Origin of the sequence: Microbacterium pseudoresistens, assembly GCF_013409745.1 — a bacterium.
Taxonomy (GTDB): Bacteria; Actinomycetota; Actinomycetes; order Actinomycetales; family Microbacteriaceae; genus Microbacterium; species Microbacterium pseudoresistens.
Genome location: NZ_JACCBH010000001.1, coordinates 1,965,490 through 2,021,415 on the forward strand (window position 1 = coordinate 1,965,490; position 55,926 = coordinate 2,021,415).

The 55,926-nt window shown below is 68.2% G+C and carries 55 protein-coding genes (2 of these 55 cut by a window edge); 24 read left to right on the forward strand and 31 right to left on the reverse strand.

The features are described 5' to 3' along the window. On the forward strand, window positions 1-124 hold the final stretch of the coding sequence (locus tag BKA02_RS09740) for an enoyl-CoA hydratase-related protein (RefSeq protein ID WP_179433571.1). 692 nt of this gene lie to the left of the window's left edge; 124 of the gene's 816 nt are visible here — the last part of the coding sequence; its start codon lies off the left edge, out of view; it ends in the stop codon at window positions 122-124. Between the two features lie 24 nt (window positions 125-148). On the opposite strand, the gene BKA02_RS09745 is transcribed toward BKA02_RS09740, so the two are convergent. From BKA02_RS09745 to pcaH, 12 genes are all read right to left on the reverse strand, one after another. Continuing rightward, window positions 149-916: an IclR family transcriptional regulator domain-containing protein gene (locus tag BKA02_RS09745; protein WP_218844514.1), complete on the reverse strand. Its 768-nt coding sequence runs from the start codon at window positions 914-916 to the stop codon at window positions 149-151. Window positions 917-1,078: 162 nt separating this feature from the next. Then, window positions 1,079-1,900: an ABC transporter permease subunit gene (locus tag BKA02_RS09750; protein ID WP_179433573.1), complete on the reverse strand. Its 822-nt coding sequence runs from the start codon at window positions 1,898-1,900 to the stop codon at window positions 1,079-1,081. Window positions 1,901-1,998: 98 nt separating this feature from the next. Next, window positions 1,999-3,099, reverse strand: a complete 1,101-nt coding sequence (locus BKA02_RS09755) for an ABC transporter substrate-binding protein (protein WP_179433575.1) — start codon at window positions 3,097-3,099, stop codon at window positions 1,999-2,001. A gap of 50 nt (window positions 3,100-3,149) precedes the next feature. Further along, entirely contained in the window at window positions 3,150-3,953 is an 804-nt protein-coding gene (locus tag BKA02_RS09760; RefSeq protein ID WP_179433577.1) for an ABC transporter ATP-binding protein, read from the reverse strand. A gap of 373 nt (window positions 3,954-4,326) precedes the next feature. Beyond that, complete coding sequence (locus BKA02_RS09765; protein WP_179433579.1) at window positions 4,327-5,034, reverse strand: class II aldolase/adducin family protein; 708 nt, start codon at window positions 5,032-5,034, stop codon at window positions 4,327-4,329. 152 nt (window positions 5,035-5,186) lie between these two features. Beyond that, window positions 5,187-5,822, reverse strand: a complete 636-nt coding sequence (locus BKA02_RS09770; protein WP_179433581.1) for a 3-oxoacid CoA-transferase subunit B — start codon at window positions 5,820-5,822, stop codon at window positions 5,187-5,189. Continuing rightward, window positions 5,819-6,565, reverse strand: a complete 747-nt coding sequence (locus tag BKA02_RS09775) for a 3-oxoacid CoA-transferase subunit A (protein WP_179433583.1) — start codon at window positions 6,563-6,565, stop codon at window positions 5,819-5,821. Before BKA02_RS09775 ends, BKA02_RS09770 begins: the two co-directional genes overlap by 4 nt. A 64-nt stretch (window positions 6,566-6,629) precedes the next feature. Continuing rightward, window positions 6,630-7,034, reverse strand: coding sequence for a carboxymuconolactone decarboxylase family protein (locus BKA02_RS09780; RefSeq protein ID WP_179433585.1), 405 nt, complete (start codon window positions 7,032-7,034; stop codon window positions 6,630-6,632). Then, window positions 7,031-7,825, reverse strand: a complete 795-nt coding sequence (locus tag BKA02_RS09785; protein WP_179433587.1) for an alpha/beta fold hydrolase — start codon at window positions 7,823-7,825, stop codon at window positions 7,031-7,033. Before BKA02_RS09785 ends, BKA02_RS09780 begins: the two co-directional genes overlap by 4 nt. Beyond that, window positions 7,822-9,153 carry a lyase family protein gene (locus BKA02_RS09790; RefSeq protein ID WP_179433589.1) on the reverse strand — a complete coding sequence of 444 codons (1,332 nt, stop codon included), beginning with the start codon at window positions 9,151-9,153 and terminating at the stop codon, window positions 7,822-7,824. Before BKA02_RS09790 ends, BKA02_RS09785 begins: the two co-directional genes overlap by 4 nt. Continuing rightward, window positions 9,137-9,706, reverse strand: coding sequence for a protocatechuate 3,4-dioxygenase subunit alpha (pcaG, locus tag BKA02_RS09795; protein WP_179433591.1), 570 nt, complete (start codon window positions 9,704-9,706; stop codon window positions 9,137-9,139). Before pcaG ends, BKA02_RS09790 begins: the two co-directional genes overlap by 17 nt. Next, window positions 9,706-10,527: a protocatechuate 3,4-dioxygenase subunit beta gene (gene pcaH / locus BKA02_RS09800; protein ID WP_179433593.1), complete on the reverse strand. Its 822-nt coding sequence runs from the start codon at window positions 10,525-10,527 to the stop codon at window positions 9,706-9,708. The genes pcaG and pcaH overlap by 1 nt, the downstream gene beginning before the upstream one ends. Before the next feature lie 106 nt (window positions 10,528-10,633). On the opposite strand from pcaH, the gene BKA02_RS09805 reads away from it, so the two are divergent. Then, the gene (locus tag BKA02_RS09805) at window positions 10,634-11,386 is read left to right on the forward strand and encodes an IclR family transcriptional regulator (RefSeq protein ID WP_179433595.1); all 753 of its coding nucleotides are present in this window, start codon (window positions 10,634-10,636) and stop codon (window positions 11,384-11,386) included. Between the two features lie 21 nt (window positions 11,387-11,407). Here BKA02_RS09805 and BKA02_RS09810 read toward each other — a convergent pair whose 3' ends face one another. The 3 genes from BKA02_RS09810 to BKA02_RS09820 all read right to left on the reverse strand — a co-directional run bounded on the left by BKA02_RS09810 (window position 11,408) and on the right by BKA02_RS09820 (window position 15,759). After that, complete coding sequence (locus tag BKA02_RS09810) at window positions 11,408-13,048, reverse strand: FAD-dependent monooxygenase (protein WP_179433597.1); 1,641 nt, start codon at window positions 13,046-13,048, stop codon at window positions 11,408-11,410. Then, entirely contained in the window at window positions 13,045-14,088 is a 1,044-nt protein-coding gene (locus tag BKA02_RS09815; RefSeq protein WP_179433599.1) for an amidohydrolase family protein, read from the reverse strand. The genes BKA02_RS09810 and BKA02_RS09815 overlap by 4 nt, the downstream gene beginning before the upstream one ends. 87 nt (window positions 14,089-14,175) lie before the next feature. After that, entirely contained in the window at window positions 14,176-15,759 is a 1,584-nt protein-coding gene (locus BKA02_RS09820) for an FAD-dependent monooxygenase (protein ID WP_218844515.1), read from the reverse strand. A 262-nt stretch (window positions 15,760-16,021) separates the two neighbouring features. Here BKA02_RS09820 and BKA02_RS09825 point away from each other — a divergent pair, with 262 nt between their 5' ends. The 7 genes from BKA02_RS09825 to BKA02_RS09850 are packed head-to-tail and all read left to right on the forward strand — an operon-like array spanning window position 16,022 to window position 23,095. Then, on the forward strand, window positions 16,022-17,023 hold the full coding sequence (locus BKA02_RS09825) for an ABC transporter substrate-binding protein (protein ID WP_179433601.1): 1,002 nt from the start codon (window positions 16,022-16,024) through the stop codon (window positions 17,021-17,023). Window positions 17,024-17,057: 34 nt separating this feature from the next. Then, a complete protein-coding gene (locus tag BKA02_RS09830; protein ID WP_343045388.1) occupies window positions 17,058-17,891 on the forward strand; it encodes an ABC transporter permease in 834 nt (277 codons plus the stop codon). Beyond that, entirely contained in the window at window positions 17,888-18,673 is a 786-nt protein-coding gene (locus BKA02_RS09835) for an ABC transporter permease (protein ID WP_179433604.1), read from the forward strand. The genes BKA02_RS09830 and BKA02_RS09835 overlap by 4 nt, the downstream gene beginning before the upstream one ends. Window positions 18,674-18,691: 18 nt before the next feature. Further along, the gene (locus tag BKA02_RS09840) at window positions 18,692-19,534 is read left to right on the forward strand and encodes an ABC transporter ATP-binding protein (RefSeq protein WP_343045389.1); all 843 of its coding nucleotides are present in this window, start codon (window positions 18,692-18,694) and stop codon (window positions 19,532-19,534) included. Then, window positions 19,534-20,649, forward strand: coding sequence for an iron-containing alcohol dehydrogenase family protein (locus BKA02_RS09845; protein WP_179433605.1), 1,116 nt, complete (start codon window positions 19,534-19,536; stop codon window positions 20,647-20,649). Before BKA02_RS09840 ends, BKA02_RS09845 begins: the two co-directional genes overlap by 1 nt. A gap of 48 nt (window positions 20,650-20,697) precedes the next feature. After that, complete coding sequence (locus BKA02_RS14240) at window positions 20,698-22,161, forward strand: aldehyde dehydrogenase family protein (RefSeq protein ID WP_218844517.1); 1,464 nt, start codon at window positions 20,698-20,700, stop codon at window positions 22,159-22,161. Between the two features lies 1 nt (window position 22,162). Beyond that, complete coding sequence (locus BKA02_RS09850) at window positions 22,163-23,095, forward strand: MBL fold metallo-hydrolase (RefSeq protein WP_218844518.1); 933 nt, start codon at window positions 22,163-22,165, stop codon at window positions 23,093-23,095. Between the two features lie 15 nt (window positions 23,096-23,110). Here BKA02_RS09850 and BKA02_RS09855 read toward each other — a convergent pair whose 3' ends face one another. After that, the gene (locus tag BKA02_RS09855) at window positions 23,111-23,863 is read right to left on the reverse strand and encodes an IclR family transcriptional regulator (RefSeq protein WP_179433609.1); all 753 of its coding nucleotides are present in this window, start codon (window positions 23,861-23,863) and stop codon (window positions 23,111-23,113) included. A gap of 203 nt (window positions 23,864-24,066) precedes the next feature. On the opposite strand from BKA02_RS09855, the gene BKA02_RS09860 reads away from it, so the two are divergent. Beyond that, window positions 24,067-25,365: a class I SAM-dependent RNA methyltransferase gene (locus BKA02_RS09860; RefSeq protein WP_179433611.1), complete on the forward strand. Its 1,299-nt coding sequence runs from the start codon at window positions 24,067-24,069 to the stop codon at window positions 25,363-25,365. Here BKA02_RS09860 and BKA02_RS09865 read toward each other — a convergent pair. Genes BKA02_RS09865 through BKA02_RS09875 form a run of 3 tightly spaced genes read right to left on the reverse strand, consistent with a single transcriptional unit; the run spans window position 25,355 to window position 28,214 of the window. Beyond that, complete coding sequence (locus tag BKA02_RS09865; RefSeq protein ID WP_179433613.1) at window positions 25,355-25,894, reverse strand: maleylpyruvate isomerase N-terminal domain-containing protein; 540 nt, start codon at window positions 25,892-25,894, stop codon at window positions 25,355-25,357. The genes BKA02_RS09860 and BKA02_RS09865 overlap by 11 nt on opposite strands. A 4-nt stretch (window positions 25,895-25,898) precedes the next feature. Then, the gene (locus BKA02_RS09870; protein WP_179435376.1) at window positions 25,899-26,966 is read right to left on the reverse strand and encodes a cupin domain-containing protein; all 1,068 of its coding nucleotides are present in this window, start codon (window positions 26,964-26,966) and stop codon (window positions 25,899-25,901) included. Between the two features lie 57 nt (window positions 26,967-27,023). Continuing rightward, window positions 27,024-28,214, reverse strand: a complete 1,191-nt coding sequence (locus BKA02_RS09875; RefSeq protein WP_179433615.1) for an acyl-CoA dehydrogenase family protein — start codon at window positions 28,212-28,214, stop codon at window positions 27,024-27,026. A gap of 312 nt (window positions 28,215-28,526) precedes the next feature. Here BKA02_RS09875 and BKA02_RS09880 point away from each other — a divergent pair, with 312 nt between their 5' ends. Further along, the gene (locus BKA02_RS09880; protein WP_179433617.1) at window positions 28,527-29,075 is read left to right on the forward strand and encodes a flavin reductase family protein; all 549 of its coding nucleotides are present in this window, start codon (window positions 28,527-28,529) and stop codon (window positions 29,073-29,075) included. A 6-nt stretch (window positions 29,076-29,081) separates the two neighbouring features. Further along, window positions 29,082-30,083 carry an alcohol dehydrogenase catalytic domain-containing protein gene (locus BKA02_RS09885; protein WP_179433619.1) on the forward strand — a complete coding sequence of 334 codons (1,002 nt, stop codon included), beginning with the start codon at window positions 29,082-29,084 and terminating at the stop codon, window positions 30,081-30,083. Here the strand turns inward: BKA02_RS09885 and BKA02_RS09890 are convergent. The 9 genes from BKA02_RS09890 to BKA02_RS09930 form a co-directional block, all read right to left on the reverse strand. Next, entirely contained in the window at window positions 30,073-31,104 is a 1,032-nt protein-coding gene (locus tag BKA02_RS09890) for an NADPH:quinone reductase (RefSeq protein ID WP_179433621.1), read from the reverse strand. The genes BKA02_RS09885 and BKA02_RS09890 overlap by 11 nt on opposite strands. After that, window positions 31,104-32,747, reverse strand: coding sequence for a thiamine pyrophosphate-binding protein (locus BKA02_RS09895; protein ID WP_179433623.1), 1,644 nt, complete (start codon window positions 32,745-32,747; stop codon window positions 31,104-31,106). Before BKA02_RS09895 ends, BKA02_RS09890 begins: the two co-directional genes overlap by 1 nt. Then, window positions 32,744-33,580 carry an ABC transporter ATP-binding protein gene (locus tag BKA02_RS09900; RefSeq protein ID WP_179433625.1) on the reverse strand — a complete coding sequence of 279 codons (837 nt, stop codon included), beginning with the start codon at window positions 33,578-33,580 and terminating at the stop codon, window positions 32,744-32,746. Before BKA02_RS09900 ends, BKA02_RS09895 begins: the two co-directional genes overlap by 4 nt. Window positions 33,581-33,603: 23 nt before the next feature. Beyond that, entirely contained in the window at window positions 33,604-34,473 is an 870-nt protein-coding gene (locus BKA02_RS09905) for an ABC transporter permease (protein WP_179433627.1), read from the reverse strand. Further along, window positions 34,470-35,282, reverse strand: a complete 813-nt coding sequence (locus tag BKA02_RS09910) for an ABC transporter permease (RefSeq protein WP_179433629.1) — start codon at window positions 35,280-35,282, stop codon at window positions 34,470-34,472. Before BKA02_RS09910 ends, BKA02_RS09905 begins: the two co-directional genes overlap by 4 nt. 40 nt (window positions 35,283-35,322) lie before the next feature. Continuing rightward, the gene (locus tag BKA02_RS09915) at window positions 35,323-36,324 is read right to left on the reverse strand and encodes an ABC transporter substrate-binding protein (RefSeq protein WP_179433631.1); all 1,002 of its coding nucleotides are present in this window, start codon (window positions 36,322-36,324) and stop codon (window positions 35,323-35,325) included. A 247-nt stretch (window positions 36,325-36,571) separates the two neighbouring features. Then, window positions 36,572-37,387: an SDR family NAD(P)-dependent oxidoreductase gene (locus BKA02_RS09920; RefSeq protein ID WP_179433633.1), complete on the reverse strand. Its 816-nt coding sequence runs from the start codon at window positions 37,385-37,387 to the stop codon at window positions 36,572-36,574. Continuing rightward, window positions 37,387-38,283: a LysR family transcriptional regulator gene (locus BKA02_RS09925; RefSeq protein ID WP_179433635.1), complete on the reverse strand. Its 897-nt coding sequence runs from the start codon at window positions 38,281-38,283 to the stop codon at window positions 37,387-37,389. Before BKA02_RS09925 ends, BKA02_RS09920 begins: the two co-directional genes overlap by 1 nt. After that, window positions 38,283-39,062 carry an alpha/beta fold hydrolase gene (locus BKA02_RS09930; RefSeq protein ID WP_179433637.1) on the reverse strand — a complete coding sequence of 260 codons (780 nt, stop codon included), beginning with the start codon at window positions 39,060-39,062 and terminating at the stop codon, window positions 38,283-38,285. The genes BKA02_RS09925 and BKA02_RS09930 overlap by 1 nt, the downstream gene beginning before the upstream one ends. A 182-nt stretch (window positions 39,063-39,244) precedes the next feature. Here BKA02_RS09930 and BKA02_RS09935 point away from each other — a divergent pair, with 182 nt between their 5' ends. From BKA02_RS09935 to BKA02_RS09955, 5 genes are read left to right on the forward strand one after another with little or no spacing between them, the layout of a single operon-like run. Next, entirely contained in the window at window positions 39,245-40,120 is an 876-nt protein-coding gene (locus BKA02_RS09935; RefSeq protein ID WP_179433639.1) for a fumarylacetoacetate hydrolase family protein, read from the forward strand. Further along, window positions 40,117-40,890 (forward strand): SDR family NAD(P)-dependent oxidoreductase, encoded by a 774-nt coding sequence (locus tag BKA02_RS09940; protein ID WP_179433641.1) that lies wholly within the window; start codon window positions 40,117-40,119, stop codon window positions 40,888-40,890. The genes BKA02_RS09935 and BKA02_RS09940 overlap by 4 nt, the downstream gene beginning before the upstream one ends. A 50-nt stretch (window positions 40,891-40,940) precedes the next feature. Continuing rightward, window positions 40,941-41,636, forward strand: coding sequence for a response regulator transcription factor (locus tag BKA02_RS09945; RefSeq protein ID WP_179433643.1), 696 nt, complete (start codon window positions 40,941-40,943; stop codon window positions 41,634-41,636). Further along, on the forward strand, window positions 41,626-42,855 hold the full coding sequence (locus tag BKA02_RS09950) for a sensor histidine kinase (protein ID WP_179433645.1): 1,230 nt from the start codon (window positions 41,626-41,628) through the stop codon (window positions 42,853-42,855). The genes BKA02_RS09945 and BKA02_RS09950 overlap by 11 nt, the downstream gene beginning before the upstream one ends. Further along, entirely contained in the window at window positions 42,852-43,904 is a 1,053-nt protein-coding gene (locus tag BKA02_RS09955) for a hypothetical protein (RefSeq protein ID WP_179433647.1), read from the forward strand. The genes BKA02_RS09950 and BKA02_RS09955 overlap by 4 nt, the downstream gene beginning before the upstream one ends. Window positions 43,905-44,160: 256 nt before the next feature. Here BKA02_RS09955 and BKA02_RS09960 read toward each other — a convergent pair whose 3' ends face one another. Then, a complete protein-coding gene (locus BKA02_RS09960; RefSeq protein WP_179433649.1) occupies window positions 44,161-44,394 on the reverse strand; it encodes an acyl-CoA carboxylase epsilon subunit in 234 nt (77 codons plus the stop codon). Next, on the reverse strand, window positions 44,391-45,977 hold the full coding sequence (locus tag BKA02_RS09965) for an acyl-CoA carboxylase subunit beta (protein ID WP_343045390.1): 1,587 nt from the start codon (window positions 45,975-45,977) through the stop codon (window positions 44,391-44,393). The genes BKA02_RS09960 and BKA02_RS09965 overlap by 4 nt, the downstream gene beginning before the upstream one ends. 126 nt (window positions 45,978-46,103) lie before the next feature. Here BKA02_RS09965 and BKA02_RS09970 point away from each other — a divergent pair, with 126 nt between their 5' ends. The 5 genes from BKA02_RS09970 (at window position 46,104) to BKA02_RS09990 (ending at window position 50,775) form a co-directional block, all read left to right on the forward strand. Beyond that, window positions 46,104-46,886, forward strand: a complete 783-nt coding sequence (locus tag BKA02_RS09970) for a biotin--[acetyl-CoA-carboxylase] ligase (protein ID WP_179433651.1) — start codon at window positions 46,104-46,106, stop codon at window positions 46,884-46,886. A 72-nt stretch (window positions 46,887-46,958) separates the two neighbouring features. Further along, complete coding sequence (locus BKA02_RS09975) at window positions 46,959-47,498, forward strand: PH domain-containing protein (protein WP_179433653.1); 540 nt, start codon at window positions 46,959-46,961, stop codon at window positions 47,496-47,498. Between the two features lie 62 nt (window positions 47,499-47,560). Then, on the forward strand, window positions 47,561-48,685 hold the full coding sequence (locus BKA02_RS09980) for a 5-(carboxyamino)imidazole ribonucleotide synthase (protein WP_179433655.1): 1,125 nt from the start codon (window positions 47,561-47,563) through the stop codon (window positions 48,683-48,685). 123 nt (window positions 48,686-48,808) lie between these two features. Next, window positions 48,809-49,309, forward strand: a complete 501-nt coding sequence (gene purE / locus BKA02_RS09985) for a 5-(carboxyamino)imidazole ribonucleotide mutase (RefSeq protein WP_179435378.1) — start codon at window positions 48,809-48,811, stop codon at window positions 49,307-49,309. Continuing rightward, on the forward strand, window positions 49,306-50,775 hold the full coding sequence (locus tag BKA02_RS09990; protein ID WP_370467863.1) for an LCP family protein: 1,470 nt from the start codon (window positions 49,306-49,308) through the stop codon (window positions 50,773-50,775). Before purE ends, BKA02_RS09990 begins: the two co-directional genes overlap by 4 nt. 25 nt (window positions 50,776-50,800) lie before the next feature. Here the strand turns inward: BKA02_RS09990 and BKA02_RS09995 are convergent, their stop codons facing one another. Continuing rightward, entirely contained in the window at window positions 50,801-52,561 is a 1,761-nt protein-coding gene (locus tag BKA02_RS09995) for a DUF4012 domain-containing protein (RefSeq protein WP_179433657.1), read from the reverse strand. 73 nt (window positions 52,562-52,634) lie between these two features. Between BKA02_RS09995 and BKA02_RS10000 the strand changes: the two genes are divergently transcribed. Both BKA02_RS10000 and BKA02_RS10005 read left to right on the forward strand, forming a co-directional pair. Then, window positions 52,635-53,705 carry a glycosyltransferase gene (locus BKA02_RS10000; RefSeq protein ID WP_179433659.1) on the forward strand — a complete coding sequence of 357 codons (1,071 nt, stop codon included), beginning with the start codon at window positions 52,635-52,637 and terminating at the stop codon, window positions 53,703-53,705. 82 nt (window positions 53,706-53,787) lie between these two features. Continuing rightward, window positions 53,788-55,926, forward strand: the 5' portion of a protein-coding gene (locus BKA02_RS10005; RefSeq protein WP_246286010.1) for a hypothetical protein. 408 nt of this gene lie beyond the right edge of the window; only the first 2,139 of its 2,547 coding nucleotides appear in the window; it begins with the start codon at window positions 53,788-53,790; the stop codon falls past the right edge of the window.

The window sequence follows — 55,926 nt, forward strand, 5'->3', positions numbered from 1 at the left end:
ATACGCGAACGCGACCGTCGCAGAGCTTTCCCAGGCGACCAAAGGCGAATGGCTGGAGAAGGGGGTGGGGGGATTCATCAGCAAGGAGTTCAAGCCCGGAGAGAACGCATACCGAGCCTCCTGACCGCCGTCCCGGATGTATAGAGTCTCAGAGCATCTTGCCGAGATCGCGCGCTTTGACGAGCAGTTTCGGCAAGAACTCCTCGTGTAACCTTTCGAACGATGTCCGTGCCGCGAGCGCGCTGATGACGACGCAGGCGACCGTCTTCCCGCCGACGTCGACGACGGGAACCGCGACTGCCCGCAGCCCCAGTTCGATTTCTTCGTCGTTGATCGAGTAGCCGTCGCGGCGGATCTGTTGCACTCGGTCGCGTATCGCAGCGATGGTCGTCAGCGCGTTCGGTGTGCTCGACTGCGGGCGTACGTCTCGAAGATAGTTCTGAAGGTCGTCGTCATCGAACGCCGCCAACAGTACCCGACCCGCGGAGGATGAGTACAGAGGAAGTCGTGATCCGATACTGAAGCCCGTAGAGACGACATGAGTGGACTCCGCGCGCGCGATGAACAGCGCCGAGTTGCCATCGAGCACCACGAGCGAGCAGGACTCGTTGATCTGATCGCGCAGGTCGGCGAGCAATGGCTGCGCGAGAAGCGGGAGCGGATTGGTGTTGGTGTATGACGTCGAAAGCCGCGTCATTCTCGGCGTCGGCCGGAAGAACTTGCCGTCGTAGCTCAGGTATCCGAGCCCCTCAAGCGTTCGCAAACAGCGACGTGCCGATGCCGGAGTGATGTCCGTGAGGGTCGCCGCCTCACTGACGGTCAGCCGTGGGCGGTTACGGGAGAAGCACTCCATGATGGCGAGACCTTTGGCGAGTCCGCCCATGCTCTCCTCGCGCTGCATCGTTCTGCTGGGCATTCAGGTGCTGCCTCTCCACGACTGTTGATCCAGCCGCTGGCGTTCCGCGAGCGGGGAGCTCGGCGGGATATCTACCGACCTCTTCCCATTCTACCGAAAATGCTTCGCATCCATGCAGGTGATGTTCTCGGTCGGTTGACGCGGGCGAGCCTCTATCGGTTCTCAGGCTCGGGGACCGGCCTCCCAGGGTGTGATCTTCTTGTGGACCCAGCCGAGCAGGCTCATGCCTCCGACGGAGACGCCGGCGAGGATGAGGACCGACGTGTACATCGCAGGCATGTCCAATGTCTGCGATGCGTTCCAGATGTTGTGACCGAGACCGGCGGTCGACCCGAACAACTCAGCCACGATGACCCCGATGACTCCGCGCCCGATGGCGAGTCGGAGCCCGCCGACGATCGAGGGAACGGAACTGGGCAGATACACCTTGAGCAGGGCCTTCCATCCTTTTGCGCCATAGACCTCGCCGGCCTCGACGTACAGTCGGTTCGTCGTGGTGACCCCGACCATCGTCCCCGTGATCACCGGGAAAATGCACTCCAGGAATATGATGATGAGCTTCGGCCACAAGCCGAGCCCGAGCAACACGATGAGAACGGGCGCAATCGCGAGCATGGGGGTCGCATAAAGGGCGTTGAGCAGGGGGTTCGCCCACTTGCGTGCCGTGTCGTTCGCGCCAAGAGCTAACCCGAGGAGCACTCCGAGCACTGCCGCGCTGGTGAAACCGATCAGAAACTCCTGTCCGGAAGTCCAGATGTCGTTGAGCAGCGGCCCGTTGGTCGCGAACTGCTCGGCGACATACTGCGCCACCTTGAGCGGGGACGTAAAGATCAGCGGCGATGTGATGACGTAGTCGGCCAGCAACTGCCAGAGAACGACAAATGCCATGAGCAGGACGATGATGCGAAACGCGTTCGATTCGTAAAAGCGTCGGCGATGCCGCCCCGACGTCGCAATCGTCTCGGTTGTCGTGGCTGTAGCCACATCGGGCTCCTCTGTTCACGGGCTTCAAAGAGTCGGAATCTGCGACCGCCACGGATCCGTCAAGGAGGCGCTCCGACAGGTTCCGCGGCTTCTAAGGTTCAGTCGAGGTCGAGCTCGGTCGGGGCGAGTGTCGTGTAGTCGGGCACCTCCGGCTTGCCGCTTGCAGCGAGCGCCTCGTTGAGGTAGCTCCAGTCGAATGCATCAGTGAGATCAGCGGGAATATCGCTACCTTTGAGGATATTCCTCCAGGTCGAGACTCCGAGGTTGCCCTCGAGGGCCGACTGAGGTGCATAGCCATCGAAAGCGAGCCGACCGTCACGGACGTAGTAGTCGTACATTGCCTTCGCCGTCTCTTCGGAGATCTTGCCTCCGCCGCTGGAGCTGACGGTGGTCTGCCAGTGGCTCACGACAGCGTCCTCATTCGCGGGATTGGCAAGCCATTCTCCTGCCTCGACCAGCCGCTTCAGGTATGCGACTACGGCGTCGCGATTTTCCTCTGCCCAGTCGGCATTCACTACGGTCATGCCTGTGATGTAGCTGTCGACGTAGTCGACCATGTCTCCGACAACGTGATAGCCCTGAGCCTCCAATTCGGTCGCCTGAGGGGGCGCGAACGCGAGGCCCTTGATCTGACCCGCTTCGAGTGCGGCGACACCTGCGTTTCCGGTTCCGACCTGGGTTTGCTGAACCTGTCCGGTGAGCCCCGCCGCGCCGAGGACGACGTCCAGGGCATCCGTGCCGGCGGCCGTAGGGCCCAGGATCCCTACAGTCTGTCCGTCGAGTTCCTGGATGTCGGGGAGCTCCGGAATAGTGACGATCTGATAGACCGGCTTGATCGCGTCAACCGCGATCACGCGAAAGTCTTTGGCTCCCTGGGACCACGCGGGCAGGATCGATGAGATGCCCAGGCCGTTCGCCATTTCGGCGCTTTCGCCCTGCGACACCAGCACGGCCATCTGCCCGAAGTTCGAGAAGTCGAGCTGCTCCACCGTGACGGGGTCGTCTCCGGCGAATTGCGCGTCTTCCAGTGCGGAGAACGTGACGAGACCGAACGGGACGGGGTCGCCCGGATGTGGGATGAGCATTCTGAGCGTGGTCGGTTCAACCGCGGAGCCGACGGCGCCGGGATCCTCCTCGGCTGACGATGGCGCGGTTGAGGGGGCGCTGCACGCTGCGATGGACAATGTCGCGATGGTCATGCCTCCAACGGAGACCGTGCGCCGCAACCTTGCGGCGAGTGAGTTCTCTTTCATGATTCTGACGACCTTTCGGTTAGCGATGTGTCGACCATTGCGGAGCGCACATCGTCGGCGATGAGCGTCCATACATGCTCGGTGTAGGCCTGAAACTCGGGACTCCGCTTGAATGACAGGTCTCGGTCACTGCGGTACCCCGGGACGGATACGACCTCTTTGACTCGGCCCGGGCTGGAACTGAGCACGATGACCTCGTCACTGAGATAGATCGCCTCCGAGATGTCGTGCGTGACGAAGACGACCGTGAGATCCGTCTCGTTCACGATCCTCGCGAGCTGGCCCTGCAGATACTCTCTGGTCTGCGCGTCGAGTGCGCCGAACGGCTCGTCCATCAGCAGCAGCGCCGGCTCGGAGACGAGCGCACGACAGATGTTCACTCTCTGCCGCATCCCGCCGGACAGCTGATGGGGATAGGCACGCTCATATCCAGCGAGACCGACGAGCTTCAGAGCCTCTTTGGCTTTCTCAGATCGGAAGTTCTTCGAGAATCCGCGCATTTCGAGCGGGAAGGACACGGCACCTTCGATTGTCCGCCAGGGCCACAGGGCGTCTTGCTGGAAGACGTACGCAACGTCTTCACGGCCGAGCTCCGGCATTCGACCGTCGACCGTCACCGTGCCCTCGCTCTGACGGAGGAGGCCGGCGAGAATGCGCAGGAGCGTCGTCTTGCCGCAACCGCTCGCACCGATGAGCGAGACGAATCTCCCTCTCTGCACCGCGGCCGAGACGCGGTCGAGGGCCAAGTGACTTCGCTCGCTCGTCGCGAACGTGTGCGACAGATCCTTGATCCGGATCATTGTTTCACCCGTCGAGCGACATCATGCCCGGTCGCGTCGAGTGCGGCCTCGTGCAGTGCGCAAGTCCCCACAAGAACTCCTTTGTGATCGTGGTTCGTATTCCATGATTGCGCGAGACGCCATTTTTCGCAAGTACTTCGTAGATCGAAAAATGCCCAGAGGGCGAGGCGTTCCTCCTAAGAGTTTCGACAACCTGTTTGACGGCGGATGGCGGAAGTGATGGCGCGTAGAAATGAGGTCGTGCAGCGGGCGTTCACTCAGCTGGACATAGAGCATCGGACTGCGCTTGCGGGAGTGATTCCGGCCCTGGAGTCCTTCGTCGGCGCGCTGGGCGGGCGCCCGCGTCTCTGACGGGAGGGGCGCACCCCAGGGGTCAGCGACCGGCGAGCGCGATCTCGGTCTGCTCGCGGAAGTACTCCCACCGACCGGGCCAGGGCCCGCGGAACTCGCGGAGATCGGCGAGCTCGTCGTCGGGGATGAGTCGCGGGGGCAGACCGGTCTGCAGCACTTCGAGGTTCGTGCGGGCGAGCTCCTCGAGGAGCAATGCGTTGACGGTCGCCTCCTGCAGGGTTTCGGCGACGGAGACGATGCCGTGGTTCTGCAGGTGGCAGAAGGTCTTGTCACCGAGGGCCTTCGCCAGGTTGGCGCCCTGTTCGGGGGTGGTCACGAGGTGCGCGTGGGGGTAGAGCCCGAAGTCGTGCTCGTCCACGTAGGATGCGGGAATGTGCAGCAGCGGCAGGATCGGTCGTTCCAGGACGCCGAGCACCGTCGTCGCATGCTGATGGGTGTGCACCACTGCTTGCACATCCGGCCGGGCCTTGTAGATCTCCGTGTGGATGAAGGTCTCTGCGACGGGGATCCCCTCGCCCTCCTGCTTGCGTCCTTCAAGATCGACGGTAATGATCCGATCCGCTGTCAGCGTGCTCAGGCCGCGGACGGTCGGGGAATGCTTCGGCTTGATGACCACCTGGTCGCCGACCCGGATGCTGACGTGTCCCAGATAGTCGACGAGTCCGTGTACGTGGAGGATCCGGCCGGCCTCTGCGACCAGTTCCTTGGCTTCTGCGATGTTCGCTGACATGTGGTGTCCTCACGATCCTTCGGAGATCTTGCGGCTGGGTGGGAAGGCCAGAGTGGGAGCTGGCGACGCTGCTTTGCTCGGCCGCGTGGGTCTCTGCAGTCTACTGCAAATTGGACTAACCATCATAAATAACATACAGATGTCCGATGGTGTCACCGAAGCGCGAGCCCGGTCAGCGCGGAGAGCGACTCCGTCGTGTTATCGCCGAACGCCTCCCGCACGGCAAAGCCGCGCGAGGTCACGTCGAATACGGCATGGTCGGTGTAGACCCGCGAGACGCAGCCGATCCCCGTCAGCGGATAGGTGCACTCGGCGACCAGCTTGGACTGGCCAGACTTGGTGAGCAGATCGGTCATGACGTAGACGCTCTTCGCGCCGATCGCAAGATCCATCGCGCCGCCGACTGCCGGGATGGCACCAGGTGCGCCCGTCGACCAGTTCGCCAGATTGCCCGTCTGTGAGACCTGGAAAGCGCCCAGCACGCACACGTCGAGGTGCCCGCCGCGCATCATGGCGAACGAGTCGGCGTGGTGGAAATACGACGCTCCCGGGAGGGCGGTGACGGCTTGCTTGCCCGCGTTGATCAGATCCGGGTCGATGTGCGCCGGATCGGGGGCCTCGCCCATGCCGAGCAGGCCGTTCTCGGTGTGCAGGATGATCTCCTGATCCGTCGGCAAGAAGTCGGCCACGAGCGTCGGGGCTCCGATGCCGAGGTTCACATATGAGCCTTCCGGGATATCGGAGGCGATGCGGGCGGCGAGCTCGTCACGATCGAGTCGTGTGGTCATGAACGCATCTCCTCTGAGGCCAGCGGTTGCCCTTCCAGATCCACGCCGCCGACGAAGGCGTCGTCCTCGAGCCAGAGTCGCGAACCGACCGCGATGACGCGATCGACGAAGAGGCCCGGGGTAACGACGGACTCCGGGTCGAGGTCGCCGAGCGGCACGATCTCATCGACCTGTGCGATCGTCGTACTCGCTGCGGTGGCCATGACGGGGCCGAAGTTACGTGCCGTCCTGCGATAGATCAGGTTGCCCCAGCGGTCGGACTTGAAGGCCGAGATGAGCGCGACGTCGGCGTGGATCGGATACTCCAGCACGTAGTCGCGACCATCTATCGTTCGCTGCTCCTTGCCCTCCCCGAGCTGTGTGCCGACACCCGTGGGCGAGAAGAAGGCGCCGATTCCGGCGCCGGCGGCCCGGATGCGCTCAGCGAGGTTTCCCTGAGGAACCAGTTCGAGTTCGATCTGTCCGTCGCGATACAGTCCGTCGAAGATCCAGGAGTCGGTTTGACGGGGGAACGAGCAGATGATCCTGCGCACGCGCCCTGCGGCGAGAAGCGCCGCGAGACCGGTATCCCCGTTGCCCGCGTTGTTGCTCACGATGGTGAGATCGGCCGCGCCGTGGGCGATCAGAGCATCGATGAGCTCAACGGGCTGCCCGGCTCGGCCGAATCCGCCGATCAGGATGGTAGAGCCATCGCGGATGTCGCCGAGGGCGGTTCGCGCGTCGGCGACGGACTTGTCGATCATATCGCTCCGATCCCTCGATGGTTCGCTGTCTGAACAAGCGTTCGCTTCCTGAGCAACGCGGCGATCACGCCTCATCCCCGTAGACCTGCTGGGCGACGCGGTACGCCGTGTTCGCGGCCGGCACGCCGGAGTACACGGCGCTCTGCAGGATGACCTCCTTGACCTCGGCGATCGTGAGCCCGTTGCGCAGTGCCGCTCGCAGGTGCATGGCGAGCTCCTCATGATGGCCGTGCGCGATGAGTGAGGCGAGCACTGCGACCGAACGCATCCGCCGATCGAGGCCCGGCCGCTGCCACACGTCCCCCCACGCCACCCGCGTGATGAAGTCCTGGAAGTCCGCCGTCAGCGGAGTGATGCCGTCGTTCGCGCGATCGACGTGTTCGTCGGAGAGCACCTCACGGCGAACACGCATGCCGTTCTCGCGGCGCTGGAGATCCGTGAGGTCGTCATCGGCGACTGGAGAGGTCATGCGTCGTTCCTTCGGGTGGTGATCGAGTCGAAGAATCGCCGGAGCGCTTCCGCGACCGCATGCGGCCGTTCCGCGGGGGGAAGGTGCGCGGCCTCCGCGATGCGCTGCGATCTGCTGCCTTGGATCGCCGCCGTGATCTCCTCCGCCTTCGATTCCGGAGCGACCTGATCGTGCTCGCCCCACAGCACGAGCGTCGGTGCGGAGATCTCTGCCAGGCGTTCCCGCACGTCGTAATCCGCGAGAGCCTCACAGCAGAGGGCGTAGCTCTCGTCGTCGGCATCGCTGAGCGAGTGCAGCAGTCTTCCGCCGATGACCGGGCGTTTCTGGAGCGAATCCGGTGCGAACCAGCGCCCGGCCGATTGCGACAACAGGCTCGGCGTTCCCTGGGCGCGCACCTTCGCTGCGCGCTCATGCCACGGGGCCGGACCGCCGAGGAACGCGCCCGATGCCACGATGGCCGCTGCGGAGACAAACCGGGGGTGCGCGAGCAGCAGCTCCAGCCCCACCGCGCCACCGAGCGAGACGCCCGCGTAGAGGATGCTGCTGTCTCCTTCGCTGCCGGCCACGTCGGCGACCGCATCGGCGAGCTCTGTGACCGTGAAGGGCGCCGACGCTTTCGGCGAGACTCCATGGCCGGGCAGATCCCAGGCGCTGACACGATATCGCTGTGCGAGCAGGGGAACGACCTCTTCCCAGAGGATCGTCGAGGTGCCCAGCGAGGGGCCGAGGACGACCAGTGGCGCGCTCGACGGCCCGACCGGCGCGGTGAGGGCGATCCTCGGCACGGTCATTCCTCCTCCAATGCGCTGTCGATGAGGGACGATGCGAAACCCAGATATTCGGCAGGGTCGAGGAGCTCGTGCACGTCGAGACCCGCGGAAGCCGCGTACGGGGCGAGGGCCGCCGTGACATCCGTCCCGGCGCGCGCGGCCTCGATCAATGCCGTCGCCGCCTCTTCTCCGAGCGCGATCGAAACTCGCTCCGCGACGATCAGGCTCCCGGTCATGCGCAGGTTCCGGGCGATCGCGTCGGAATCGACGCGCAGCCCTTCGAGAAGCCGCCTCGCGGTTCCCGATGCGCCCAGCGCCAGCCGCGACAGTTCGCGAAGAGCAGGCCACTCCGCGTGCCAGCTCCCGTCTGGTCGTTCGTCGACCGCGAGCGCCGACGCGGTGTGCAGGGTCGCGGCGAGATGCGGCGCCCGGACCGCCGCCGAACGGATGAGCACTGCCGCGGTGGGGTTCTGCTTCTGCGGCATCGCCGACGAGCCGCCGGCGGCGTGTTCGTGGGCCTCGCCGATCTCGGTGCGGCTGAGGGTTGCGACGTCGGCGGCGATGACGCCCAGCGCGTCGAGCACTTGAACGAGTGCGTCTCCGAGCTCTGTGACCGGCCACCTCGTCGTATGCCATGGCGCGTGCGGAACGGCGAGACCGAGTTCGGCGGCGAAAGCCGCGGGGAGCCGCGCCGCGCCGGCGCTGCCGCCGATCTGCACGAAGGACGCCAGCGTACCGCCGGCGCCGCCGAGCTGCGCGGGAAGATCGGCGGCGAGCTGCTCGAGGCGCCCGGCTGCACGCTTCATGCCGCGCAGCCAGTTCGCGGCCCGCAGCCCGAATGTCGTCGGCACTCCGTGCTGCGTGAGCGATCGAGCGGCACCGACATCGTTCCGGTGCGCTTCCGCAAGCGCCGCCACGGCGGTTTCCGCATCCCGCAGCACGGCGACCGTCTCGCCGGCGGCCTGCTGAGCGACCACCATGAGCGCGGAGTCGAGGATGTCCTGGCTCGTCGCGCCGCGATGCACCCATTCGCGGGCCTCCGCGGGGACGGCCGATCGCAGCATGCCGACGAGCGGAATCACCGGATTCCCTCCCGCGACCGCCGCCCTGGCCAGTGCGTCCAGATCGACCGCCCGGGCGATGTCGTCTCGCCGGGCGAAGGCGTTCGAGATCGCGTCTGCGAGCTCGGTCGGTGCGGCGCCGACCTTCGCCCACGCCCTCGCCAGAGCAGCTTCCGTGCCGACGAGGGCGTCGCGGATCGCAGCATCGGTCACCGCCTCGTCGAAGCCGGTCGTCACCGGCGAGAGCAGGCCGTGGTCGAGGGCAGGCGACTCAGTTCGAGAACGCAAGGAAGACGGTCTCCTTCTGGCCTTGTAGACGGATGTCGTGCTGCAGGTGACCGTCGGGGGCGCGCGTCGCCACGAGCGTGTCGCGCTCAGGAGCCGTCAGACGTGAGAGCAGCGGATCGGCCTCGAGCAGCGCATCGTTCCCGGGGAGGTAGATGCGGGTGTGCAGCTTGCTCGGCAGTCCCCGCGAGAAGATGACGGCCGCGAAGAACGGTGCGCCGTCGCCGGGCGCGCCGGGATTGCGGGTCCAGAACTCGTAGCGCCCCTCGTCGTTCGTGAATGCTCGCCCGAAGCCGGTGAAGCTGCGACCATCGCGCGCGAGGAAACCGCGCAGACGCGGGACCGAGCCGTCGGAGTCCGTCGACCAGATCTCGATCATGGAATCCGGAACCGGATCGCCGGCGCCGTCGTAGACCGTTCCGCCCAGCACGATCGACCCCGGCGACTGCGGCGGGACGACCTCGTGCATCCGCGGGTACTCCAGGCCGAAGGCGAAGAAGGGACCGATCGTCTGGCTCCCCGTGGTGCCATGGGTCCTTTCGGGAACCTCAGCCATCACAGATCCCCTCCTTCGGGCTCGAACCAGGTGGCATCGGGCCCGTCGACGACGATGTCGAACCGATACCCCAGAGAGAACTCCGGCACGGACAGATCGTGATCGTACACGGCGACGAGACGATCCCGATCCTCCTGCCGATGGATGCTGTTGTAGATCGGGTCGAGGGCGAAAAGCGGATCCCCCGGGAAATAGAGCTGGGTGATGAGCCGCTGAGTGAACGAGGCTCCGAACACCGAGAAATGGATGTGCGCAGGTCGCCAGGCGTTGAGATGGTTCTTCCAGGGGTAGGGGCCCGGCTTGATCGTCGTGAAGAAGTACTCGCCGGCGTCGTTCGTGATCGCACGGCCCGCGCCGGTGAAGTGGGGATCCAGCGGTGCCGGGTGCTGATCGCGTCTGTGAACGTACCGTCCCGCGGCATTCGCCTGCCAGATCTCGATGAGCTGGTGAGGAATCGGGCGGCCCCACGAGTCCAGAAGACGTCCGCGTACCGTCATGCGCTCGCCCTGGGGTTCGCCGCTGTGCTGCAGGGTGAGATCCGATTCGATCTCTGCCACGTCTCGCTGGCCGAACGCGGGCGACCAGAGCTCGATCGACTCGGGGTCGACGAGCTGGGGGTCCTTCGTCGGATGACGGAGAAGGCTGGATCTGTACGGAGGGAAATCCTGCACCGTCGTCGGCAGGGTCTCACCTGTGACCTCACGAGACCGGTACTCGGCATGCAAGTCGCCGATCTCCTGCGAGATGAGGGATTGGGGCTGCAGGCCGGCCGATGCATGCGGGGTCTCAAGGTCCGTCGCGCCGGATGCTCCTTCTGTCATGCCTCTCCTTCGACGCCGGTGGTGATGTCCTTCCATGATGTGCGGGCGTCGCGGTCATTTGCGGATGATTCCCATTCAATGAGAGTTGTTGTACGCTAGCGAGACCATGGCGAATTCTCCTTCCGGCGATTCCGTCGCCGGCCGGCTCATTCGGGTGCTCGAGACGTTCACAGCGGCCCGGATGGTCCAGACTGCGGCTGAGATCGGGCGACGATCCGGCCTGCCCGACTCGACGGCGCATCGCATCGTCGGCGACCTCGTCCGGGCGGGGCTGCTCGAACGGGATCAGGACCGCCGGATCCGTATCGGGATGCGCCTGTGGGAGCTGGCGACGCGCTCGTCCGATGCATTGCGACTGCGGCAGGCCGCTCTGCCGTCAATGGAGCGCGTGCAGTCCAGGGTGCGCGAGCATACGCAACTGGCGGTCCTCGAGCAGGATGAGGCGCTGTTCCTGGAGCGGCTGTCGGGGCCGGAATCGGGATCGAACGTCATTCGCGTGGCTGGACGCCTCCCCTTGCACGCTTCGTCGTCGGGGCTCGTGCTGCTCGCGTTCGGGTCGCGCGAACTGCAGGAGCGGATCCTGGCCGGCCCGCTCGTGGCGCTCTCACGTGAGACCGTCACCGATGCCGCGGCCCTGCGGCGGAAGCTCGCAGAGGTCCGGCGCCTCGGTCATGCCGTCGCTCCGGGATATGTCGAAGAGGTCTCCACGGGTGTGGCGGTGCCGGTCAAGGACGAGACCGGAGCGGTCACGGCGGCGCTCTCGGTCGTGCTGCGTCGGCATGACCTCGTGGAGGCGACGCTGGCAGAACTGCACGCGGCGGCGGGGGAGATCTCCCACGCTCTGGGCCACCGTCGGTGAGAGGATCCGCGCTGCTGCCGCTTACCGGGCCGTCGATGCCGGGTACCGGCCGGTGAGCCTCATCGCCAGCCCTTGTGCATCCTCGGGGCAGGCGTCGCCCGACCAGGCGATATGCAGGTCCGGTCGGATCAGCAGAAGGCCCTCACCGTAGACGCGCGCGGCGTGGTCGGAATCCGGTCTGATCGAGCGGAACGGCGCCCCGAGCCGTTCGAAGGCGGCAGCCAGTTCGCTGGCGTCGGCACCGGAGGGCGTCGTATCGATGAGCGTGAACTCGAATCCGAACTCATCCTGCAGCGGCCGGCCGTCCCGCAGCCAGACATTGGGAAGCCGGGCTCCGACGAGCGTCGACGGCGAGTACTCGAACTCCACGGGCTGATCCTCCGAGTCCGGTGCGGCGTCGTACGCGAGGACGGGAGAGGCCATGTAGCGGTATCCGAGCTCGATGCCGTACAGGTCGTTGCTCCATCGCTGCTCCCGCTCGGCGACCTCTCTGAGGTCGGCACGCGCCCGCTCGCCCGCCGCGCTCTCATCGGCGATCTCCGGACGCCACATGTCCCGCCACTGACGTCGTCCCTTCGCGGCGCGCCGGGACGCCGCGATGTTCCGCCGACCCGTCGGACGTCGTTCGGCCTCGTAGGAGTCCAGGAGACCGGGGCCGCCCCAGCCGCCGACGACGGCCGCGAGCTTCCACGCCAGGTCGACCGCGTCGCCGTGCCCCGTGTTCATGCCCAGACCCCCGGTAGGGATCACGAGATGGGCGGAGTCCCCGGCGAGGAAGACTCTGCGGTCCCGGTATCGGTTCGCGAGCATCAGACGCTGCTGCCAGCCTCCGACGTAGAGCGTCTCGTAGTCGATCGGGAAGCCGATGATCTTCTCGAACAGCGGTGGCATCTCCTCATCGGAGGAGACGGTCGCGTGGAGGGAGAAGTGCTGCTTGTCGTCCTGCACGATGAGGAACGAGTTCTTGTCGTCGGCGATGTGATAATGCCGTCCCTTGCCGATCGGGATGCGATCGAGAAGCTCATCCGACCGGAACAGCGCCTGTCGCATCGCGAGCAGCGTCTCGCCCTCCAACGTGAATCCGAGGAGATCCCGGACGGTGCTGGCACCTCCGTCGCAGCCTACGAGGTAGTCGGCGTCGATCTCCCACCCCTCGCCAGAGGCCGAGCGCAGTTCGACTTGCACGGCGTCCTCGGTCTGAGTGAAGTCCGTCAGCTCACGATCGAAGGTGATCTGCACGGAGGGATAGCGGCGTGCGATCTCGCAGAGGAGCGGCTCCAGTGTGTACTGGGAGATCAGCTGATAAGGCACGGCCGCCGTCGTGCCGTCGTGCGTGGAGCGGTAGGACCGTTTCAGCTCGTTCACCGAGGCGTACTCGTGGGTGACCAGCGGAGGCCGGTTGACGTCTTCCAGACAGATGAAGACGTCCATCGGCATGTCGTTGTCGAGGCCCGCATCGCGTATCTCGTCCTCGATGCCCAGGCGGCGGAAGTTCTCCATCGTCCTGGCGTTGCACCTCTCCATCTTGGGAAGCATCCCGAACGCCGGGCGCTTCTCGAAGAGGTGCACGCTCGCTCCTTGCCGAGCGAGGCCGATCGCCAGGGTGAGGCCGACGGGGCCCGCCCCCGCGATGACGACATCCGCGCGGGGAAGCGGGGTCACGAGGCGCTCTGTGTTGACGCGTCGAAGCCGAACAGTCGCGTCGCATTGCGGTGGTAGATGCTCTCCTTCTCATCTCCGGTCAGCGACTCGAAGCTCTCGATGGCGGCGATGGTGGAGCGGATGAAGCCAGGCCCCTTCTCCGGGTCGTAAGGGCTGTCGGAGGCGAAGAGCGTGCGATCCACCCCGAAGAAGCGCAACGAGGTCCACAGCGGATCGGCCGCACCGAAGGTCGCGGTGTCCGCGTAGAACATCTTGAAGTAGTCCATGGGCCGCCGGGTCAGCGGGTGGGGGAGCTCGACATCCTCGCGCTGGCTCTGCGGAGTGCGGGCTCCGAGCTGATCCCATCCCGGCCCGATGCGCCCGGCGAAGTGAGGGATCATGGCGCCGCCGTGGTGGATGAGGAACTTGAGGTTCGGCCAGCGCTCCAGGATTCCCGAGAAGACGATCCTGGCGCAGAACGCCGACAGGTCGTACTCCCATCCGAGCGCCCACCAGATCTCGAACCTGGAACGCGTCTCGGTCGGGTAGTCGGGCCAGGCGGAGGTGCGGTTCGGGTGCACCTGCACCAGCTTGTCGTGCCGGGCGATGGTCTCCCAGAACGCGTCGAACTCCGGCAGGTCGAGCGGCTTGCCGTGCACATGCGAGTAGATCTGCACGCCGACGGCGCCCAGCTCGGTGAACGCGTACTCCGCTTCCTCGATCGCCCGCTGCGGGTCGTCAAGCGATACTGCTGCGCAGAATCCGACGAAACGATCCGGGTGATCCGCGACCAGTTCGGCGAGGCTGTCGTTGGCGAGCCGAGCCATCTCCGCGTTGAACGCGCTGCTGCCCATGTCCTCCAGCGGCGGTGCGGCGACGTTGATCACCTGCCGGTAGGCGCCGAACTCGTCCATCTGCCGGAAGCGGAGGTCGAGGTCGAACAGGGCAGGAATGTTGCGGGTTCTCTCCTGCAGGTTCTTGAGAGGCGCACTGTCGTCGATGGCGAAGAACCGGTCGGCGTAGCGGGGAGGAAGCAGGTGGCAGAAGGAATCGATCTTCATCGGAGGATCCTATTCTCAGAATATGATAGTGGTATAGCTCATTGCGATAACTCAAGAACATAGTGATCGCAGGAGGCATCGTCAAGCTCATGCCCTGGGCAGTCCGAGCAGCCGTCGCCACATGGTCCCTGCGTCGTCCGGGGCCGTGTCTCCGGTCCAGGCGACGAACTGATCCGGCCGCACCAGGATCAGGCGGGTTGCATACTCGGCGCGCTCTCCTCGGCGGTCGTCGCGAACCACGGCCAGGGGGATCCCGAGCGCGCGTGCGACATCCGCGATCGCCGTCACGGCGCTGTCGTCGGCGTCCAGGCCGATCAACGTGAACCCGGTGCCGAGGGTTTCGAAGACGTTCTCGCCGGACGTGAGCTGAACCGGTGAGAGGTGATGGCCGGCGCGAGCCGTCATGGTGTGCGTCCCGATGGCGCCGTTGCGTCCGCCGGCGGGGCCGGCCACCGCGGCCGAGCCCTCGTAGTTCGGTTCGAACGTGCTCAGACGCTTGCCGAAGCCGCGCGACACCTCGGCGAACTCCTTCTTGAATTCATCCGGATCCTCGCCAGGGGCGTGAGTGCTGAGGAACCTGCGATCATCCAGGATCCAGCCGGCGATGAGCTTCTCGCCCACATCGCGGAACACATCGCCCCGTTCGGGCGAGTAGGTGTCCAGAAGCGCGTCTCCGGCCCAGCCTCTGAGCACGGCGTCGAGTTTCCACGACAGATTGACGGCGTCCTCGAGTCCGTTGTTCAGGCCGAATCCCCCGTATGGCGGGTGGGTGTGGGCCGCATCGCCGGCGACGAAGATCCGGCCCACGCGGTAGTCTTCCGCGACCGAGACCCGCAGATCCCAGAAGCCGATGTGCTCGATCTCGCAGGCGACCTGCTCGCCCGCGGCGACGGAGATGAGCTCGACGGCCGCTCTCTCCGGATCCGGAGCGTCGGCGGGAACGGGTGCATGGAAGAAGAACTGATCCTCGTCATCGACGCGACCGAAGAACATCCAGTATCCCTGGAGGTCCGGTGCCATCACCCGGTAGGTCGTCCGTTTGGGGAACTGCTCAAGGAGCGCATTGAACTCGGCTGAGCGGAACACCACCAGCGCGACGAGTTCGCCGAAGTCGGTTCCGCCGCGGGCGATGCCCGCGTTCTCGCGCACGAGCGAGCGTCCGCCGTCGCTGCCGATCACGTAGTCGCCGGTCAGGGTGCGCTTCGTCGAGGCCCGTTCGATGACGACGGATGCCGACCTGTCGTCCTGTGCGACGTCGACTGCCGTCCACCCGAAGAAGGTGTCGATGTTCGGCAGCTGGGCCACCCGGCGGCGGATGACCTCTTCGGTCCGGTATTGCGGAAGGCGTACGTTCTTCTGGAAGTAGTAGCGCTGGATGAGCTCGCGCCCGGGAAGCGCATCCCAGATCCCGCTCTGCAGCTGGTCGTAGACGGTCACCTGACCGATGCCGAAGTCTCCGGGCAGGGATCGAGCCGCACGGAGCTCGTCCGAGATGCCCCAGCGCCAGAAATGCTCGACGGAGCGCTGAGACAGGCCTTGTCCCTTGGGGATCAGCGAGAGCTCCGTGCGCTTCTCGACGACTGCACAGCGCTGACCGCGCAGACCCAGGTCCAGTGCGAGGGCCATGCCGACCGGGCCGCCGCCGACGATCACCGCGTTGTACTCTTCCACGTCTGCTGACCTTTCTCGTGGCCGAAGGCGGTTCAGCGGCGCCAACGGTGAACATCATCCGTTGTGGCCTAATAGTAACACCATTAACATGCAGGACAGGGATGCGCTTCCTCCGCTTGACAGCACCCGGAGGATTAAATAGCCTACGAACAGGTTTCGAGAATTGATTATCAAGTACTGATAATAGGAGTGCTGCGCAGGTGCAGTGCTTCGGGAGGACGGGCTTCGCAGAGCTGCGAGGTCCCCGACAGTGAGGAAGATCATGAACACAGCACGTTTCGTCGGCGGCGCGATCATCGCAGTCGCCGCACTTGCCCTCGCGAGCTGCAGTGCTGGCGGAGACGGCCCTGCCGACGGCGGTTCGGACGAGAGCGGGGGCACCGAGCCCACCAGCATCGTCGTGGGGACACTCCCGATCGTCGATACCGCGCCGTTGCACCTGGGTATCGAGCAGGGATTCTTCGAGGAGGAGAACCTGGACGTCACCACGGAGATCGCCTCGGGAGGAGCCGCGCTGCTTCCCGCCGTCGTCAGCGGGGACTATCAGTTCGGCTTCTCGGAGATGACCTCGCTGCTCATCGCCTCGAGCAAGGGCCTGCCCGTCCAGATCGTGTCCGAAGGTGACTCGTCCAATGGGAACACGACGCTGGGAGAGGACTACATGGAAGTGCTCGTGGCGCCGGGGAGCGACATCCAGGACGTCAAGGATCTCGAGGGTAAGCGGGTGGCGACGAACGGGATCTCGAACATCAACTACGTGCTCGTGCGTGACGGCGTCGACGCGGCCGGAGGCGATTCGGAGAAGGTGGAGTTCATCGAAGTCGCCTTCCCGGATCAGGTCAATGCTCTGATGACCGGCCAGGTCGACGCCATCGCCACACCGGAGCCGTTCCACACCATGGCGATCAACCAGGGCGCGATCCCGATCTTCCAGACGTACAGTGCGGTTCCCAACCTCACCGTCGCATCCTGGTTCACCAGTTCGCAGTATGAGAAGTCGAACCCCGATGTCGTAGCGGCGTTCCAGCGTGCGATCCAGAAGTCGCTCGACTACGCGACCGAGAACCCTGAGGAGGCGCGCCGCATTCTCCTCGACTACACGCAGCTCTCTCCGGAGCTCGTCGAGCAGATCGTGCTTCCGGGCTGGCCCGCAACGCTCAACAGGGCCTCGCTCGAGTACGTCATGGAGGCGACGGATCGTTACGGCCTCATCGAGGGGGACGTCGACCTCGATGCCCTGCTGGGCAGCACACCGATCGACTGATCTGACTGAATCTCGATATCCGAAGGATATTTCTGTGGCGGAAATCATCGACGGTGCGCGCCTCCCGAGAACGCGAGTGTTCTCGGGAGGCGCGCACCGACCACCGGCGGCGCTGCTCGGTGCGATCAGTATCATCGCGTTTCTGCTCGTGCTCGAGGTCCTGCCTCGGATAGGAGCGGTCGATCCGAACCTCGTCCCTCCGTTCAGCGAGATGATCGCGGCCCTCGGGCGTCTGCTGATGACGTCGCTGTTCTGGGAGTCGTTCGGTGCGACGGTGTTCGGATGGCTGCTGGGGCTGGCCATAGCAGTCGTCGCAGGCGGTGTGCTCGGAGCCGCGGTGGGAAGCATCCGCCGGGTACGGGACGCGACGGCCACGACCGTGGAGTTCCTGCGTCCGATCCCGTCGGTCGCTTTCATCCCTCTGGTCGTGATCCTCTTCGGCACCGGCTGGTTCCCCACGTTCGTCCTGGTCGTCTACGCATCGTTCTGGCAGGTCTTCGTCCAGGTGGTCTACGGCGCGCAAGATGTGGACTCCGTGGCGCGGGAGACCGCACAGACATACCAGCTGAACTGGTGGATGCGCGTGCGATACCTGACCTGGCCCACGATCCTGCCCTACCTCTTCATCGGGTTCCGGCTGGCTGCGACGGTCGCGCTCATCATCGAGATCACCGGTGAACTCATCATCGGATCGCCCGGCCTCGGCAAACAGATCGCGATCGCGCAGCAGTCCGCCGCCACGGACAGCATGTTCGGGCTGGTCATCGTGACCGGACTGCTCGGCGTGGCCGCCAACATCCTTCCGAAGGTGCTGGAACGCAGCGTTCTTCGCTGGCACCCGTCGGTGCGGAGGGAGCAGAGCTCATGACGACTCGGACATGGAGAACTCGTCTGCTCTACGCGCTGGGGCTGCCGGTCGTCTTGGTCGCGCTTTGGTGGTTCGCGTCGTCCGCGAGCACCAACTATTTCTGGCCTTCCCTGCAGACGATCCTCTCGGCGTTCCCGGACACGTGGATAGGCCAGGGACGTGTCGTCGGCGACGTGGTGCCCAGCCTGGTCCGGCTTCTCATCGGATATGCGATCGCGCTGGTCCTGGGCATCGCGATCGGAACACTCGTCGGCTCGTTCCGAACGCTGCGCGAGCTGCTCGAACCGCTCTTCGATTTCTTTCGTGCGCTGCCCCCGCCGGTGCTGATCCCGGTGCTCATGATCCTCATCGGCATCGGCGACACCATGCGAGTGGTCGTCATCGCGCTCGGCTGCCTCTGGCCGGTTCTCATCAACACCGTCGAGGGAGTTCGCCAGGTCGATGAGATCCAGCGCGCGACCGCCAGCGTCTATCAGCTCCCGGCGCTCATGCGCCTGCGTCGGCTGACGCTGCCTGCCGCGGCTCCTCTGATCTTCGCCGGGGCCCGTCAGGCGCTGTCGATCGGCATCATCCTCATGGTCATCAGCGAGATGTTCGCATCGACGAACGGGATCGGGTTCGCGATCCAGCAGTTCCAGCGCACATTCTCCGTACCCGAGATGTGGACGGGAGTGATTCTTCTGGGCGTCGTGGGCGTGATTCTCGCGTGGCTCTTCCGCCTCGTCGAAACGCGCGTCCTCGCGTGGTACACGAGCATCCACGAGGCGCATCGAGACAACTAGGACTATGAGGGAGAAGAAGTGAGTACCGAGAACCTGCCCCGAGTCGCAGAAGGAACAGCCGACAGCGCACCCGCTGCGCTTCTTGATGTCCGCGGCGTGCAGAAGACATACACCACCAGCCAGCGCGAGGTCGAAGCGGTGCGCGATCTCACCTTCCACATCGACGAGGGCGGGTTCGTCTGCATGGTCGGGCCGTCGGGCGCCGGAAAGACCACGATCCTCAAGTGCATCGCCGGCCTGCTCGCCCCGACGTCAGGATCGATCCGCTTGGCAGGCGAGGAGTATTCCGACTCGCCTGCCGGCATGGCGGTCGTCTTCCAGGAGTACGGCCGGAGTCTGTATCCGTGGCTCACAGTGAGCGCGAACGTCGAGCTTCCGCTGAAGGCGAAGAAGCTCCCGCGCGCGGAGCGGGAACACCTCGTCCGGCAGGCCCTCGAGGTCGTCGGTCTCGGGGATTTCGGCGATGTGCACCCGTGGCAGCTTTCCGGTGGCATGCAGCAGAGGGTGGCCATCGCCAGGGCGATCGCATACCAGCCGAAGATCCTGCTCATGGACGAACCCTTCGCAGCCGTCGACGCCCAGACTCGGGCGGATCTTGAGGATCTGATGCGGCGCCTCTGGTCGCAGCTCGGCATCACCGTCCTCTTCATCACCCACGACATCGACGAGGCCGTGTACCTCGGCCAACGAGTGATCGTGCTGTCCAAGGCCCCGAGCGTGATTCTCGAGTCCGTGGACGTCGATCTCCCGCGCCCGCGGAATCAGATCGACACGCGCAAGGAGCCGAAGTTCATCGAGCTGCGCACCAAGCTGCACGGCCTCATCCAACACGCCAACTCTCAAGAATCGAGCACACGCTGATGGTCGCATTCCCCACCTTTGCCGTTCACACCAAGGTCATCACCGGCATCGGCAGTCTGAGTTCGCTCGGCGCTGAGATCGCGGCCTTCGAGTCGCGGCAGCTCGTCATCGTCGCCGACCGCGGCCTCGCGGACATCGGGGCACTCGACCAGGTCCTCGCGCACATTCCGGAGCCGATCGCGGCCACCTACCTGGTCGATCCCGATCCCGGCATAGCGGACGTGGAGAAGACCGCGTCCGCCGCGCGCTCCCTGGGAGCTGACATGGTGGTCGTCGTCGGCGGGGGCAGCGCGCTGGCGGTGGGCAAGGCGACCGCCATCCTGCTGAGGAACGATGTCTCAGTGCTCAGCCTCGAAGGCAAGGGTTCGGTACCGAACCGTCCGGCACCGACCATTGCGATCCCCACAACTGCGGGCAGTGGCAGCGAGGTCTCTCGTGTGCTGGTGCTGCATGACGAGGGACGTCCGAACGATCTGTCTCTGCGCATCGAAGGATCGCAACCGCGAGTCGCAATCCTCGATGCGACTCTCCTGCGAGGAGCACCGCGCGGTGTCTTCCTCTACGCGGGCCTCGATGCGATCTCGCACGCGATCGAGTCGCTCTGGGTGAAACGTGCCACGTTCTTCTCCAGGGCTGTGGCGTACGAAGCCGGGCAGACCCTCGTCGACACCCTTCCGCGGGCGATCGACGGCGTGACCACCGGGGCCAACCAGAGCGGAGACAATGACGCCGTGCTCAGTATTCTGCTCGAGGCGGCCACCGCCGCGAACATCGCTTGCGGCAACAGCGGGATGGGTCTGTCGCACGCCCTCGCCGCCACGCCGAGCGTCCACCTGCCGCACGGGCAGCGCACGGGGCTGATGCTTCCGTACGTGGCTGCATTCAATGCGCCCGCCATGGATGACGCTCGTGCGCTCGACCTCATCGCGCAGCTACAGCCGCTGTATGACCTCGTCGGCTTCGAACCAAGATTTCCCGCGGGTTCGATCGGTGCCGCGGAAACGGCATCGATGGTGGAGGCGACGGTCAATCATCCCTTCCGCGTGAACAACGTCCGTTCGTCCACGGACGATGATCTGCGCAGCTTGCTGATTCAGGCCGGCGCTCCTGCCTGAGCCGGATCATCCAGACACCCATTTCGCAACGCAAGGAGCTCTCCTCTCATGTCCAGCACTCAGAATCAGCCGGCCATCACTGCGATGACGATCGGGGGCACGGACCGGCTGGCCGCCGACGGCGCGACGATCGACACCCTCAACCCGGCCACCGGCAAGGTGATCGGCAGGTTCCCCGCCGCGACGAAGGCCGATGTCGACAGTGCCGTGGACGCCGCAGCCACGGCGTTCGAAGAATGGCGTCGTTTCAGCCCGCAGAGGAGGCAGCAGGCGCTCAATGCCTTCGCCGACATCATCGATCAGCATCAGGACGAGCTCATGCATCTCGACGTCGCTGAAAACGGCACGCCGGTACGTGAGATGCGCCGGGACGCGCAGAAAGCATCCCGGCAGCTGCGCTACTTCGCCTGGCTGTCCCTCGAAGCGAAGGGGCACACCGTCCCCACGGATTGGGATCGTGTGAACTTCTCGCTCCGCCAGCCATGGGGCGTCGTTGGCAAGATCATCCCGTTCAACCACCCGCTCATGTTTGCGGCGGCGAAGATCGCGGCTCCCTTGGCGGCAGGAAACGCGGTGGTGTTGAAACCGAGCGAGTTCACCAGTCTCTCTGCACTGCGTCTCGGCGAGCTTTCGCGGGGGATCCTGCCTGACGGCGTACTCAACGTCATCACGGGATACGGCGCCACGACGGGAGACAGCCTCGTGCGTCATCCGGACGTGCGACGGCTCGCTTTCATCGGTTCGGCGACGACGGGACGTGCGATCCAACGTGCCGCGGCGGAGGCCAACGTCAAGAACATCACGCTGGAGCTCGGTGGAAAGAACCCGCTCGTCGTCTTCGGGGATGCGGACATCGACAAGGCGGTCGCAGCGGCGCAGCGGGGAATGAACTTCACCTGGCAGGGACAGTCCTGCGGCTCGACGTCTCGCCTCCTCGTCCAGGAGGAGGTATACGAGGAGTTCGTCAACCGCCTTGGTGCGTCGCTGGACGCGATGAAGCAAGGCGACCCCGCGGATGAGGGAACTGACACGGGCGCGATCGTGAACGAGCCCCAGTTCGCGAAGGTGAAGATGTACATCGAGATAGGCAAGCAGGAGGGGCGCCTGATCGCCGGGGGCACGGTGTCCGGCGACGAGGACTCGGGAGGGGGGATGTTCGTGCGGCCGACGCTCTTCGCCGATATCGATCCCGGTGCGCGTCTCGCGCAGGAGGAGATCTTCGGCCCGGTGTTGGCGGCGACGTCGTTCCGCGACTACGACGATGCTCTGCGCAAGGCCAATGACTCGCAGTACGGCCTCACAGCCAGCGTCTTCACTTCCGACCTGCGGACGGCCATGCGATTCGCTCGGGATGTGGAGGCCGGGTACGTGTGGGTGAATGAGGTCTCCCGGCACGTCGAGGGCACGGCGTTCGGCGGCTACAAGGACTCCGGGGTCGGTCGCGAAGAGGACATCGACGAACTGCTGTCCTACACTCAGGCGAAGAACGTCCACATCGTCTGCGAGGACTGACGTGAGCAGCACAGAGACCGACGGTCGGGAATGGGTACGGTTTCGGCACGGTGATTTCAACTGCCTGGTCGTCAGCGATGGAATCATCGAGCTCGGCCCGGCGCGCACGACGTTTCCCGGAGCGGAACCCGAGGCGATCGATGCGTTGCTGAGAGATTTCTACCTGCCGACGGATCGGGTGCTTCTGAACATCAACATCCTTCTGGTCGACACGGGCGACGAGCTGGTCATGTTCGACAGCGGCGTCGGACCCTCGCCCGACTGGGGTCGGCGAAAATTCGGCCCCGATGCGGGCAGACTGCTGCACAATCTCCGCGCTGCCGGCGTCGATCCGGCGGATATCACTTCGATCGCGATCACGCACGGACACCCGGATCACGCCTGGGGACTCGTGGACGATGAAGGAGATCCTCTCTTCCCGCGTGCGACGATCCATATGAGTCGCGTGGACCACGAGTTCTTCACCGATGAAGAACGGTTCGCCGGTGCGGCGGATGCGATGGCTCGGGACCGTTTCGGCGGTGCCAGACGGAATCTCTTGCCCTACTCAGAGCGCCTGCATCTCCTCGAAGACGGGGGAGTGGTCGTCTCGGGGATCGTCGCGATGTCGACGCCAGGGCATACTCCGGGTCATTTCGTGTACGCCATCGAGAGCAGGGGAGAGACGCTGATCAACTGGGGTGATCTCTGTCATCATGAGATTCTCCTGCTGCAGCATCCGGAGTGGCAATTCATCATGGACGGTGACGGATCGCAGGCGATCGAGCAGCGTATGCGCATCCTTGAGCTGGTTGATGAGAATCACTACGCCGTGCTGGGCTGCCATTTTCCGTTTCCGGGCCTCGGGCACATCGTCCGCCACAAGAGCGGATATCTCTGGCAACCGACCGATACGGCGCGTCGACGCGTCGAGCTTGCTCGGGCAACGGAGTGACGCTCGATTGCTTGTTCAGATCGTGAATCGCGCCCAGTCCTCGCGGATCTGCTCCGCCGATTTGCGCAGTGCCGCGATGACCTCTGCGCGGGTCGTATCGCCGATCCGCGCAGCAGGCCCGGAGAGGGACAGCACCGAGGGCCGCGGGACGCCGGAAGTGATCGGAACGCTGCATGCCCATACGCCCAGGTGAAGCTCACCGCTGGACGTGGCGAATCCCGCCTGGATGATCTCGTCGATCTCCGTGCGCAGGGAAGGTCCGGCATCGAGGTCATTCAGCCACGTCGCACGACGGTCGGGTGGTAGTGCGGCAAGCGTCATCTTCCCAGAAGCACCTTTTCCGACCGGGATCGTGCGACCTGGTTGGAACGTGTACCGCATTGGGAGATCGGTCTCAACGGATCGAATGCACTCCGCCGACTCCCCTGTGAACTGAACGACGATCACTGTCTCATTGAATTCCGTGACAAGTTGTTCCATCACCGGTAGAGCCACCAGTCCGAGGGGGTTGCCTAGCTGTGCTGCGCGAGCCAGTGGGATGACCTGTGCCGTGGGTCCGTATCGCCCTGGTGAGCTCTCGTCCAGAAGTCGGAGCTCCTTGAGGAGGCCAACATAACGATACGCAGTCGGCATTGGAATGCCCGTCAACTCTGCGAGTTCCTCGACCGACGCCGAGCTCCGGTTCTCGTTGAAGGCGAAGAGGACTCTCAGTACTTTTCGCGAACTGCTGCCGTTCGTGCGCTTGCTCGTGCCCTGTTCAACAGGCAATGTGTCTCGCCCTTCGGGAGTGGGGTAGATCGTTCTGCGGTCATCCGGATCCCACGCTCCGGACGGTCACTCTTTATCATAATGCACAATGTCACTATCAACATGCGAAACGATTGAGAAGTGGAGTCCCGCATAGTGGTGTAGCGCGGTGGTCTGGCTCGTCGTTCCTGACGTAGACGCGGTCACCGTGGGATCCTGGAACGATGACCGCCACGGATCGCATGATCGAGCTCGACGTCACCGGGATCGCCCACGGCGGCGTGTTCGTCGCCCGCCACGAGGGGCGGGTCGTCTTCGTCTCGGACGCGATCCCCGGCGAGCGCGTGCGCGCGGTGCTCGACGAGGCGGCGACAGGGGCGGGCGCTGCGGACCGCCGCTTCTGGCGCGCCGAGACGGTGGAGGTGCTCGAGGCCTCCGCACACCGCCGCCCGCACATCTGGCCCGAGGCCGCCCTCTCCCGCGATCCGGCCGAGCGCCCCGGCGGCGCCGACCTCGGCCATATCGACATCGACCACCAGCGCATCCTCAAGGGGCAGGTACTCGCCGAGGCACTGGACCGCTTCGCCGGCGGCGGGATCGACACCCCCGCTGTGGAGGCCGTGCCCGCGGACGACGAGGGACCCGATCTGCACTGGCGCACCCGGGTGACGCTGCACGTCGACGGGGAGGGCCGCATCGGTCCGTTCGCCGCCCGCAGCCATCGCGTGATCCCGGTCGAGGACCATCCGCTCGCCCGCCCCGCCGTGGCGGAGGCGGCGCGATCCCTGACGGGTCTGCGCCCCGGCCGCGTCGACCTCGTCGAGCCGGCCGACGGCCGCGTGCGCATCCTGGAGCGGCCCGAGCCCGTGCGACCTGCCCGCGGCACAGCGCGGGGGAAGGGACGCCGAAGCAGAACCGCCCCACGGCCACCGCGCGCCGCACGCGAGGTCGTGCACGAGCGCGCGGCGGGGCGTGAGTTCGCCGTCGATGCCGACGGCTTCTGGCAGGTGCATCCGCGCGCGGCCGAGACCCTGGATGCCGCCGTCGCCGAGCTGCTCGCCCCGCATCTCGATCCGGATGCCGCGCACCTGGATCTCTACGGCGGCGTCGGCCTGTTCTCCGCGACACTGGCCCGCCTGGGCGCTCGCCGCATCACGTCGGTGGAGTCGGATGCGCGCGCCACCGGCCATGCCCGGGAGAACCTCCGCGACGAGCAGGTCGACGCCGTCACCGCGCGCGTGGACCGTTATCTCGGTGCCCTGAGCGCGGCGGAGGAGGCGCGTATGTTCCGCGGAGGCGCCGTCGTGCTCGATCCGCCGCGGGCGGGTGCGGGCCGCGCCGTGGTCGAGGATCTCGTCGCCCTGGAGCCCGCCGCGATCGCCTACGTCGCCTGCGATCCGGTGGCGCTGTCCCGCGACCTCGGCACCTTCCGCGCCCGGGGCTGGGAGCCGAGCGCTCTGCGCGCCTTCGACCTCTTCCCGTACTCGCACCACATGGAGACGGTCGCCCTGCTCACCCGGTGACGGGTGCCCCGAGAACGGCGCGGACGCGTTCGGGGGCGTCCCGCATGCGTGCGCCGTGATCCAGATCGAGCGAGGCGCGCCACAGCTCTGCGGCGCGCAGCATCGGCGTCGCAGAGATCGGCAGATCGCGCTCGCTCTCGGTGGCGACGCGCTGGTGCCATCGCTCGGCGGGCAGATCGCGCCACGCGACGTCGAGCTGGACCGAGGCGTGATCGGACAGGTGCCGCAGGGCTCGTGGGGAGAGCGTGGCGCCGAACTCCACCTCCTGCTCGTGCGCCTGCGAGGACTCGTACATCTCCTGGCGCACACCCGTCTCCGCCCATTCGACCAGGCGCGCCACTCCGCGGGCGTGGTACCCGATGTGCGCGACGATGTGCGCGCGGGTCCAGCCGTCGCGCGCCGACGGCGCGTACAGCTCGTCGTCGTCGAGCTCGTTCAGCGCCCGGCTGAAGTAGGCCTGGGCGAGCCGGGCGAGCGCGAGATCCTCTCGTGTCCGCGGATCCTGCGTCCTGTCCTCTCGACGCACCATGCGTTCAGCGTTCCCGTCCCTCGACGAACGTGCGCTCGAAGTTGAGCCGCTCGATCACCGGGGCGTCGCTGAAGCGGAACAGGTCGAGCTGCGTCTCTGCGCGCAGCTCCCAGGGCTCCCACGAGGGGACCACCACGAGGTCGCCCTTCTCCACCTTCCAGACGTTGTCGGCCACGACGATCTCGCCCCGACCGTCGAAGACCTGCCACACGGAGGACCCGACCTCACGGCGGCTGGGGGTCTGCGTGCCCTCGCGGAGCCGGTGGAACTCCGCGCGCAGCGTCGACATGACGTCTCCGCCGTTCGTCGGGTTCGAATAGCGGATGGCCGCATGGCCCTGTTCGACCGTGGCAGGATGCCCCTCCGCCTCGAGTTCGAGCTGAGCGGCGACGGCCCGATCGGTGTACTCCCAGCGGTAGGCGGCGATCGGAGAGTTCACGTGCCGGTTCAGCCCCGACAGCGGGCGGAGGCCTGGATGCGCCCAGAGACGCTCGGCGCGGGAGATGTCGGGCGTCGAATAGTCGGTGACGCGCTCGGTGCCGAACTCGAAGAAGCCGACGTCGATGTAGTCCGACAGCGGCACGTCGAGACCGTCGATCCAGGCCATGGGCTGATCGGTCTCGTTGTGGTGGCCGTGGAAGTTCCATCCCGGCGTGAGCAGGAAGTCGCCGCGTCGCATCGCTACCGGGTCGCCGTTCACCACTGTCCAGACCCCTTCGCCCTCCACGACGAAGCGGAACGCATTCTGGCTGTGCCGGTGCTCGGGTGCCGTCTCGTGCGGGCCGAGGTACTGGATCGCCGCCCAGATCGTCGGCGTCGCGAAGGGGCGTCCGTCCAGACCGGGGTTGGCCAGGGCGATGGCCCGGCGCTCGCCGCCGCGCCCGACCGGCACCAGCTCGCCAGAGCGCTCGGCGAGAGGGAGGAGATCGGCCCAGCGCCACAGGAAGGGCACGGCCCGCGATTTCGGCACATCCGTCATGACGTCGGCGAGCTGCGTCCACAGCGGGCTCAGCGCATGCTCGTCGAATCGGCGGTACAGCTCACGCAGCTCATCGGTCAGCGGCTGGTCCATGTCGTTGCGCTCGTCCACAGGGGCTCCGTCTCTCGTTCGGTTCGGCGTCGGGCTCGGTCAGACGAGCTGGAAGTGCACCCACTTCTGCCCTTCAGCGAGGCCCGCCAGTTGGCGTCCCGCCGACTGCAGGATCATCGGCGAGGAGGAGATGTGCTGGGTCCCGCCGTGCACATCGCGGTAGATCCTCTGGAGGGTGCCGCTGCGCAGCGCGGTTGTTCCGCCGCTGCGGAAGACGAATCCGGCGATGCGGTCCATCACCTCTGTGACGTTGCACAGGGCGGCGCGGTTGAGGGTCTCCAGTCGGATGCCCATGGGCTCTCCCGCGGAGAGCTTCTCCTCGATCTCCTCCCACGTCGAGTAGAGCAACGCGTGCGCGGAGCGCAGCTGCATCTCGGCCTCGGCGAACTGCTCGTGGAAGCTCGTGCTGTCGGCGAGGCTGCCGGGGCGTCCGGCGCGGTCGCGCACGAAGGCGGACAGCTCGTCCAGCAGGCGCCGGGCCACTCCGAGGCCCCAGGCCCCGTGGTTGATGCTGGCGAGGTTGCCGATGCCGATGCGGAAGGTCCATCCACCGGTCACCGGTTCGGTGCTCAGCGTCGGGTAGCTGAACGACTCGCGCACGAAGACATCGGTCAGCGAGTAGTCGATGCTCCCCGTACCGCGCAGGCCCAGTACGTCCCAGTTCTCGATGAAGTCGACCTCGTCGACCGGCACGATGAAGAACCGCGGCTGGCCCGTCTCGGTGTCGACCGCGGCGGTGTGCAGATGGGTGGAGTGCTTGATACCCGAGGCGAACTGCCATTCGCCGGAGACCCGGTACCCACCCTCGACGGGAGCGGCCTTGCCAGGGCGCGTGCCCTGGCCAGCGATACCCAGGCGCGGCGTGGCGAACAGCTCGGCGGCGGCGTCCTTCTCGAAGAAGGCTCCGGCGAGCCCGGTCGCCATCGCGATCGCCATCGTGACCCAGCCGGTCGACGGATCGGCGTACGCGAGGGTGCGGTAGATGTCCATCGCCTCGCGCGGCGTCGCCTCGGCCCCGCCGAGTTCGCGGGGCGTGACCGTGCCCATCGCGCCTGCCTGGAACAGCGCCTCCACGACCGGCTCGGCGATGCGGCCGTCGCGGTCGTTCTGCGCGCCGTGCTCGTCGACCAGGTCGTGCAGTCCCTCGACGGCCTCCAGCACCTGCGCGGCAGCCTGCGCGGCAGATCGCGCCGTGCTCGGGCTGCTGATCGTGTCGGTCATCTCGCTCATGACATGCTCCTATGCTGTCGAAGTCTCATATCGCCGCCACCGCATCCATCGATCGGGCACGTCTTCTGCGGACGCGCGGGCGAACCATGGATGCGGGCTCGTCGAGCGAGACTATCCGCGGCTCCGTCGCCGCGGCCAGCGTTCGCTGATAGGCAAAAGCTCGTTCTGAGACCTGGAAGTTATGACCGGATCCGATCGCGCCGGGTGATCACAGACAGCCAACGGATATTGGAGAAAGAACGAGAACCGGCGTAGATCTGAAGGTGACGTCGACGACTGGATGCGTCGACGAGAGAGGTCACCATGGACACGATGACGAGGCCCCAGACGGGCATGCGCCAGATCGATCAGCGCCTGATCGATCAGCGCCAGATCGATCAGCGGGAGTTCCGCGCGGTCTGCGGAAGCTTCGTGACGGGGGTCACCGTGGTCACGGCCAGCTCTGCGAGCGGCTCGCACGGCAGCACGGTGAACTCCTTCACGTCCTTGAGCACGGAACCGCCCCAGGTCGTCGTATGCCTGGCGAGGAATACTCAGACGCTGCGGCACGTGCGCGCGAGCGGTCGATTCGCCGTGAACATCCTCGCGGCGGGGCAGACAGATGTCGCTCGCATCTTCGCCTCGAAGAGCCCGGACAAACTCGGCCAGGTCGGCTGGCACGTGGCCGAGAACGGAGCCCCGCTCCTGGATGGCGCCGTCTCCACCCTCGAGTGCGACGTCGCCACGATGCAGGAGGAGGCGACGCACATGCTCGTCATCGGACGCGTCACTGCCGTGCGGCACGATCAGGACGCCGCTCCGCTGGTGTTCTTCCGCAGCACGATCTCGGCCGGTGACAGCCTCCAGCACGGAGTGGGCTGATCACGCGTGCGAGCGCTCGTCTGGCACGGTCCCGGTCGGCAGCGACTGGATGAGGTCCCGCCCCCCGTAGCGGCCGACGGCGACGTGCTCATCGCCCCGGCGCTCGTCGGGATCTGCGGGTCCGACGTCAGCGCCCACAAGGGCACGATGGGGATCGCGCAGCCCGGTGCGATCCGTGGGCATGAGTTCGCCGGCGTGGTCGTGGAGTCCCGCTTTCCGGGGCTGGAGGCGGGGGCGCGCGTGGCGGTCGACCCGGTCTGCCGGTGCGGATCGTGCCCGGCGTGCGCGCGCGGGCAGGACAGCGCCTGCCATCGGATCGAGATCATCGGCGTGCACCGGCCCGGCGCCCTCGCCGACCTCGTCCGCGTTCCCGGAGCCCAGGCGCACCGCCTCCCCGATGACCTGGACTGGACGGCGGGCGCCTCGGCGGAGCCGCTGGCGCAGGCGGTGCACGACGTCGAGCTGGCCGCTCGCGGCGGGCGCGCGCTCGGCCGCTGCCTGGTGATCGGCGCCGGAGGCATCGGCGGGCGGATCGTGCAGGTGCTCGCACGACGCGCGGAGGGCGCGGGCGTGCATGCGCTGCACGTCGTGGATCCCGACGTGCGCCGGCATGCGCTGATGCGCGCGCGAGGCGCCGACGAGGTGCGCGCGGAGCCGGAGGAGGGGAGCGCATACGATACGGTCTTCGACGTCGTCGGCGCGCCGGCCACCCGCCGCTCGTCCCTCGCCGTCACCGCCCCGGGAGGAGTGGTCGTCGCCGTCGGCATGGCGGCGGACGAGGCCGCCGTCTCCTGGTTCGACCTCATCCGCCGTGAGCTCACCGTGGTGGGGGCCAACACCTTCGGCGCCGCAGACTACGCCGCGGCGCTCGCCATCCTCGCCGGCATCGGCGCCGACGACGCCGAGCGGAGCACCGTCATCCCGCTCGAGGGCGCCGCGGCGGCGTTCGAGGAGCTGGCCGCGGGCCGCACCTCGCCGGGCCGGACCTTCATCGCCGTCACCGACTGACGTCGATCAGCACCTTGCCCGTCGTCCCGCCCTCGACGGCCCGGTGGGCGTCCGGTGTCCGGTCCAGGGGGAAGCGGGTGAGGGGGAGCCCGGCATCGACTCCGACGGGGAGCGCTCCGCTCTCCAGCGCCGCGGTGATGTCCTCCGCGGCCGCGCGCAGCGCTCCGTCGCTGAGCGTGTACAGCAGGACGAACTGGTACCGGATGTTCCTGGTGAAGTGCGTCACGACGTCGAGCGACAGCTCCCTGCCGCCCTCGGCGCCGTACGCGGAGACGAGGCCGTGGTCGGCGAGGACCGCGGCGTCCAGTGCGGCGTTGCGGGCGGGGCTCACCTCGACGACGATGTCGATCCCCGCCGGTGCGGCGTCCAGGATCCGAGCGGCGGCGTCGGGGTCGCCGTGATCGACTGCGGCGTGGGCTCCTGCCCGCCGAGCCAGCGCACGCTTCTCGGGCGTCGAGGCGGTCGCGACCACGACGTCCGCGTCCGCCCATCGGGCCAGTTGCACCGCGGCATGCCCGACCGCACCGGCGCCTCCTGCGACGAGCACGTTCCTGCCGGCCAGTGCACCGGGGAACAGGCGGCGGGGGCCGTGCTCGTGCATGGTGAGCGCGCGATGGGCCGTCACGGCCGGCACGCCCAGGCAGGCGCCGACATCGAAGCTCGCGGCGTCGGGCAGCGGGATCGCACGCGTGCTCGGCACGACCGTCGACTCCTGCGCCGTGCCGGTACCTCGCCCGTACGCGCTCATCATGAGCCAGACACGATCGCCGACGGCCAGGTCGTCGACGCCCTCGCCGACGGCGTCGACGATGCCCGCGCCGTCCTGGTTCGGGACGACGTCGTGCTCCGGTTCGTGATCGGGTGCGGCGACGACCCCGTTCCGGCGCTTCCAGTCGGTCGGGTTCACCCCGGAGACGCGCACGCGCACGCGGACCTCGCCCGGTCCTGGCTCGCGCTCCTCGCGGTCGACGAGGTGCAGGATGTCCGCGGGCCCTGTGCCGCTGTGGACGACGGCGCGCATCAGGCGTGGTCGTAGATCGGCGAGCGCACGTCGCGCCCGATGTGACAGTCCAGTACGAGCGGCCCCGAGCGGTCCCAGCCCCGCAGAGCAGGACCGAGGTCGCCGACCGTGCGGATGGCAGCACCCTGCGCCCCCATTCCGCGCGCGAGGGCGGCGAGATCCGCGTACCCGAAGATCGCCTGATCGCCCGGCACGCCCCAGTCGCCCATATGGACGAGCTCGGAGCCGGCCGCACCGTCGTTCATGCACACGACGATCAGCGGTGTGCGCTCGCGCACGGCCGTCTCGAGATCGCCGAGGGTCATGTACAGGCCGCAGTCGCCGATGAACAGCACCGACTGCACGTCCGGGTCGACGGTGGCGCTCGCGTAGGAAGCGGCCAGCGCACTGCCGACGGCCCCGAAATCGGGCAGCCAGACCAGGGAGCGCGGGGCACGGTGGGTGAGGTGGATCATCGGGAAGGCGCCGAAGTGGCCGTTGTCCACGATGATGCGCCGGGGCGTGGGGAGCACGTCGTCGAGGGCGAGGGAGAGCGCGCGCGGGTCGATGGCTCCTGGCCGGGATCGGTCGTCGTCCAGGCTCGGACGGGACACCGGCGCGACCGTGCGCGTCGGGGCGCCGACCGCATCCAGCGCCTCCCGCAGCGCTGCGACTCCCGAGGCGATGCCTCCCGAGTGCGTGATCACGCGCTCGGGGTCACCGTACGGCGCGGGGCCGCCGCGTGTGTTCTCGATGCGGACGACGACGCGTCCCGCGACGAAGGCTCCCGAGCGGGTCTGGAACGCGTTGAGCGAGGCGCCGATCGCGATGATCGCATCGGACTCCTCCGCGATCCGCTCGGTCTCGGCGACGGAGAACCCTCCGAGCTGACCGATCGCGAGCGGATGCTGGCCCACGAGCCCCGACGCCGGGACCGAGGTCGCCACGGGGGCGCCGAGGCGCTCCGCGAGGGCGATGACCGCCGCTCCGGCGTCCGCGGCGACGGCGCCCAGGCCTGCCACGATCAGCGGCGAGCGTGCGGCGGCGAGCAGTCGCGCGCTCTCCTCGAACTCTGCGGCGGACGTGGTGCGCGCCGGGGCGGGCGGCGTCTCGCCGGTGTCCCGTGCCGGTTCTGCGACCCCGTCGAGCCGGTCCAGGCCCGCGGGCATGATGAAGGCGATCGTCTGCCGCTCCGCGCGGATGCGGTGCACGACCTCGCGCAGCTGGCGGGGCGCGTCGGTCCCCTCCGCACGCACGGAGGCGATGCCGAGCGGCTCGAGCAGGCTCTCCGGGCGCAGCGCCTGCACGCCGCCCGCGAACGGGAAGCGCTGCGGGTCGAGATTGGAGGAATCGCTCACGAGGAGCAGCACGGGAGAGCGTCCGCGCGACGCGGTGAGCAGCGCCGTGATCGCATTGGTGAAGCCAGGCCCCTGAGTGACCGTGCACCAGCCGATGCCGCCGGTCGCCCTTGCCTGCCCGTCCGCCGCGCCGACGGCCCCGTTCTCGTGCCGCAGGTGGTGGATCGCGACACCGTGGTCGGTCGCGAGGTGATGGACGAGCCAGAGGTTTCCCGCGCCCATCAGCGTGAACAGGTCTCGGCAGCCCTCCTCGACCGCGACATCGGCCAGCTGCGCGGCGACCGACCGTGCGCCGATGTCCGTCATCCTTCGCTCGCCGCGTGCGGCATCACGAGGTCGAGGAGATGACGGCGAAGCTCCAGGAACTCGTCGCTGGAGCGCGTGACGACCTGATCGCGATCGCCGCCGAACGGCACCTCGACGACCTCGCGGACCCGGCTGGGCGAGCCGCTGAGCACGACGATGCGATCGGCCAGGTAGATCGCCTCATCGATGTCGTGGGTGACCAGGACGACAGTGATCCCCAGCTCACTGCGCACTCGCAGCACGAGATCCTCCAGGTCGAACCGGGTCTGCGCGTCCACGGAGGCGAAGGGCTCGTCCATGAGGAGCAGGTCGGGCCGATAGGAGAGCGCACGTGCGATCGCCACGCGCTGCTGCATCCCCCCGGAGAGCTGCCACGGGTACTGCTTCTCGACCTGGGCGAGCCCGACGCTGCCCAGGACCTCGCTGATGCGGGCGGTGCGCTCCGCTTTGGGAACGCCGCGGGCCGCGAGCGGCAGCCCGACGTTCTTGGCGTTGGTGAACCACGGATAGAGCGATCGACTGTAGTCCTGGAAGACGAGGCCGAGTTGCTCGGGCACGCTCGTGAGGGGCTTGCCCTCGAAGCTCAGCTCGCCGGCGCTGGGCTGGGCAAGGCCCGAGATGCAGCGCAGCAGCGTCGTCTTGCCGGCGCCGGAGGGGCCGACGATGCAGACGAACTCCCCCTTGTCGACGGAGAAGGTGACGTCGTCGATGGCCATCTTGGCGGTCGGCTTGCCCTCGTTGTAGATCTTGCGCAGCCCGCGTACGTCCAGCACCGTTCCGCCCTGGCGGGGTGCCTCGGTGCGGTCGGTCGCCTGCACGGTCGTGTCGGTCATGAGTGCCTCCGGAAGGGATCGGGTCAGGATGCGCCGAGTGCGCGGGAGCGGTAGTACCACGACAGCGCCCGGCGCTCGATGAAGACGAACAGGTAGTTGAGGATCGTGCCGATGATGACGAGCATGATGATGCCCGCCCACACGTTCAGGCTGGAGAAGACGATCTGTGCCTGCAGGATGAAGTAGCCGATGCCTTCCTTCGCCGCGACCATCTCGGTGACGACCATCAGGATCAGGGAGACCTGCAGGCTGGCGCGGAGCCCCGCGGCGATCTGCGGCGAGGCGCCGCGGAACACCACGGTGAACAGCGTGCGCGCGGGGCTCAGGCGCATCGCCTTGGCGGTGTCGAACTTCACCTGGTCGATCCCGCGCATCCCGTCGAGCGTGTTCAGCAGCGTCGGCCAGATGGCGCCGAAGGCGATGAGGGCGACCTGGCGAGTCTGCCCGATGCCGAACAGCGCGATCATCGCGGGGAGCAGGGCGGGGGCGGGGAGCACGTACAGGAAGTAGATGATCGGGTTCGTGCCCTGGCGCAGGAACCGATAGCGCCACAGCAAAGTGCCGCCGATGATGCCGATCACCGCGCCGAGCGCATAGCCCAGCGCGAAGTTCTCGAGGCTCGAGAACACGTGATGCATCGCGTCGCCGATGATGAACTCCTTCCACCACTGCTCCAGGATGCGGCTCAGCGGCGGGAAGAACGGAGAGACGGAGGCGGCCGATGCGAACCACCAGACGAGGAACAGGACGATCGGCAGCCATAGAGCGGTGGCGACTTCGCGGACGACGGCTCCGAACGACAGGCGTGGTCGCCGGCGTGCGGCGCCGGTCGTGAGGATCTGCTGCGTGTCGGGCTGGACCTGTTGACGGGTCCGGACGATCGTGTCGCTCATCGAGCCGGCCTTTCCTCGTTCGATGTGATGTTCCGCTGCGACTCGTGCCAATGCATCGCCTTGCGCTCGATGAGGAAGAACGCTCCGGTGAGGGCGAGGCCGAGCATCCCGGACATCAGGATGTAGGCGTACATGCGGGGATAGGTGGTCATCCCGCCGTTCTGTGCGAGCAGGATCTGACGTCCTATGCCGTCGGCGCCGGCGATGATCTCGGCGACGACCGCGAGGATCAGCGCCGAGGCGGAGGCGATGCGCAGTCCGGTGGCGATGTAGGGGGCGGCGCTGGGGACCGTCACGACCAGGAAGCGGCGGACGCCCCGCACGCCCAGCGCCTTGGCGGTGTCGAGCACCGTGGGATCCATGGATCGCACGCCGTAGATCACCTGGATGATCAGCGGCCAGAACACGCCGAAGGCCACCAGGAACACCTTCATATCGAGCGTGGATCCCAGCACGAGGGTGATCAGCGGCAGGATGGCGATCGCAGGGATGGCCTTGAACAGCTCGATGACGGTCGATGCGCTGCGGAACGCGAAGGTGCTGAAGGCGAGGGCGGAGCCGAGCACGAGTGCGGCCACGGAGGCGATCACCAGGCCCAGGAACCAGCCCTGCAGCGTGGCCCAGACCGCCAGCCAGCCCTTCGCCGAGGAGAACTCCTCGGCGAAGGCGACCATTGTCGAGGACATGGTCGGGAACTGGTCGGGCCGGAACACGCCGCCCGCGGTCAGCGCCTGCCACAGCGCCAGGGCGATGACGACGGCGAGGACCGGCCAGAGCAGGTTCGATGCTCGGCGTGTGACGGGGTTCATGGTGTCTCCAGTGGTCGCACTCGTGCGGATGGGCTCTGCGCTACTTCAACGATCCCGGCCAGACGAGCTCCGCGGGGTCCAGCTCCTCCGTCTGGTCGCCGTACTTGATCAGCAGATCCTGGGCCTTCTCGAAGCCCTCGACGTTCACGTGCGGGTCGGCGGTGCCCCAGATCGCGATGGAGGCGGCCTCTTCGGTGAGTCCGAGATGGTCGATGAGCGTCTTGCGCGCCTCGTCCATGTTCTCGCGAGCGAGGTCCTGCGATTCGATGTTCGCATCGCTGAACGCCTTGACGATGTCCTCGTTCGCATCGATGTACTGCTGCGAGGTGGTGATCAGGCCCACCGCCATGTTCGGGAACGTCTCCACGTTGGGCTTGCCGATGATCTCGGCGCCCACGCCCAGCGCCTCGCTCGTGAAGGGCGCCTGGATCACGGCCGCGGCGAGGTCGCCGGAGGCGAGGGCCGCCGTCATCTGGCCGAAGGGGAGCTGGACGAGCTCAACGGAGTCGGGGTCGCCGCCGTCGTTGGCGATCATGTCGAGCGCCGAGTACGTGTTCAGCGAGGCCAGGCCGACCACGCCCAGCGCCTTGCCCTCGATCTGGCCGGCCGAGGTGATGCCCGACCCGGGCGCGGCGACGAGGGCGTTGCCCTCCTCGGGCTCTTCGTGATCCTTCTGCTGTCCTTCGGGAGTGGCGACGGCACGGATCGGGATCCCGTTGAGGTTGGCGTTGATCACGTGCACGACCGTGGCGAACCCGAAGTCGTACTGTCCGCTGGCGACGCCGGAGATGATCGCGGCGACATCGGTCTGGGGCACCAGCTCGAGTTCGAGGCCGTGCTCGGCGAAGACGCCCTCCTGCATGCCGTAGAGCATCGGTGCGTTGCCGTTGTAGGGGTTGATCGCCACGGTGACTTTGGTGAGTTCGCCGTCGCCGCCGCTCTCCTCGCCCGCGGAGGAGTCTCCGGAGCAGGCGGTGAGGAACAGCGCGGATGCGGCGAGTGCGGCACCGGCCGCCAGAGCCTTGCGTAGGGAATTCTTCATCGATCTTCCTTCGGGTACGGCGAGTGCGATGACCTCGCACTCTCGGTTTGTCTCTGGGCGGGCACCGCCGACGGATCGGGTCGACTGGGGTCGTCCCGGTGCTCGTCGGGGATGGATCGCGGTGCTGTGTTCCGGTCCAGTGGGGTGGATCCGGGGGCTTCCTCGTCCTCCGGGTCCTCTTCAGCGTAGGGCGGCTCTGATAGTCCGCAATGGCCGGAAAGCTCTCACGTGATAACCGTTGATGCTCTCATGTCGTGTGGATCATCACGCCCCCGTCGATCACGAAGACGGCGCCCGTGATGTGGGATGACGCGGGCGAGGCGAGCAGCAGGGCGAGGCCCTCGATCTCCTCCGGTTCGGCCAGGCGGTCCAGGGCGGTCGCCCTGGTCAGCGCCTCGAGCATCTCGCCGTTTCCGGCGTTGCCGCGGCCGATCCCGGTCAGGAAAGATCCGGGTGCGATGGCGTTGACCCGGATGCCGCGCGGGGCGAGCTCGGCAGCGGCGTTGCGCACGAGGTGCGATACGGCCGCCTTGGTCGCCGAGTACGCGTAGCCGACGAGCGGGTCGGCGCGGTGACCGGCCACCGACGAGGTCACCACGATCCGCCCGCCGTCGTTCATCCTCGCGGCGGCGCCCCGGACGGTGTGCATGGTGCCCGTGAGATTCGTTTCGAGCACCTGTGCCCAGCGCTCGTCGTCGATCCGCGCCAGTACGCCGTCGCCGAAGTGGTGTCCGCGCCCGGCCGAGATGCCGGCGTTGGCGAAGACGATGTCCAGCCCGTCCCCCCACGACGACGCCGCGTCGAGGGCGCGTTCGACCGACGCGCGGTCTCGGATGTCGACCACGGCGCCGCGCACTTCGCATCCTTCGTCGGCCAGCTCGTCCACAGCCGCGGCCAGGGACTCGGCGGCGACGTCGGCGAGCGTCACGCGGGCGCCGTTGCGCGCGAGTACGCGTGCGAACGCCTGACCCAGCCCGGAGGCGGCACCGGTGACCAGCGCTCCTCGCCCTCGGACGTCGAAGAGGCGCTCGGGCGCGGATGGGTTCTCGTGGGTCCCCGTCATCAGGGCTCTCCCTTCTCCTTCTGCCATGGCCGCATGGCCAGGAAGTTGCGCAGCACGCTTGGCTGGGCGCCCTCGGCCCAGATGAGCCCCATGGTGAGCTGGGCGGGGCTGCCCTCGATCGGCACGAACGCGACGCCTTTCTGCGGGGCGATGCGCGCCGAAGCGGGCACGAACCCGACGCCGAGTCCGGAGGCGACCAGGCCCGTCGAGACCCAGGTGGAGTTGACCTCCTGGGCGACCCGCGGGCTGAAGCCCGCCTCGTTGCACTGCGCGACGTAGTAGTCGTGCAATTGCGGCTCGACCCGCCGGTCGATGAGGATGAGATCCTCGTCGGCGAGCTCGGCCAGGTTCACCGCATCGCGCTCGGCGAGGCGGTGCCCCTCCGGTACGGCGATGACGACCTCTTGGGTCGAGACCGGCTCGTGCAGGATTCCCGGGGTCGGCTCGATGGGGAGCCGGGTGAACGCGCAGTGCACGTCCCCGCTGGCGACCTGTTCGAGCGCGCGGCGGCTGGTCAGTTCTGCCAGACGGATGCGCACCTGCGGGTAGGCCTCGCGATAGCGCCGCAGCGCGCGCGGGACGACGCCGGCGAGCGCCGGCTGGATGAAGCCCATGTTCAGATGTCCGACCCTGCCTTCGCTGACGGCGATGGCCCGGGCCTTGGCGCCGTCGGCCAGGGCGAGCACGGCGATCGCCTCGTCGAGGAAGGTGCGACCCGCCTCGGTGAGCGTCACGTGCCGGCGATCCCGGTCGAGCAGGCGCAGGCCGAGCTCGGCCTCGAGCGAGCTGATCTGCTTGCTCAGGGCGGGCTGCACGATGTGCAGCTTCTCGGCCGCCTTGCGGAAGTGCAGTTCCTCCGCGACGGCCACGAAATAGCGCAGGTGTCGCAGCTCCATCAGTTCTCCAGATGTCCGGTGGCGGCGCGGAACGCCTCGGGCTGCTCCACGTGCGGAAGATGGCCCGCGTCGTCGATGACGGTGAGGCGCGTGTGCGGGAGGGCGTCGGTCCAGGCGCGCGACGTGGATGCGGGGATGATCCCGTCTTGTCTTCCCCAGATCAGGTGCACGAGCATGCGCAGGGCGGCCAGGCGCCCGGCGAGGCCGGGATCGTGCATGTACGGGTCGCCGGCCACGCGGCGCGCGGTCGCGCGGCTCCGCGCGAGAAGCGCCGCGGTCTCTGCCGAAGGCGGCGGTCCCTGGCGGAAGGCCCGGGTCGCGAAGGTGAGCGGCACCGTCTGCGCCGGACTCAGTGCGAACGTGTCGGGGGGCGGCTCGTCGCCCACGAGACCTGCGGGATCGATCAGCGTGAGGGTGCGGATCCGCTCGGGGCGCAGCAGCGCGGTCTCCGCGGCGATCCATCCGCCCAGCGAGCAGCCGACGAGGTCGACGCGGTCGAGCTTCTCCTCGTCGAGCAGGCGGGCGTAGCCCAGAGCGAAGTCCGCCACGCCGTCGAAGCCCGCATCCGCGCTGCGCAGGAAGCCGGGGTGGTCGGGGCGGATGAGCCGTCGCCGCGCGGCGAGCCGTGCGATCGCGGGGATCATCGCCCCGGAGTCGCCCACGCCGTGCAGGTAGAGCAGAGGCGGGCCTGAGCCGGCTTCGAGGCACAGGAGCGCGCCCATCGAGGTCTCGTGCCGGTGCGTCTCCACGTCGCGCTCCCCGGATCCGCTCACCGTCATCGGCGCTCTCCACTCGTGCGTCCTCCGCTCAGCGTAATGCCATTGCAATCCCCGCGACCCCCTGGCCGATTCCTCGTGGTGATCACTCGATAGTGATTGGCTCTTGGCCTCCACGCGCACGCGAGGGTTAGCGTTGCGGCGTGATCGCACCAGGGGCGATCCCTGGACGACAGGAGGATCCGATGAAGCTTGCCCTGTTCGACGATCACCGGCTCGGTGTGCTCAGTGAGGACGAGGCCCATCTGATCGACGTGACCACGGCGATCCCTGCCTCAGACCGCGACCCGTTGACGGCGGGCTGGTGGCGCGGGCTCTGCCGGGACTGGACCGAGCTGCGCGAGCAGATCGAGTCGGCGGCCTCGTCGCGCACGCCGATCCCGCTCGGCGACGTCCATCTGCGCGCCCCCGTGCTGGGCCCGACCAAGATCATCGCCGCGGCCAGCAACTATCGCGCGCACGTCGCCGAGATGCACGACGTGCAGGAGCGCACCCTGGGGACGGTGCACGCCTGGATGATGGAGTTCGACGTCTTCCTGAAGGCGCCCTCCTCCGTGACCGATCCGGCCGGGCCGATCGTCCTGCCGCGCGCAGTGCTGGACGAGGATCGGGAGATCCATCACGAGTCCGAGCTCGTCGTGGTGATCGGGAAGGGTGGCAAGGACATCCCCGCCGCCGAGGCGTCCGAGCACGTCTTCGGATACTCGATCGGGCTGGACATCACGGTGCGCAGCCCCGCCGACCGCTCCCGCCGCAAGAGCTACGACACCTTCAGCCCGATCGGTCCGTGGATCCGCCTGCGCGACGAGGGGTACGACGCGAGCGGCGTCGACATCTCGCTCACGGTCGACGGCGCGGTGCGCCAGCAGGTGAACACGAGCGATCTGATCATGAACGTGGACGAGATCGTCTCCTACGCCTCGAGAATCATGACCCTCAACCCCGGGGACGTCATCTTCACCGGGGCGCCTCCCGGCGTCGGCCCGATCCGGGCGGGTGAGCGGCTGGTCACCGAGATCGAGGGCATCGGTACGATGACCACCGAGGTCGTGGCGGGATGACCGCGCTCGTCGAGAGCATAGGGCTCGTCGAGGGCAAAGTCGTCGTCGTCACCGGCGGGTCCAGCGGCATCGGTCGGGCCGTATGCCGGCTGGCGGCCAGCGAGGGGGCCGCCGGGATCGTGGTGGCGGCTCTGCACGAGCAGCCGCGCGAAGGCGGCCGCCCCATCGCCGAGGAGCTCGCCGAGGCGGGAACGCCGCACGCCTTCGTGCGCGCCGACGTCACCCGGCCCGAGGACTTCGACGCCGTGATCGCGGCCGCCGACGGGATGGGCGGCGTGGACGTGCTCGTCACATGCGCCGGCATCAGCGACAGCGTGGATGTGCTCGAGGTCACTCCCGAGCGGATGCGCCGGGTCATGGGCGTCAACTTCGAGGGCACGGTGTTCGCCTGTCAGGCGGCGGCGCGATCCATGCGCGCACGGGAGGTGCCCGGCTCGATCGTCACGATCTCCTCGGTGGGCGGGATGCGCGGGTTCGCGCACGCCGCGACCTATTCGGCATCGAAGGGCGCGGTGCGCACCTTCACCTATGCGCTGGCCGATGCGCTGGGCCCGCACGGCATCCGAGTCAACGCGATCCACCCGGGGCAGGTCGAGACGGAGATGCTGCGCGTCGAGATGCGCGGCGGCTCACCGATCCGCATCCCGCTGGGGCGCAAGGGCACGCCGGAGGAGATCGCCGAGGTCGTCCTCTTCGCCGCGAGCGATCGCGCCGGCTACCTTCATGGCGCCTCGCTCGTCGTCGACGGCGGATACTCTGCTGTGATCTGAGAGGCACCGTGATCTGAGACATTCCGGACTCCTCGCTAGGCTGGGATGTCATGAGCAGTGTGGCCCTGATCGACGACCACGAGTCGGTGCGTCTGGGATTGTCTGCTGCGCTGGACGCGGCTGATTTCACCGTCGTGTTCTCCGGTGCGGGTGTCGCGGAGTATCTGGAGCACCGGCGGCGCACGGCCTCGCGCCCGGCGGATGTCGTGCTGCTCGATCTCACCCTCGGCGACGGGACGACGGTCACCGAGAACGTCGCACGCCTCGTCGCCGACGGCTCCAGCGTCGTGATCCACAGCGTCGCCGATCGGCCCGCGGCCGTGCGCGAAGCGCTGGTCGCGGGTGCCGCGGGTGTGATCAGCAAGTCCTCTCCGCTCGACGACGTGCTCGCGGCGGTGCGCACGGTCGCGCGCGGGGATGCGCTGAACAACGTCGAATGGGCGAGCGCGATCGACGGCGACCGGGCTTTCGCGGATGCGCAGCTGGCGGCGCGCGAGCGCGAGGTGCTGCGCCTGTATGCCACGGGGCTGCCGCTGAAGGCCGTCGCCGAGCGGCTGGGTGTGGCGTATTCGACGGCGAAGGAGAACATCACCCGCATCCGGGTGAAGTACGTCGAGGTCGGCAGGCCCGCGCCCACCAAGGTCGACCTGCTGCGCCGTGCGATGGAGGACGGCATCGTGCTGCCGCCGGAGGATTCGCCGCCCGAGCCCACGCCGCCCGCGGAAGCCGTGTCGAGTGGCCCCTGAGGGGAGCCTGCGCGAGGCGTGGGAGCAGATCCCCTCTCCAGGACGGCTCGGACAGGGGCTGGAGAGCTTCGCGGGGCGCCGGATCGAGCGCCTGATCGCGATCGCGGTCGGCGTGGGCGCGCTCGCCCTCGGGGCGCAGGCCCTGGTGGCGGCCCTCAGCACGCTGCGCTTCGTGGACTTCCCCCATATCGGCACGATGCTGCTCGTGTTCGTGCCCTGGGTCGCGATGCTCGTCGCGTGCGCCGTCGGGCGCGGGGTGCGCTGGGCGGCAGGCACCTTCACGCTCGCCTACATCCTCGTGCTGATCCTGTGGCCCTTCGTCGCCGTGCACTCGGTGGCCGTGCCGAACCATCAGCCGTGGATCTTCTTCCTCGTCAACGTCGCAGGCGTCGCGGCCGTCGCCGCGTTCCCGCTGCTCGTCCAGGTGCTCTGGGCGCTGGGTGGCCCGCTGCTGTACGGCCTCGTTCGTCTCGCGCAGGGCGACTTCCAGCGCGAGTTCTGGGTCACCACGGCCTTCGATGTCTCGTTCACGTTGATCCTCGGCCTCGTGCTCGTCACCCTCGGGTGGATGTTCCGCTCGGTCGCGGCCGGCGTCGACGACGCGCGGGGTCGGGCGGTGGCCTCGTACACCGAGGCCGCCGCCACGGCGGCCCGCGAGCAGGAGCGCGTCGCCGTGGCCGCGCTCATGCACGACAGCGTGCTGGCGGCCCTCATCTCGGCCGAACGCGCAGGCACCGAGCGCCAGCGCGACCTGGCCGTCGCGATGGCGAGAGAAGCGCTCACACGGCTCGCCAATGCCGAGGCAGACGACGCGCAGGAGGGCAGCGACGATCCGGTCTCGGTGGAGCGGATCGCCGATGATCTGCGCCACGCCCTCGTGGAGCTGGATGCCGACGCCGAGCTCGACCAGTTCGGGCACGGCGCCGTGCCCGACCACGTCGCGCGCGCCGTCGCCCTGGCCGCGCGTCAGGCGATCGGCAACGCCGTGACCCATGCCGGCGGGCGCGGCCTCGCCATCGCCGTCGAAGGCCACGGCGACACCGGGATCACTGTGAAGGTGAGCGACACCGGCGGCGGCTTCGACGCCGAGCAGGTGGGGCCGGACCGGCTCGGCATCCGGGCGTCGATCCTCGCCAGGATGACCGCGGTCGGCGGCGTCGCGACGATCGAGTCCGACGGGCACGGCACGATCGTCACGCTCGGATGGTCGCGGCCATGAGACTCACCGTGCGCAGCGTCGCGACCGCCCTGGGCGTGATCTTCGCCGTGTCGTTGGCGGTGCGTGCGCTCTGGTGGACCGCGCCGCCGACGCATCCGCGCATGCTGGCCGCCACCGTGGCGGTCTTCGTGATCACGGCGGTGGTCGCGGCTCTGGCCGGTCAGCATCGACGGCTGAAGATGCCGCTGTGGACGGCGTTCGCCACGCTTGCCATCGGGGTCGTCATCCCAGTCACCGCCTGCCTCGCCCTGCCGCCGGAGTACCTGCGCGAACCCTATGCGACCTGGTACATCGGCGCCGTCGGGCTGCTCGGCGTGATCTGCATCGTGCGCGGCAGGCGCCTGTTCGGCTGGGCGCTGATGGCCGCGCTGACCGTCGAGTCGATCGTCTGGATCGGTCTGGGCGACGCACTGGGCCTTGGGCTGGTGGGCTCGTTCGTCTGGATGGTCGTCGCCCAGCTCGTGGTCACGTTCTGGCGGGCGGCGATGCGCGACACCGATCGGCTCGCCAGCATCCAGCAGGCGGCGTCGGCGTGGCAGGCGACGCAGGCCGTGCGACAGCGGGAGCGGCGCGAGCGGGTGCAGTACGCCCTGTCCGTCGCAGGACCCAGCCTCACCCGGGTGATCGAGACGCGCGGCGATCTGGCCGAGGAGGAGCGCGTCGAGGCGCGGTTGGCCGAAGGGCGCCTGCGCGACGAGATCCGCGGCGCGAACCTGCTCAACGCGGATGCGCGGGCGGCGATCGAGGCGGCGCGGCGCCGCGGCGCCACGGTGACCGTGTTCGATGAGGGCGGACTCGACGACCTCGACGAGATCGCGCGCGAGCGCATCCGCTCCGAACTCGCCGACGTGCTGCACGACGTGCCTTCGGCTCGGCTCATCATCCGCTCCGCCCGGGATGCGGAGGTCGCGGTCACCGTCGTCGGGCGCACCGCGGCGGGGGAGAGCGCCGACGACGACTCGGTGGAGCTGTGGCGCGAGATCCGTCGCACGGTGCGCGAGGCCCGCGAGCCCGATCCGCCCGAGGATGCGCAGAGCACCGACGCCTGAGCCGTGCGGACGAATGCGTCGTGACACGGAGCTCGCCCCGGTGAGGGGAGGATCTCCGGGGCGAGCGCCGAATGAGGCGAGGGGCGGCGAAGCCGCCCGCCCCTCGCCGGTGCGGAACGATTACCCGAAAATCGTCCGCGGAGACCGGTGATCGTCTGTCGACCCTGCGACAGAGATCCGGCCGAACGCGAAGCGTTGAGTCAAGTCTGACCGGCCCCGCGGCGGTTGTCTGTAGGTATTTTGGGGGACAAGCGGCTCAGCCGGTGAAGCGCCCCCACGGGATGTCGCGGCGCACGCTCGTGCGCATGCCGCGCCGGGTGAGGTTCCACGCCGACACCGGCCGCTCGGGCACGGTGGCCGCGGCCTCCTCGGCGACGTACGCCTCGGAGAGCACGGCGATGAGCGCGGCCAGCTCTTCCTCGTTCGCCGTGCCGCGCAGCACCTGGAGCTCTAGGCGCTCGTCGCGCTCGTTGTGCGGGGCGTCGCTCACAGCGGGATGTTCCCGTGCTTCTTGGGCGGCAGCTCGGCCCGCTTGGCGCGCAGCGCGCGGAGTGCCTTCGCGATCGACACGCGCGTGTTGGCGGGTTCGATGACGCCGTCGATCTCGCCGCGCTCGGCCGCGAGGAACGGCGAGGTCACGTTGTACGTGTATTCGTTGGCCAGGCGCGTGCGCACGGCGGCGACGTCTTCGCCGGCCTCCGCGGCGCGCTTGATCTCGCCGCGGTACAGGATGTTCACAGCGCCCTGGCCGCCCATCACGGCGATCTCGGCCGTGGGCCATGCGAGGTTGACGTCGGCGCCCAGCTGCTTGGAGCCCATCACGATGTACGCACCGCCGTAGGCCTTGCGCAGGATCACGGTCACCAGCGGCACGGTCGCCTCGGCGTAGGCGTAGATGAGCTTGGCGCCGCGGCGGATGACGCCCGTCCACTCCTGGTCGGTGCCGGGCAGGTAGCCGGGCACGTCGACGAGCGTGACGATCGGGATCGAGAACGCGTCGCAGAACCGCACGAACCGGCTGGCCTTCTCGCCCGCCTCGATGTTGAGGGTTCCGGCCATCTGCGAGGGCTGGTTGGCGATGATGCCGACCGAACGTCCTTCGACGCGGCCGAAGCCGATGACGATGTTCGGTGCGAACAGCGGCTGCACTTCGAGGAAGTCGTCGTCGACCACGTGCGAGATGACCGTGTGGATGTCGTACGGCTGGTTCGCCGAGTCGGGGATGATCGTGTTCAGGGTGCGATCGGCATCCGTCGTCTCCCATTCGAAGCCCGACTCGTAGCCCGGGATCTCGGCCATGTTGTTGTCGGGCAGGAAGCCGAGCAGCGTGCGGGCGTAATCGATCGCGTCGTCCTCGTCCTCGGCGAGGTAGTGCGCGACGCCGGAGCGCGTGTTGTGGGTGAGCGCGCCGCCGAGCTCCTCCATGCCGACATCCTCGCCGGTGACGGTCTTGATCACGTCGGGTCCGGTGACGAACATCTGGCTGGTCTTGTCGACCATGATGACGAAGTCGGTGAGGGCCGGGCCGTACACGGCACCGCCGGCGGCCGGGCCCATGATGATCGAGATCTGCGGGATCACACCGGAGGAACGGGTGTTGAGGCGGAAGATCTCGCCGTACTTGCTGAGGGCCAGCACGCCCTCCTGGATGCGTGCGCCGCCGGAGTCGAGGATCCCGATGATCGGCACGCCGCTGCGCAGCGCGAACTCCATGATCTTGATGATCTTCTCGCCGGCCACCTCGCCGAGCGAGCCGCCGAAGGTCGAGAAGTCCTGCGAGTACAGCGCCACGGTGCGGCCGTGGATCGTCGCGATGCCCGTGACGACCGAGTCGCCGTAGGGGCGCGACTTCTCCATCCCGAACGCCGTGGTGCGGTGGCGCACGTACTCGTCGAACTCGACAAAGCTGCCCGGGTCGGCGAGCAGCTCGATGCGCTCGCGCGCGGTCATCTTGCCCTTGGCGTGCTGCTTCTCCTTGGCCGTGGCCTCGGCGCCGACGACGGCTTCTTCGTAGCGGGCGCGCAGATCGGCGATCTTGCCGGCGGTCGTGGAGAGGTCGGGAGTATCCGTCACGCGTTCCAGACTAGCGGCGGGGTTCGCGCCGCCGTTGGATGCTCGACACAACGGGATCGCCGATCCTCTGTAGGGTGCACGCTCTTGCGGGCATCGTCGGCCGCGGGTGCTGGGTAGGGTGACCGCATGACGTTTCCCCACGCCTCCGCAGCGGCCGGCCGCCTCGAGGTCTCCGCATCGACGGGTTCGACCAATGCCGATCTGCTGGCCCACGCCGACGACGCCGAGAACTGGCCGCATCTGTCGGTGATCGTCACCCGGGATCAGCGCGCGGGCCGCGGCCGGCTCGACAGGCAGTGGGTCGCGCCGGCGGGCTCCGCGCTGGCGGTTTCGGTACTGCTGCGCGCGGGCGAGGTGCCGGTGGCCGAGCGCGGCTGGATCCCGCTTGCGGCGGGAGCGGCCATGGCAGATGCGATCGCGGCGCAGCTGCCGCACGTCGAGGTGGCGGTGAAATGGCCCAACGACGTGCTCGTGCGCGGTGCCGACGACGCGGAGCGCAAGATCTGCGGCATCCTCGCCGAGGCGCGCGGCGCGGATGTGGTCGTGGTCGGCACGGGGATCAACACGGCCATGACGGCGGAGCAGCTGCCCGTGTCCACGGCGACATCGTTCGCGGTGGAGGGCGTCGAATGCGACGAGGACCTGCTCGTGGCCGGATACCTCGTGCGGCTCGATGCGCATCTCACCGGGCTCGTCGAGCACGGCTCGGCCGTGGCGAGCGGACTGCGCGACGTCGTCGCCGTGCGCTGCTCGACGATCGGGCGCACCGTGCGCGTGCAGCTGCCCGGCGGCTCCGAGCTCGTGGGAGCGGCGACCGGGCTCGCCGCCGACGGCTGCCTCGTCGTGCGCGACGCCGACGGCGAGCATCCCGTTGCCGCGGGCGACGTCGTGCACGTGCGTCCGGCGTGAGTCGCGCCTCCTCTCCGGCGGACACGCGAGCCCGCGGGCGCCGATGTCGGCGGCGCGGGGGACAATGAGGGCATGACGCAACCGGTGGGGCTCGGCGGACGGCCCATGATGCCGCCGCCCGGAGCGCCCGCGGAAGAGCGGCTGATCGCCCGGTTCCACGGGCACGCGCGCCACCTGTTCTGGTCGGCGCTCGTGCTCGTCGCCGTGTGCGGCGCCGTGGGGTACTTCTACGACAACCTGCCCGCGCCGTTCGAGAACTGGATGCTCTTCGCCGCTGCAGGGGTCATCGTGCTGTTGCTCGTCGTCGTGCCCTTCCTCGTCTGGCTCTCGCGCAGCTACGTCATCACGACGCGCCGGGTCATCGCGCGCCGCGGCATCGGATCGCGGCACACCAGTGAGATGTCGCACGCCCGCGGCTACACGATCGACGTGCGCCGCGGCATCCTGCAGCGCATGAGCCGTGCCGGCACGGTGATCCTCTCCAACGGCGTCGACGCGCCGCTGAGGCTCAGCGACGTGCCCTACGTCGGCCTGGTGCACGAGACGCTCGCCGATCAGATCGAGGTCGGCCAGATCCTCGCGCACCGCGACGCCCAGGCCGCCGCCGACTGAGCATCCGCCTGTCGCAGACGGCTGCGGAGTACGGAAGAATGGGTGCGACGAACGGAGTCCGGATGGCAGTGCGCGTGGGTGTGATCGGCGGCGGACAGCTGGCCAGGATGATGATCGCCCCGGCGGTCGAACTGGGGCTCGAGATCAGCGTTCTCGCCGAGGCCGAGGGGATGTCGGCCCAGCTCGCCGCCACCCGGGTCGGCGACTACCGCGACCTCGAGACGGTGCGGGCGTTCGCGAACGAGGTCGACGTGATCACCTTCGACCACGAGCACGTGCCGCAGGAGGTGCTGCGCGCCCTCGTCGCCGACGGCATCGCCGTGCATCCGGGGCCCGATGCGCTGCAGTTCGCCCAGGACAAGCTCGCGATGCGCGCGCGCCTCGCCGAGCTCGGCATTCCCCAGCCGGACTGGGCGCGGGCGGCGGAGCCTTCGCAGCTGCAGGAGTTCCTCGACGAGCACGGCGGCCGCGCCGTCGTGAAGACGCCGCGCGGCGGCTACGACGGCAAGGGTGTGCGGGTGGTCTCCGATGCCGCCGACGCCGCCGACTGGTTCGCGCGACTCGAGCCGGGGGACGCGCTGCTCGTCGAAGAGCTGGTGCCCTTCGTGCGCGAGCTGGCGCAGCAGGTCGCCCGTCGGCCCTCCGGCCAAGCCGTGGTCTATCCGGTTGTGGAGACCGTGCAGCGCGACGGCGTGTGCGCCGAGGTCATCGCACCCGCTCCCGGCGGCAACGAGAAGCTCGAGGAGGTCGCCGCGCGGATCGGGCTGCAGATCGCCGACGGCCTCGGGGTCACCGGAATGCTCGCTGTGGAGCTGTTCGAGACCGACGACGAGCGCATCCTCGTCAACGAACTCGCCATGCGCCCGCACAACAGCGGACACTGGAGCCAGGACGGCGCCGTGACGAGCCAGTTCGAGCAGCACCTGCGCGCGGTCGCCGACCTGCCGCTCGGCGACCCGTCGCCGCGGTCGTCGTGGACGGTGATGGTGAACATCCTCGGTGGGCCGTCGGACGCAGACCTGATGGGCAGGGTGCCCGCCGCGCTCGCCGCAGCGCCGTCGGCGAAGGTGCACACCTACGGCAAGGATCCGCGCCCTGGGCGCAAGGTCGGGCACGTGAACATCGTGGGCGACGACCTCGACGACATCGTCTACGAGGCGCGTTCGGCGGCCAGCCGTTTCGACTGAGGACGTGCCCCGCACGTCGCCGCGTTTCGCGCGCCGCGCCCGGGTTCTCCCAGGGCGCGACCGTACGCTGGGGGCGTGACCGAGACACTGCACTCCTCCGCCGCGCCCCTCGTCGGAGTCATCATGGGCTCCGACTCCGACTGGCGTGTGATGAGCGATGCGTCGCAGGCGCTCACCGAGTTCGGCATCGCCCACGAGGTGGAAGTCGTCTCCGCCCACCGCACGCCTGACAAGCTGCTCGCCTACGGACGCGAGGCGCGGGCCAGGGGTATCCGGGTGATCGTGGCCGGGGCCGGGGGAGCCGCGCACCTGCCCGGCATGATCGCCGCCGTCACGGCGCTTCCGGTGATCGGCGTCCCCGTGCCGCTTGCCTATCTCGACGGCATGGACTCGCTGCTGTCGATCGTGCAGATGCCCGCGGGCATCCCGGTCGCCACGGTCTCCATCGGAGGGGCCCGCAACGCCGGACTGCTCGCCGCCCGCATCCTCGGCGCCGCCGATCCTGCGCTCGCCGACCGCGTCGAGGAGTATGCGCGAGAGCTGCAGGCTCAGGTCGAGGAGAAGAGCACGCGCCTCAGGGCCTCCCTGAACGGTCAGGACGCAGAGAAGGGCGACGCGCGGTGACGATTCTGCGCGAGCCGCTGGCGTCGGCGCGCGGCGCCGTGCGCGCACCGCTCATCCAGACGCGCCCGATGCGGCATCCCGACACTTCCTCGCCGGCGGCGATGACCAAGCGCGGCTGGTGGCTCGTCGCGCTGAACGTGCTCATCCCCGGCTCCGCCCAGGTGCTCGCGGGCAACCGTCGACTGGGCCGTTTCGGGCTCGGCGCGACGATCGCGCTCTGGGTGCTCATCGCACTGACAGCGCTCACCGCACTGCTGTGGCGGCAGGGCCTGCTGTGGCTCACGGTCGGCGGCGGATGGGTGTCGTGGCTCGTGCTCACCCTCGCCCAGGTGCTGCTGATCGGCTACGCCCTGCTGTGGATCGTGCTCACCCTCGACGCACTGCGGCTCGTGCGACTCGTGCGGGTCAAGCCGTATGCGAAGATCGCCATTCCTCTCGTCGCGCTGCTCGTGGCCTCGCTGCTCGGCGGCGGGGCGGCCTACGCCGCCGGCGTGGTGGGCACGAGCCGCGGCGCCATCACGACGCTGTTCGGCAGCGGCGGACCGAGCCTTCCGCCCAGCGACGGGTACTACAACATCCTGCTGCTCGGCGCCGACAGCGGCGAGGGGCGCGACTCCATGCGCTTCGACAGCATCTCGGTGGTGTCGGTCAACGCCGACTCCGGCGCGGTGACGATCACCGGCATCCCGCGCGACATGCCCGGCTTCCCGTTCGCCGAGGGCCCGATGCAGGAGCTGTACCCCGACGGGCATTCCGGGCACGGCGATGAAGAGTGCGGGTGGAGCAGCGGCATCAATCAGCTGCGCACCGAGGTCGAGGTGTGCCGCAACGGCATCGACGGCGAGGGGCTGTACCCCGATGCCTCCACGCACGGCTCCGAACCGGGTGTGGAGGCCACCAAGGACGCCGTGGAAGGGATCCTCGGCATCGAGGTGCCGTACTTCGTCTTCATCGACATGCACGGTTTCGCCGCCCTCGTCGATGCCCTCGGCGGTGTGGACATCACTGTCAGCGAGCGTCTGCCCATGGGCGGGGGCCCGTCGTACGAGGGCGAGCCGGCCGAGGACTGGGCGATCGGCTGGATCGAGCCCGGTGAGCAGCACATGAACGGCGACACCGCGCAGTGGTACGCGCGTTCGCGGTACACGACCAGCGACTTCGACCGGATGCTGCGCCAGCGTCAGCTGCAGCAGGCGATCCTCGCGCAGTTCACACCGCAGAATGTGCTCAGCCGATTCCAGGACGTCGCGAACGCGGGCACAGCGATCGTCGAGACGGATCTTCCGCAGGACAAGCTGCCGGAGTTCTTCGAGCTGCTGCTCAAGGCGAAGGAGCAGCCCGTGACGACCATCGAGCTCACCCCCGACAACGGGGTCGACGAGTACGAGCCGGACTGGGCCGACATCCAGCAGCGGATTCAGACCGCTCTGCACCCGCCGACGCCGACCCCCGCGCCGGAGGGCTGAGCGCCGGAGAGTTGAGGGGTCAGGCTCACCGGTCGCAGGTGAGTGGGGTGCGTGCGACCTCGACGGCGGAGGGCAGCGGGGTGTGCCAGGCATCCGTCAATCGCACACCGGCGCCCTTGCCGCGGAAGTCCGCCGTGAGCACCGTGCTCTCGCCGGGCGCCAGGAGCACCGAGAACTGTTGCACGGCGCGTTCGGCGAGCATCGTCGACCGCACGTCGTCGTCCTCGCCGTCGCGATCGTGGCCGGCGGCCTCGGCGTCTTCCGGGCCGACGACGGCGATGAGGGTGCGTGTCTGCCCGGGCGCGAGCTTCGGATCCGTGCCGCCGGTGACGATCGGCGGCAGCGCATCGGCCGCATCTGCGGGGGCGTCGTTGGTCCACGCGACCGTGACGCGTGTGGTCGGCTCGCCGCGGCACACGCCCGTCGAGACGGTGATCGCGGCGTCGGCGTACGCATCCAGCTTCCCTCCGGTCGCGTCGTCGAACAGCACGCCCACGTGCGAGCGGTCGCCGGAGTCGTTCGGGATCGTGCCGCCCAGCCAGGAAGCGGCGAGTGCGCGCTGCTCGTCCTCGTGCGCGCTCCAGATGCGGATGCGCCCGTCGTCGGCCGATCGCGCGAGCGAGGCGAGCACGGGTTGCGGGTCGGCCCAGAGGGCCTCGGAGAACAGTGTGGCGGCGACCTGCACCATCAGCGCATCGTGCGCGGCGGGATCCGGCACGGCCGTGTAGCTGTCGACGAGCAGGGTCTTGCGGGCGCTGTCGGCATCGAGGGTGAGCGGGGGCACCTCGATCGTGTCGAGGGCGTCGAGGAGGTTCGCGACGACGACGGTGTCGACGGCGATCACCCCGTCGACGGGGTAGCCCCAGCGCTGCAGCCACATCTGCGCGATGACGGGCGCGGCCTCGGCGAAATCCGGGATGCTCGTCGCATTCGCCAGCACCGTGCCCGGTGCATCCCCATACAGCGCGGCGACCCCCTCCGAGACGGCCAGTGGAGCGCCCAGAGGGGCGAAATCGCGGGACGAGGCCTGGCCGATGAGCGTGATCTGATTGTTCTCCGCGCGCACCACGAGGAGGGCGCCGATGGCGCCGCCCGTCGAGCGTGCCTCGGCGTTGTCCTCCACCGCGATGACGTATTGGCGGGGCCCTTCGGCGCCGAGCATCGAGGGCAGCAGGGCTGCGGCACCGTGCAGAGCGCCGACCGTGGCCGAGGCCTGCGTGAGGGTGTCGCGCAGGCTCTGCACGGCGTCGGCGAGGGGCGGGAGCGTCGCTGCGGCATCGATGCGGTCGGCGCGATCCTCGGCGCGGGCGAGTGCCGTCGCGGCGGTCTGCAGCGGCGCCTCGGCGTCGGCGAAACCGGAGAGGTCGATGCTTCCGCCGGCCAGCCCGAGTCCGCCGAGGTCGAGGTTCTCGGTGACGGAGACGATCGGGGTCAGCGCGTCGCCGGCGACGTCAGCGGCGACCTCGGCGACCTCGCGCGTCGCGGTGAAGCTCTCGCCGAGCCACGGGACGAACTCGAACGCGCGCCACACCGGATCCGAGGTCAGCTCGCGGGCGGATTGCGCGTGGGAGCCGATGCGCCGCGCGAGCGCGGGCACGCTGTCGAGTTCGCCTTCGCCGATGTCCTCCTGCAGCGTGGCCGTGGTCGACGAGACGCTCTTCAGCTCGTCGGCGGCGCCGATCCCACGCACCAGCACCCATGCGACGGCGAAGAGCAGGGCGACCACGATCACCGCGATCGTCACGCCGATCCATCGTCGTCGGGCAGGCAGGCGACCGTCGCTCATACCGGCATTCAAGCATGCGCGAGACGCGACGTGCCTGCAGGATGACCGCTCGCGACATCGTTAGGCTTTCCGCATGGCTCAGCTGCGACTCGTCCTCGACCAGCTCGTGTCGCCCGTCGACAGCGATCTCGCCGACGCCTCGCGGGCGCTGCTGGGCGGCCTCGTGCGCACCGCGCCGAGCGGATGCGACGTCGCGGCGATCGTGCCCGCGGGCGAGGGGGAGGAGCTCCCCGGAGTCTCCGAGGTGCGGCGGCTCCCGTTGGCCCGCAGGGAGCTCAGCGCCGCCTGGCAGCTCGGAGTGGCCAGGGGCGTCGGTGCGGGCATGATCCATTCGCCGACGCTGCTGGCTCCGCTCGTGCGCCACGACCGCGTGCACGACCACGACCAGATCGTGCCGACGGTGTGGGATCTGCGGGCGTGGGAGGATCCGGAGTCGCTGCCGCGCGCCGTCGTGATGGCGCAGCGCGCGCTGCTGCGCCGCGCGGTCAAGCACGCTGACGCCGTCGTCGTGCCCACGCACTCCCTCGTCGACCGGCTGTCGTCGATCGCGCGTCTGGGCGACCGCATCCGCGTGATCCCCGGAGCCGCGGCACCGGAGGTGCTCGTCGGTGCCGACGCCGCCCAGCGTCGTGCTGACGCGGGCGTTCCCGCGGAGCGGATCGTGCTCGCCGGCGATCCCGCCACGCTCGGCGCCGGGTTCTCCGCCGTGGCGGCGACCGGCCTGGACGCCGTCGTGCTCGACGTGCGCGAGGGCGGCGAGCCCGAGGTCTCCGAGATCGCCTCCATCGCGGGACTCCCCGAGGCTCGGCTGCACGTGCGGGGTCGCCTGTCGGCCGCCGATCGGGCGGCCGTGCTCGGCGGAGCCGCCGCCTTCATCGCCACAGACGACGCGGGGCGGTGGCCGTGGCGCCTCGTCGAAGCGATGGCGCTGTCGGTGCCCGTCGTCGCCGCCGATTCCGATGTGCACCGCGATGTGCTCGCCGACGGCGGCATGCTCGTCGCGGCGCACGACATGCGCGATGCGGTCGCCGAGGCGACGACGGATGCACGCGAACGGCTCTCCGTGCTCGCTCAGGACCGTGCGCGCGGCTTCTCCTGGGAGGGCGCCGCCGATCGGGTGTGGGCGCTGCACGCCGAACTGTGACGCATCGTCGCGCGGCGCGATAATCGCGCGGCTGCGCGCGTGTCCGTGCGTCGATCCGGGGTTTTTCGGCGACACTGTTCCCATGTCTGCACGTACCCGGGCCCGACGACGCCCGCTCACGCCCGGGCATTGGGGCGTCGCCGTGGCCCTCGCGGCCGTGCTCGCCGTCCTGCTCGTGCCGATCGGCAGCGCGCCCGCGCAGGCCGCCGACGCATCCGCGGCGCGCTCGGCGGCAGCGCCCTTGGGCACGGCATCCGCATCGGCGCCGGTGGGCGACGCGGCCGCGTCCGTGCGCCCCGCGACGCTCGAGGGGTTCCGCGCGGGCAACATCATCTCCGACGCGACTCTTCTCGATTCGAGCACGATGACGGCTGCTCAGATCGATGCCTTCCTGCGCAGCAAGGTCTCGTCCTGCCAGCCGGGCTACACCTGCCTGAAGGACTTCCACATCAACTCCGTCAACCGCCCGGCCGACGCGTACTGCAACGGGTACACGGGAGCGGCAGGCGAGTCCGCGGCGTCGATCATCTATCGCGTCTCCCAGTCGTGCGGCATCAACCCGCAGGTGTTCCTCGTCATGCTTCAGAAGGAGCAGGGGCTGATCACGCACACCTGGCCGAGCCAGTGGCGCTACGACTCGGCGCTGGGGCAGGGGTGTCCCGACGACGCCGCGTGCGACCCCGACTTCGTCGGCTTCTTCCACCAGATCTACGGCGCGGGCCGCCAGCTGAAGATCTACATGGAGGGCCGCTACTTCCAGTGGTACGCCCCCGGGAACACGTGGAACATCCGGTACAACCCCAACATCGCGTGCGGGAGCGCGCCGGTGTACGTCGAGAACGCGGCGACCGCTTCGCTCTACTACTACACGCCCTATCAGCCCAACGCCGCGGCGCTCGCGGCCGGATACGGCGAGGGCGACGGATGCTCCGCCTACGGCAACCGCAACTTCTACAACTACTTCACCGACTGGTTCGGCTCCACGCAGGGCGCGGCGAACAACCCGTTCGGCAACCTCGAGCTCGTGCGCGCCATCCCGGGCAAGTTCGAGGTGTCGGGATGGGTGATCGACCCCAACACCAGCGATCCGCTGTCGGTGCACGTCTACGTCGGCGCCAAGAGCGCCGCCTTCACGGCGAACCTGGACCGGCCCGACGTCGGGGCCGCGTACCCGGCTTCCGGCAGCAAGCACGGTTTCACCGCGACGATGCCCGCAGATGCCCCGGGAAACACGAATGTGTGCGTGTACGCGATCAATGTCGGCCCCGGTGCGAATGTGCTCATGGGGTGCACCACGGTGGCCGCTCTGACGGGATCGCCCGTCGGTGCGCTGGAGAGCGCGACGGTGTCGAACGGATCGCTCGAGATCAAGGGGTGGGCGCTGGACCCGGATACGGCCTCGCCGATCGCCGTGCACCTCTACTACGACAGTTCGGCGGGCGCCTACGTCGCTGACAAGGAGCGCACTGACCTTCCCGCGGAGTACGCGGTGTTCGGAACCAAGCACGGGTTCTCCGCCACGATTCCCGTCGGTGCGGGCGAGCACAACGTCTGCGCCTACGGGATCAATGTCGGCTCGGGCGCGAACGTCGAACTCGGCTGCATGAAGGCGACCGCTCCGGTGGACACGATCCAGGAGAAGGGCCGGGCGCCACTGGGCGCTATCGACACCATCACGGTGTCGGGCAAGACCGCTCAGGTCAAGGGATGGGCGCTCGATCCTGATACCGCTGCATCCATCAAGGTTCACATCTACGTGGGCGGGGCGAGCGCGCAGTACTCCGCCGACAAGCCCCACGATGGCGTCGCGCAGCAATACCCGGCATATGGCGCAGCGCACGGATTCGATGAATCGGTGACGATTCCCGCCGGGACGACGACGATCTGCGTCTACGGCATCAACACCGGTCCGGGTGGTCACGCTCTTCTCGGATGCCAGCAGGTGACCGCGGGGTCGACGCTTCCGGAACTCGGACGTCCTCCGTTCGGCGCGTTCGACGCGATGAGCGTCAGCGGCAACACCGCGACGGTCAGCGGCTGGGCCATCGATCCCGACACGGACGCGCCGATTGCCGTCCATCTGTACGTCGGCTCGTCGAGCGCGGCATATCGTGCGGACAAGCCGCGACCGGATGTCGCAGCGGCGTATCCCGGCTACGGTGAGGCGCACGGGTTCACCGAACAGCTCACGGTCCCGAACGGCACGACTCCGATATGCGCA

Coding starts and splice junctions, on each gene's coding strand:
- purE (WP_179435378.1), top strand. CDS start 48,809: ATGGGCTCCGACTCCGACTGGCGTGTGATGAGCGATGCGTCGCAGGCG.
- BKA02_RS09995 (WP_179433657.1), bottom strand. CDS start 52,561: ATGAGCGACGGTCGCCTGCCTGCCCGACGACGATGGATCGGCGTGACG.
- BKA02_RS09770 (WP_179433581.1), bottom strand. CDS start 5,822: ATGACCACACGACTCGATCGTGACGAGCTCGCCGCCCGCATCGCCTCC.
- BKA02_RS09875 (WP_179433615.1), bottom strand. CDS start 28,214: ATGAGCGAGATGACCGACACGATCAGCAGCCCGAGCACGGCGCGATCT.
- BKA02_RS09940 (WP_179433641.1), top strand. CDS start 40,117: ATGACCGCGCTCGTCGAGAGCATAGGGCTCGTCGAGGGCAAAGTCGTC.
- BKA02_RS09785 (WP_179433587.1), bottom strand. CDS start 7,825: ATGACCGTGCCGAGGATCGCCCTCACCGCGCCGGTCGGGCCGTCGAGC.
- BKA02_RS09925 (WP_179433635.1), bottom strand. CDS start 38,283: ATGGAGCTGCGACACCTGCGCTATTTCGTGGCCGTCGCGGAGGAACTG.
- BKA02_RS09945 (WP_179433643.1), top strand. CDS start 40,941: ATGAGCAGTGTGGCCCTGATCGACGACCACGAGTCGGTGCGTCTGGGA.
- BKA02_RS09755 (WP_179433575.1), bottom strand. CDS start 3,099: ATGACCATCGCGACATTGTCCATCGCAGCGTGCAGCGCCCCCTCAACC.
- BKA02_RS09890 (WP_179433621.1), bottom strand. CDS start 31,104: ATGCGCGCCGTCGTCCACAGCGGCACAGGGCCCGCGGACATCCTGCAC.
- BKA02_RS09930 (WP_179433637.1), bottom strand. CDS start 39,062: ATGACGGTGAGCGGATCCGGGGAGCGCGACGTGGAGACGCACCGGCAC.
- BKA02_RS09870 (WP_179435376.1), bottom strand. CDS start 26,966: ATGGACCAGCCGCTGACCGATGAGCTGCGTGAGCTGTACCGCCGATTC.
- BKA02_RS09780 (WP_179433585.1), bottom strand. CDS start 7,034: ATGACCTCTCCAGTCGCCGATGACGACCTCACGGATCTCCAGCGCCGC.
- BKA02_RS09835 (WP_179433604.1), top strand. CDS start 17,888: ATGACGACTCGGACATGGAGAACTCGTCTGCTCTACGCGCTGGGGCTG.
- BKA02_RS09895 (WP_179433623.1), bottom strand. CDS start 32,747: ATGACGGACATCGGCGCACGGTCGGTCGCCGCGCAGCTGGCCGATGTC.
- BKA02_RS09745 (WP_218844514.1), bottom strand. CDS start 916: ATGCCCAGCAGAACGATGCAGCGCGAGGAGAGCATGGGCGGACTCGCC.
- BKA02_RS09880 (WP_179433617.1), top strand. CDS start 28,527: ATGACGAGGCCCCAGACGGGCATGCGCCAGATCGATCAGCGCCTGATC.
- BKA02_RS09825 (WP_179433601.1), top strand. CDS start 16,022: ATGAACACAGCACGTTTCGTCGGCGGCGCGATCATCGCAGTCGCCGCA.
- BKA02_RS09765 (WP_179433579.1), bottom strand. CDS start 5,034: ATGTCAGCGAACATCGCAGAAGCCAAGGAACTGGTCGCAGAGGCCGGC.
- BKA02_RS09980 (WP_179433655.1), top strand. CDS start 47,561: ATGGCAGTGCGCGTGGGTGTGATCGGCGGCGGACAGCTGGCCAGGATG.
- BKA02_RS09805 (WP_179433595.1), top strand. CDS start 10,634: ATGGCGAATTCTCCTTCCGGCGATTCCGTCGCCGGCCGGCTCATTCGG.
- BKA02_RS09815 (WP_179433599.1), bottom strand. CDS start 14,088: ATGAAGATCGATTCCTTCTGCCACCTGCTTCCTCCCCGCTACGCCGAC.
- BKA02_RS09905 (WP_179433627.1), bottom strand. CDS start 34,473: ATGAGCGACACGATCGTCCGGACCCGTCAACAGGTCCAGCCCGACACG.
- BKA02_RS09920 (WP_179433633.1), bottom strand. CDS start 37,387: ATGACGGGGACCCACGAGAACCCATCCGCGCCCGAGCGCCTCTTCGAC.
- BKA02_RS09915 (WP_179433631.1), bottom strand. CDS start 36,324: ATGAAGAATTCCCTACGCAAGGCTCTGGCGGCCGGTGCCGCACTCGCC.
- BKA02_RS09775 (WP_179433583.1), bottom strand. CDS start 6,565: ATGATCGACAAGTCCGTCGCCGACGCGCGAACCGCCCTCGGCGACATC.
- pcaH (WP_179433593.1), bottom strand. CDS start 10,527: ATGACAGAAGGAGCATCCGGCGCGACGGACCTTGAGACCCCGCATGCA.
- BKA02_RS09860 (WP_179433611.1), top strand. CDS start 24,067: ATGACCGCCACGGATCGCATGATCGAGCTCGACGTCACCGGGATCGCC.
- BKA02_RS09760 (WP_179433577.1), bottom strand. CDS start 3,953: ATGATCCGGATCAAGGATCTGTCGCACACGTTCGCGACGAGCGAGCGA.
- BKA02_RS14240 (WP_218844517.1), top strand. CDS start 20,698: ATGTCCAGCACTCAGAATCAGCCGGCCATCACTGCGATGACGATCGGG.
- BKA02_RS09975 (WP_179433653.1), top strand. CDS start 46,959: ATGACGCAACCGGTGGGGCTCGGCGGACGGCCCATGATGCCGCCGCCC.
- BKA02_RS10000 (WP_179433659.1), top strand. CDS start 52,635: ATGGCTCAGCTGCGACTCGTCCTCGACCAGCTCGTGTCGCCCGTCGAC.
- BKA02_RS09865 (WP_179433613.1), bottom strand. CDS start 25,894: ATGGTGCGTCGAGAGGACAGGACGCAGGATCCGCGGACACGAGAGGAT.
- BKA02_RS09955 (WP_179433647.1), top strand. CDS start 42,852: ATGAGACTCACCGTGCGCAGCGTCGCGACCGCCCTGGGCGTGATCTTC.
- pcaG (WP_179433591.1), bottom strand. CDS start 9,706: ATGGCTGAGGTTCCCGAAAGGACCCATGGCACCACGGGGAGCCAGACG.
- BKA02_RS09970 (WP_179433651.1), top strand. CDS start 46,104: ATGACGTTTCCCCACGCCTCCGCAGCGGCCGGCCGCCTCGAGGTCTCC.
- BKA02_RS09935 (WP_179433639.1), top strand. CDS start 39,245: ATGAAGCTTGCCCTGTTCGACGATCACCGGCTCGGTGTGCTCAGTGAG.
- BKA02_RS09845 (WP_179433605.1), top strand. CDS start 19,534: ATGGTCGCATTCCCCACCTTTGCCGTTCACACCAAGGTCATCACCGGC.
- BKA02_RS09910 (WP_179433629.1), bottom strand. CDS start 35,282: ATGAACCCCGTCACACGCCGAGCATCGAACCTGCTCTGGCCGGTCCTC.
- BKA02_RS09900 (WP_179433625.1), bottom strand. CDS start 33,580: ATGACCGACACGACCGTGCAGGCGACCGACCGCACCGAGGCACCCCGC.